Origin of the sequence: Micromonospora cynarisoli (genome assembly GCF_030518815.1) — a bacterium.
GTDB classification, from domain to species: Bacteria; Actinomycetota; Actinomycetes; order Mycobacteriales; family Micromonosporaceae; genus Micromonospora; species Micromonospora wenchangensis.
This window is the reverse complement of sequence record NZ_CP130426.1, coordinates 3262405-3315294: the sequence shown is the minus strand read 5'-3', so window position 1 is coordinate 3315294 and position 52890 is coordinate 3262405. Positions and strand designations below refer to the sequence as shown.

74 protein-coding genes and 1 tRNA gene (2 of these 75 cut by a window edge) are annotated in these 52890 nt (G+C 71.3%); 9 read left to right on the top strand and 66 right to left on the bottom strand.

Translation table 11 applies throughout. The features are described from left to right. A protein-coding gene (locus Q2K16_RS13945; RefSeq protein ID WP_302745876.1) for a ketopantoate reductase family protein crosses the window boundary here: on the bottom strand, positions 1-163 show its 5' end (the start). 791 nt of this gene lie to the left of the window's left edge; the window shows 163 of its 954 coding nt (coding positions 1-163); it begins with the start codon at positions 161-163; the stop codon falls past the left edge of the window. A 79-nt stretch (positions 164-242) separates the two neighbouring features. Here Q2K16_RS13945 and Q2K16_RS13940 point away from each other — a divergent pair, with 79 nt between their 5' ends. After that, entirely contained in the window at positions 243-812 is a 570-nt protein-coding gene (locus tag Q2K16_RS13940; RefSeq protein ID WP_302745875.1) for a TetR/AcrR family transcriptional regulator, read from the top strand. A gap of 93 nt (positions 813-905) precedes the next feature. Here Q2K16_RS13940 and Q2K16_RS13935 read toward each other — a convergent pair whose 3' ends face one another. From Q2K16_RS13935 to Q2K16_RS13920, 4 genes are all read right to left on the bottom strand, one after another. Further along, entirely contained in the window at positions 906-2333 is a 1428-nt protein-coding gene (locus Q2K16_RS13935) for a hypothetical protein (protein ID WP_302745874.1), read from the bottom strand. A 451-nt stretch (positions 2334-2784) separates the two neighbouring features. After that, complete coding sequence (locus Q2K16_RS13930; RefSeq protein ID WP_302745873.1) at positions 2785-4419, bottom strand: restriction endonuclease; 1635 nt, start codon at positions 4417-4419, stop codon at positions 2785-2787. 196 nt (positions 4420-4615) lie between these two features. Beyond that, entirely contained in the window at positions 4616-5110 is a 495-nt protein-coding gene (locus tag Q2K16_RS13925) for a TrmO family methyltransferase domain-containing protein (protein WP_302745871.1), read from the bottom strand. A 28-nt stretch (positions 5111-5138) separates the two neighbouring features. Beyond that, positions 5139-6533: an NsdA family TPR-like regulatory protein gene (locus Q2K16_RS13920; RefSeq protein ID WP_489671884.1), complete on the bottom strand. Its 1395-nt coding sequence runs from the start codon at positions 6531-6533 to the stop codon at positions 5139-5141. Between the two features lie 908 nt (positions 6534-7441). On the opposite strand from Q2K16_RS13920, the gene Q2K16_RS13915 reads away from it, so the two are divergent. Beyond that, complete coding sequence (locus Q2K16_RS13915) at positions 7442-8887, top strand: UDP-N-acetylmuramate--L-alanine ligase (RefSeq protein WP_302745868.1); 1446 nt, start codon at positions 7442-7444, stop codon at positions 8885-8887. 3 nt (positions 8888-8890) lie between these two features. Here the strand turns inward: Q2K16_RS13915 and Q2K16_RS13910 are convergent, their stop codons facing one another. Continuing rightward, positions 8891-10288 carry a UDP-N-acetylmuramoyl-tripeptide--D-alanyl-D-alanine ligase gene (locus Q2K16_RS13910; protein ID WP_302745867.1) on the bottom strand — a complete coding sequence of 466 codons (1398 nt, stop codon included), beginning with the start codon at positions 10286-10288 and terminating at the stop codon, positions 8891-8893. A gap of 145 nt (positions 10289-10433) precedes the next feature. Between Q2K16_RS13910 and Q2K16_RS13905 the strand changes: the two genes are divergently transcribed. Beyond that, positions 10434-10715 carry a tyrosine-type recombinase/integrase gene (locus tag Q2K16_RS13905; protein WP_368052567.1) on the top strand — a complete coding sequence of 94 codons (282 nt, stop codon included), beginning with the start codon at positions 10434-10436 and terminating at the stop codon, positions 10713-10715. Positions 10716-10788: 73 nt separating this feature from the next. On the opposite strand, the gene Q2K16_RS13900 is transcribed toward Q2K16_RS13905, so the two are convergent. Beyond that, positions 10789-10861, bottom strand: a tRNA-Arg gene (locus tag Q2K16_RS13900). A gap of 151 nt (positions 10862-11012) precedes the next feature. On the opposite strand from Q2K16_RS13900, the gene Q2K16_RS13895 reads away from it, so the two are divergent. After that, entirely contained in the window at positions 11013-11711 is a 699-nt protein-coding gene (locus Q2K16_RS13895; protein ID WP_302745865.1) for a hypothetical protein, read from the top strand. A 150-nt stretch (positions 11712-11861) separates the two neighbouring features. On the opposite strand, the gene Q2K16_RS13890 is transcribed toward Q2K16_RS13895, so the two are convergent. The 4 genes from Q2K16_RS13890 to Q2K16_RS13875 form a co-directional block, all read right to left on the bottom strand. Next, the gene (locus Q2K16_RS13890; protein WP_302745864.1) at positions 11862-12881 is read right to left on the bottom strand and encodes an alpha/beta hydrolase; all 1020 of its coding nucleotides are present in this window, start codon (positions 12879-12881) and stop codon (positions 11862-11864) included. Positions 12882-13031: 150 nt separating this feature from the next. Next, on the bottom strand, positions 13032-13454 hold the full coding sequence (locus tag Q2K16_RS13885; RefSeq protein ID WP_145921363.1) for an HPF/RaiA family ribosome-associated protein: 423 nt from the start codon (positions 13452-13454) through the stop codon (positions 13032-13034). A gap of 451 nt (positions 13455-13905) precedes the next feature. Then, the gene (locus Q2K16_RS13880) at positions 13906-14205 is read right to left on the bottom strand and encodes a hypothetical protein (RefSeq protein WP_302745862.1); all 300 of its coding nucleotides are present in this window, start codon (positions 14203-14205) and stop codon (positions 13906-13908) included. A 390-nt stretch (positions 14206-14595) separates the two neighbouring features. Next, on the bottom strand, positions 14596-15006 hold the full coding sequence (locus Q2K16_RS13875) for a GntR family transcriptional regulator (protein ID WP_302745860.1): 411 nt from the start codon (positions 15004-15006) through the stop codon (positions 14596-14598). Positions 15007-15108: 102 nt separating this feature from the next. Here Q2K16_RS13875 and Q2K16_RS13870 point away from each other — a divergent pair, with 102 nt between their 5' ends. Further along, positions 15109-15303: a hypothetical protein gene (locus tag Q2K16_RS13870; protein WP_302745859.1), complete on the top strand. Its 195-nt coding sequence runs from the start codon at positions 15109-15111 to the stop codon at positions 15301-15303. Positions 15304-15308: 5 nt separating this feature from the next. Then, positions 15309-15461: a hypothetical protein gene (locus Q2K16_RS13865; protein WP_302745858.1), complete on the top strand. Its 153-nt coding sequence runs from the start codon at positions 15309-15311 to the stop codon at positions 15459-15461. Positions 15462-15512: 51 nt separating this feature from the next. On the opposite strand, the gene Q2K16_RS13860 is transcribed toward Q2K16_RS13865, so the two are convergent. The 7 genes from Q2K16_RS13860 to Q2K16_RS13830 form a co-directional block, all read right to left on the bottom strand. Beyond that, the gene (locus Q2K16_RS13860) at positions 15513-15788 is read right to left on the bottom strand and encodes a hypothetical protein (protein WP_302745856.1); all 276 of its coding nucleotides are present in this window, start codon (positions 15786-15788) and stop codon (positions 15513-15515) included. A gap of 136 nt (positions 15789-15924) precedes the next feature. Further along, positions 15925-18030 (bottom strand): cell division protein FtsK, encoded by a 2106-nt coding sequence (locus Q2K16_RS13855; protein ID WP_302745855.1) that lies wholly within the window; start codon positions 18028-18030, stop codon positions 15925-15927. A gap of 62 nt (positions 18031-18092) precedes the next feature. Further along, on the bottom strand, positions 18093-18254 hold the full coding sequence (locus tag Q2K16_RS13850; protein WP_302745853.1) for a hypothetical protein: 162 nt from the start codon (positions 18252-18254) through the stop codon (positions 18093-18095). Continuing rightward, a complete protein-coding gene (locus Q2K16_RS13845) occupies positions 18251-19207 on the bottom strand; it encodes a hypothetical protein (protein WP_302745852.1) in 957 nt (318 codons plus the stop codon). Before Q2K16_RS13845 ends, Q2K16_RS13850 begins: the two co-directional genes overlap by 4 nt. Then, entirely contained in the window at positions 19204-19392 is a 189-nt protein-coding gene (locus tag Q2K16_RS13840) for a hypothetical protein (protein WP_302745851.1), read from the bottom strand. Before Q2K16_RS13840 ends, Q2K16_RS13845 begins: the two co-directional genes overlap by 4 nt. Then, positions 19392-19544, bottom strand: a complete 153-nt coding sequence (locus tag Q2K16_RS13835) for a hypothetical protein (RefSeq protein WP_302745850.1) — start codon at positions 19542-19544, stop codon at positions 19392-19394. Before Q2K16_RS13835 ends, Q2K16_RS13840 begins: the two co-directional genes overlap by 1 nt. A 78-nt stretch (positions 19545-19622) precedes the next feature. After that, positions 19623-19811 carry a hypothetical protein gene (locus Q2K16_RS13830; protein WP_302745849.1) on the bottom strand — a complete coding sequence of 63 codons (189 nt, stop codon included), beginning with the start codon at positions 19809-19811 and terminating at the stop codon, positions 19623-19625. 176 nt (positions 19812-19987) lie between these two features. On the opposite strand from Q2K16_RS13830, the gene Q2K16_RS13825 reads away from it, so the two are divergent. Together Q2K16_RS13825 and Q2K16_RS13820 are read left to right on the top strand one after the other, a co-directional pair. Further along, entirely contained in the window at positions 19988-20272 is a 285-nt protein-coding gene (locus Q2K16_RS13825; protein ID WP_302745848.1) for a hypothetical protein, read from the top strand. 148 nt (positions 20273-20420) lie between these two features. Continuing rightward, a complete protein-coding gene (locus Q2K16_RS13820; protein ID WP_302745847.1) occupies positions 20421-20594 on the top strand; it encodes a hypothetical protein in 174 nt (57 codons plus the stop codon). A gap of 157 nt (positions 20595-20751) precedes the next feature. Here the strand turns inward: Q2K16_RS13820 and Q2K16_RS13815 are convergent, their stop codons facing one another. The 25 genes from Q2K16_RS13815 to Q2K16_RS13695 form a co-directional block, all read right to left on the bottom strand. Then, positions 20752-20937, bottom strand: coding sequence for a hypothetical protein (locus Q2K16_RS13815; RefSeq protein WP_302745846.1), 186 nt, complete (start codon positions 20935-20937; stop codon positions 20752-20754). Positions 20938-21010: 73 nt separating this feature from the next. Beyond that, entirely contained in the window at positions 21011-21262 is a 252-nt protein-coding gene (locus tag Q2K16_RS13810) for a hypothetical protein (protein ID WP_302745845.1), read from the bottom strand. Next, positions 21259-21543 carry a hypothetical protein gene (locus Q2K16_RS13805; RefSeq protein WP_302745843.1) on the bottom strand — a complete coding sequence of 95 codons (285 nt, stop codon included), beginning with the start codon at positions 21541-21543 and terminating at the stop codon, positions 21259-21261. Before Q2K16_RS13805 ends, Q2K16_RS13810 begins: the two co-directional genes overlap by 4 nt. Continuing rightward, a complete protein-coding gene (locus Q2K16_RS13800; protein ID WP_302745842.1) occupies positions 21540-22463 on the bottom strand; it encodes a hypothetical protein in 924 nt (307 codons plus the stop codon). Before Q2K16_RS13800 ends, Q2K16_RS13805 begins: the two co-directional genes overlap by 4 nt. An 8-nt stretch (positions 22464-22471) precedes the next feature. Next, positions 22472-22936 carry a hypothetical protein gene (locus Q2K16_RS13795; RefSeq protein ID WP_302740157.1) on the bottom strand — a complete coding sequence of 155 codons (465 nt, stop codon included), beginning with the start codon at positions 22934-22936 and terminating at the stop codon, positions 22472-22474. Between the two features lie 8 nt (positions 22937-22944). After that, positions 22945-25728 (bottom strand): hypothetical protein, encoded by a 2784-nt coding sequence (locus Q2K16_RS13790; protein ID WP_302745840.1) that lies wholly within the window; start codon positions 25726-25728, stop codon positions 22945-22947. A 12-nt stretch (positions 25729-25740) separates the two neighbouring features. Beyond that, a complete protein-coding gene (locus Q2K16_RS13785) occupies positions 25741-28197 on the bottom strand; it encodes a coiled-coil domain-containing protein (RefSeq protein WP_302745838.1) in 2457 nt (818 codons plus the stop codon). Between the two features lie 29 nt (positions 28198-28226). Beyond that, on the bottom strand, positions 28227-28412 hold the full coding sequence (locus Q2K16_RS13780) for a hypothetical protein (RefSeq protein WP_302746476.1): 186 nt from the start codon (positions 28410-28412) through the stop codon (positions 28227-28229). Then, positions 28406-28966, bottom strand: coding sequence for a DUF7426 family protein (locus Q2K16_RS13775; protein ID WP_302745837.1), 561 nt, complete (start codon positions 28964-28966; stop codon positions 28406-28408). The genes Q2K16_RS13780 and Q2K16_RS13775 overlap by 7 nt, the downstream gene beginning before the upstream one ends. After that, the gene (locus tag Q2K16_RS13770; protein ID WP_302745836.1) at positions 28966-29697 is read right to left on the bottom strand and encodes a phage tail tube protein; all 732 of its coding nucleotides are present in this window, start codon (positions 29695-29697) and stop codon (positions 28966-28968) included. Before Q2K16_RS13770 ends, Q2K16_RS13775 begins: the two co-directional genes overlap by 1 nt. Positions 29698-29711: 14 nt before the next feature. Beyond that, the gene (locus Q2K16_RS13765; protein ID WP_302745835.1) at positions 29712-30158 is read right to left on the bottom strand and encodes a minor capsid protein; all 447 of its coding nucleotides are present in this window, start codon (positions 30156-30158) and stop codon (positions 29712-29714) included. Beyond that, a complete protein-coding gene (locus Q2K16_RS13760) occupies positions 30145-30504 on the bottom strand; it encodes a hypothetical protein (protein ID WP_302745833.1) in 360 nt (119 codons plus the stop codon). Before Q2K16_RS13760 ends, Q2K16_RS13765 begins: the two co-directional genes overlap by 14 nt. A gap of 2 nt (positions 30505-30506) precedes the next feature. Beyond that, positions 30507-30854, bottom strand: coding sequence for a hypothetical protein (locus Q2K16_RS13755; RefSeq protein ID WP_302745832.1), 348 nt, complete (start codon positions 30852-30854; stop codon positions 30507-30509). Between the two features lie 3 nt (positions 30855-30857). Beyond that, the gene (locus Q2K16_RS13750) at positions 30858-31541 is read right to left on the bottom strand and encodes a hypothetical protein (RefSeq protein ID WP_302745831.1); all 684 of its coding nucleotides are present in this window, start codon (positions 31539-31541) and stop codon (positions 30858-30860) included. 14 nt (positions 31542-31555) lie between these two features. Then, complete coding sequence (locus Q2K16_RS13745; protein ID WP_302745830.1) at positions 31556-32608, bottom strand: glycine-rich domain-containing protein; 1053 nt, start codon at positions 32606-32608, stop codon at positions 31556-31558. Between the two features lie 16 nt (positions 32609-32624). Further along, a complete protein-coding gene (locus Q2K16_RS13740) occupies positions 32625-33203 on the bottom strand; it encodes a hypothetical protein (RefSeq protein WP_302745829.1) in 579 nt (192 codons plus the stop codon). Positions 33204-33206: 3 nt separating this feature from the next. Beyond that, positions 33207-33617, bottom strand: a complete 411-nt coding sequence (locus Q2K16_RS13735; RefSeq protein WP_302745828.1) for a hypothetical protein — start codon at positions 33615-33617, stop codon at positions 33207-33209. An 8-nt stretch (positions 33618-33625) separates the two neighbouring features. Continuing rightward, positions 33626-34645 (bottom strand): major capsid protein, encoded by a 1020-nt coding sequence (locus tag Q2K16_RS13730; RefSeq protein WP_302745827.1) that lies wholly within the window; start codon positions 34643-34645, stop codon positions 33626-33628. A 13-nt stretch (positions 34646-34658) separates the two neighbouring features. Continuing rightward, a complete protein-coding gene (locus Q2K16_RS13725) occupies positions 34659-35390 on the bottom strand; it encodes a hypothetical protein (RefSeq protein WP_302745826.1) in 732 nt (243 codons plus the stop codon). Between the two features lie 57 nt (positions 35391-35447). Next, the gene (locus Q2K16_RS13720; protein ID WP_302745825.1) at positions 35448-35624 is read right to left on the bottom strand and encodes a hypothetical protein; all 177 of its coding nucleotides are present in this window, start codon (positions 35622-35624) and stop codon (positions 35448-35450) included. Further along, on the bottom strand, positions 35617-37464 hold the full coding sequence (locus tag Q2K16_RS13715; RefSeq protein ID WP_302745823.1) for a phage minor capsid protein: 1848 nt from the start codon (positions 37462-37464) through the stop codon (positions 35617-35619). The genes Q2K16_RS13720 and Q2K16_RS13715 overlap by 8 nt, the downstream gene beginning before the upstream one ends. A gap of 3 nt (positions 37465-37467) precedes the next feature. Next, positions 37468-39045: a phage portal protein gene (locus Q2K16_RS13710; RefSeq protein WP_302745822.1), complete on the bottom strand. Its 1578-nt coding sequence runs from the start codon at positions 39043-39045 to the stop codon at positions 37468-37470. Between the two features lie 36 nt (positions 39046-39081). Beyond that, positions 39082-39330, bottom strand: a complete 249-nt coding sequence (locus Q2K16_RS13705) for a hypothetical protein (RefSeq protein ID WP_302745821.1) — start codon at positions 39328-39330, stop codon at positions 39082-39084. A 16-nt stretch (positions 39331-39346) separates the two neighbouring features. Next, entirely contained in the window at positions 39347-40636 is a 1290-nt protein-coding gene (locus Q2K16_RS13700) for a PBSX family phage terminase large subunit (RefSeq protein WP_302745820.1), read from the bottom strand. Then, positions 40626-41141, bottom strand: coding sequence for a helix-turn-helix domain-containing protein (locus Q2K16_RS13695; RefSeq protein ID WP_302745819.1), 516 nt, complete (start codon positions 41139-41141; stop codon positions 40626-40628). Before Q2K16_RS13695 ends, Q2K16_RS13700 begins: the two co-directional genes overlap by 11 nt. Before the next feature lie 99 nt (positions 41142-41240). Here Q2K16_RS13695 and Q2K16_RS13690 point away from each other — a divergent pair, with 99 nt between their 5' ends. Then, entirely contained in the window at positions 41241-41483 is a 243-nt protein-coding gene (locus tag Q2K16_RS13690) for a hypothetical protein (protein WP_302745818.1), read from the top strand. Between the two features lie 236 nt (positions 41484-41719). Here Q2K16_RS13690 and Q2K16_RS13685 read toward each other — a convergent pair whose 3' ends face one another. From Q2K16_RS13685 to Q2K16_RS13575, 23 genes are all read right to left on the bottom strand, one after another. Next, positions 41720-41959, bottom strand: coding sequence for a hypothetical protein (locus Q2K16_RS13685; RefSeq protein ID WP_302745817.1), 240 nt, complete (start codon positions 41957-41959; stop codon positions 41720-41722). Beyond that, positions 41956-42102, bottom strand: coding sequence for a hypothetical protein (locus Q2K16_RS13680; protein ID WP_302745815.1), 147 nt, complete (start codon positions 42100-42102; stop codon positions 41956-41958). Before Q2K16_RS13680 ends, Q2K16_RS13685 begins: the two co-directional genes overlap by 4 nt. A gap of 343 nt (positions 42103-42445) precedes the next feature. Further along, the gene (locus Q2K16_RS13675; RefSeq protein WP_302745814.1) at positions 42446-42655 is read right to left on the bottom strand and encodes a hypothetical protein; all 210 of its coding nucleotides are present in this window, start codon (positions 42653-42655) and stop codon (positions 42446-42448) included. 406 nt (positions 42656-43061) lie between these two features. Beyond that, entirely contained in the window at positions 43062-43709 is a 648-nt protein-coding gene (locus Q2K16_RS13670) for a hypothetical protein (protein ID WP_302745812.1), read from the bottom strand. After that, complete coding sequence (locus tag Q2K16_RS13665; protein ID WP_302745810.1) at positions 43706-43888, bottom strand: hypothetical protein; 183 nt, start codon at positions 43886-43888, stop codon at positions 43706-43708. Before Q2K16_RS13665 ends, Q2K16_RS13670 begins: the two co-directional genes overlap by 4 nt. Then, complete coding sequence (locus tag Q2K16_RS13660) at positions 43885-44730, bottom strand: DNA adenine methylase (RefSeq protein ID WP_302745809.1); 846 nt, start codon at positions 44728-44730, stop codon at positions 43885-43887. Before Q2K16_RS13660 ends, Q2K16_RS13665 begins: the two co-directional genes overlap by 4 nt. Before the next feature lie 5 nt (positions 44731-44735). Next, the gene (locus tag Q2K16_RS13655) at positions 44736-45620 is read right to left on the bottom strand and encodes a hypothetical protein (protein WP_302745808.1); all 885 of its coding nucleotides are present in this window, start codon (positions 45618-45620) and stop codon (positions 44736-44738) included. 10 nt (positions 45621-45630) lie between these two features. After that, a complete protein-coding gene (locus Q2K16_RS13650) occupies positions 45631-46155 on the bottom strand; it encodes a hypothetical protein (protein WP_302745806.1) in 525 nt (174 codons plus the stop codon). Continuing rightward, entirely contained in the window at positions 46152-46385 is a 234-nt protein-coding gene (locus tag Q2K16_RS13645) for a hypothetical protein (RefSeq protein WP_302745805.1), read from the bottom strand. Before Q2K16_RS13645 ends, Q2K16_RS13650 begins: the two co-directional genes overlap by 4 nt. After that, complete coding sequence (locus Q2K16_RS13640; RefSeq protein WP_302745803.1) at positions 46379-47083, bottom strand: P-loop NTPase family protein; 705 nt, start codon at positions 47081-47083, stop codon at positions 46379-46381. The genes Q2K16_RS13645 and Q2K16_RS13640 overlap by 7 nt, the downstream gene beginning before the upstream one ends. Further along, positions 47080-47964 carry a helix-turn-helix domain-containing protein gene (locus Q2K16_RS13635; RefSeq protein WP_302745802.1) on the bottom strand — a complete coding sequence of 295 codons (885 nt, stop codon included), beginning with the start codon at positions 47962-47964 and terminating at the stop codon, positions 47080-47082. Before Q2K16_RS13635 ends, Q2K16_RS13640 begins: the two co-directional genes overlap by 4 nt. Positions 47965-48043: 79 nt before the next feature. Then, positions 48044-48403 (bottom strand): hypothetical protein, encoded by a 360-nt coding sequence (locus tag Q2K16_RS13630; RefSeq protein ID WP_302745801.1) that lies wholly within the window; start codon positions 48401-48403, stop codon positions 48044-48046. Continuing rightward, entirely contained in the window at positions 48400-48600 is a 201-nt protein-coding gene (locus Q2K16_RS13625; protein ID WP_302745799.1) for a hypothetical protein, read from the bottom strand. The genes Q2K16_RS13630 and Q2K16_RS13625 overlap by 4 nt, the downstream gene beginning before the upstream one ends. Then, entirely contained in the window at positions 48597-48827 is a 231-nt protein-coding gene (locus Q2K16_RS13620; protein WP_302745798.1) for a hypothetical protein, read from the bottom strand. The genes Q2K16_RS13625 and Q2K16_RS13620 overlap by 4 nt, the downstream gene beginning before the upstream one ends. Continuing rightward, complete coding sequence (locus tag Q2K16_RS13615) at positions 48820-49026, bottom strand: hypothetical protein (RefSeq protein WP_302745797.1); 207 nt, start codon at positions 49024-49026, stop codon at positions 48820-48822. The genes Q2K16_RS13620 and Q2K16_RS13615 overlap by 8 nt, the downstream gene beginning before the upstream one ends. Further along, on the bottom strand, positions 49023-49529 hold the full coding sequence (locus Q2K16_RS13610) for a hypothetical protein (RefSeq protein WP_302745795.1): 507 nt from the start codon (positions 49527-49529) through the stop codon (positions 49023-49025). The genes Q2K16_RS13615 and Q2K16_RS13610 overlap by 4 nt, the downstream gene beginning before the upstream one ends. A gap of 26 nt (positions 49530-49555) precedes the next feature. Further along, positions 49556-50743 (bottom strand): ATP-binding protein, encoded by a 1188-nt coding sequence (locus Q2K16_RS13605; RefSeq protein ID WP_302745794.1) that lies wholly within the window; start codon positions 50741-50743, stop codon positions 49556-49558. Beyond that, positions 50740-51063 (bottom strand): hypothetical protein, encoded by a 324-nt coding sequence (locus Q2K16_RS13600; protein ID WP_302745793.1) that lies wholly within the window; start codon positions 51061-51063, stop codon positions 50740-50742. Before Q2K16_RS13600 ends, Q2K16_RS13605 begins: the two co-directional genes overlap by 4 nt. Beyond that, positions 51060-51500, bottom strand: a complete 441-nt coding sequence (locus Q2K16_RS13595) for a hypothetical protein (RefSeq protein WP_302745792.1) — start codon at positions 51498-51500, stop codon at positions 51060-51062. Before Q2K16_RS13595 ends, Q2K16_RS13600 begins: the two co-directional genes overlap by 4 nt. Next, positions 51497-51838, bottom strand: a complete 342-nt coding sequence (locus tag Q2K16_RS13590) for a hypothetical protein (protein ID WP_302745791.1) — start codon at positions 51836-51838, stop codon at positions 51497-51499. The genes Q2K16_RS13595 and Q2K16_RS13590 overlap by 4 nt, the downstream gene beginning before the upstream one ends. Further along, positions 51838-52056, bottom strand: coding sequence for a hypothetical protein (locus Q2K16_RS13585; RefSeq protein WP_302745790.1), 219 nt, complete (start codon positions 52054-52056; stop codon positions 51838-51840). The genes Q2K16_RS13590 and Q2K16_RS13585 overlap by 1 nt, the downstream gene beginning before the upstream one ends. Beyond that, complete coding sequence (locus tag Q2K16_RS13580; protein ID WP_302745789.1) at positions 52057-52437, bottom strand: hypothetical protein; 381 nt, start codon at positions 52435-52437, stop codon at positions 52057-52059. It lies immediately after the preceding gene. Next, a protein-coding gene (locus tag Q2K16_RS13575; RefSeq protein ID WP_302745787.1) for a hypothetical protein crosses the window boundary here: on the bottom strand, positions 52434-52890 show its 3' portion. The gene runs 449 nt beyond the window's last position; the window shows 457 of its 906 coding nt (coding positions 450-906); the start codon falls outside the window, past its right edge; the stop codon is at positions 52434-52436. Before Q2K16_RS13575 ends, Q2K16_RS13580 begins: the two co-directional genes overlap by 4 nt.

The window sequence follows — 52890 nt, the reverse complement described above, 5'->3', positions numbered from 1 at the left end:
GCCGCCGCCGGGCGTCGAGCAGGTCGAGGTCGATCGCCTCCCCGTACGCCGCCGCCCGCCCCGGGCGGACGTAGAACTCCACGTGGTGCCCGGCCCGTTCCAGGGCCCATCCGTACGTCGCGCTGATCACGCCACGGCCGAACATCAAGATCTTCACGCGCACCTCAGAGGGTTATAATCGGAGACCATCTCCACTTACAAAATATGGAGACAATCTCCACTTGTCAACGCGAGGCCCCCAGATGACCGACGCCAAGCCCCTGCGCGCCGACGCCCGCCGCAACCGCGACGCCCTGCTCGCCAAGGCCCGCGAACTGTTCGCCGAAGGCCGCTACGACCTGCGCTTCGACGACTTCGCCAAGCTGGCCGGGGTCGGCACCGGCACGCTCTACCGCCACTTCCCCACCCGGGAAGCCCTGGCCGAGGCGGTCTACCGGGAGGAACTCGCCGCGATGTGCGACCGGGCCCGCGAGGCGCAGACCACCCTGTCCGCCGACGAGGCGCTGGAGTCGTTCCTGCGGGGATTCGTGACCCACCTGCACGACCACGAGGGCCTCGCCCGCACCCTGTCCACGCTGATGGCCGCCCGCTCGGGCGCGCTGGCCGAGGGTGCCGAGGCCCTCGGCCGGGCCGTCACCGACCTGCTGGCCGCCGCCGTCCGGGCCGGGAAGATCCGCGACGACGTGGGGGCCGGCGCGGTGATGATGGCCCTGCAGGGCATCTGCGCGGCGTACGGCCACCCGGCCTACCGACCCGACGCGGACGGAGTGATCACCCTGGTCCTCGCCGGCCTGCGCCGACCGGCACGCTGAACGGCCGGCGGGTGGCGTCGCCGGCCGGACGGGGGAGTGCGTGGGTCGGGCGTGGTGCGGGCGGACGGGAGCCGCCCGCACCATGCCGGTGACTCAGGTGTCGTAGCGGCAGGTGCCGCCGGTGTTCGCCGTACAGTCGTTGAGTTGGAGGCTGTCCAGGTTGATGGCCTGGTTGCCGGTGGTGGACTGCGCCGGCACGTTCACGGTGATCCGCACGCTTGCCGCGTTCGCCGGGGCGGTGGCCGTCGTCCGGTACTCCAGCCAGTTGCCGGCGAGCGTGTCGGTCGCTCCGGTGCTGGTCGACAACAGGGTGCCGCCCGAGTTGTACCAGGCGAGCTGGAGCTGCGTGTTCACCGCCGTGCCACTGCGCAACCGGGTGAACAGCTTGTACGTCCGCCCGGCGGTGACCGTTGCCCGGTTCGCCAGCGAGATCGACGACGTGTTGGACGGCCCGGTGTAGGTGTTGAACTGGACCGACCGGCGGCCGTCGAAGTAGGCACAGGAGTTTGTCGAGACGCCGCAGGCGGGCGTCACCTGGTGCCAGCCGCCCGACGAGGTGAACGTCGACGTGCTGCTGCTCGGGGTGGCCGCCTCGACCGTACGCTGCTCGGCGGTGAGCAGGTCGTTGTTCGCGCCCACGTCGCAACAGACCGGGGCGGTCAGCATCGGGTGGTTCGCGACGTTCACCTTCGCCGTCGACGGGCTCGGGTCGAGGTAGAAGCTGGCCGACAGCTCACTCGGGTCGTAGTAGCTGCGGAACCCCGGATCGGTGTTCCAGTTGTCCCACCAGCCGTACATGATGTCCGGCACGTAGGAGGCCCCCGTCTCGGCCATCCAGGCGTGCCCGGCGCCGAGCACGTGCAGCAACTCGTGGCCGGCGACGCCCGTCGTCCACGACTCGGTCACCGCCGAGCAGTGCACGCCGCTGGAGTTACCGCCGGACGGGCACTGGTAGGCGTCCGAGTTCGACGCGAAATCGGTGAACACCAGGTAGATCCGGTTGCTGTCCTGGTAGCCGGCGGAGACCAGGTCGCTGCGGACCGTGCTGGCGGGGGTGTTCGGGTTCGCCCCGGCGTCGATCTTCTCCGCCACGACCAGGGCGCGGGCGTAGCCGGCGTACGTGCTGGTGTCGTAGCCCGTACGGCAGCTGAAGTTGTAGTGCTGGTCGTAGTTGGTCGACTCGTCGAGCGCCCAGTCGATCCGGTCCACCACCTTGGCGATGTACTCGACGTTGGCCTCGTAGTTGTTGCCGACGCCGTCGTGCCAGGCGTAGATCACCTGAACGGCGGGCGTCGCGCCGGTCGGTGCGGCCGGGTCGGCGACGGTGGACTGGCAGCCGCGCTTGGGCACCGTGGGCATGCTCGGCTGCGCGTACGGCTGGGCCGGCTCGGTGCCGGGACCCCAGGCCAGGGCCGGAGTCGGGGCGGAGAGCACCGCGAGGGCGGTGGCCAGGGCGGCGGCGACGGCGGCGACGGCGGCGAGGGTACGCGGCCGTCGGGTCCGGAACGGGGACCGGGGCAATGATGCTCCTCGATTGGTAGTGGACACTGCCGGTGGACAGTGCGTGTCCATCCAAACGAGCTGCGTGACATGGATCAATGTGGATGGATGGTGAAGAAGGTCATTCCCAGGTCGTGGGTATGCGCTTGCCCGCCGGCCGGTAACCTGCCGTGATCGATCCGTCACGACTGGTGGGTGAGGTGGAGGGCTGGGGTGACGGTCTGCGTGGGTGCGCCCGGCAGGATTCGAACCTGCGGCCTTGGGATTAGAAGTTGAATCCCGCACGGGTTAGCGCGTTGTCATGAGTGGCTCGGGGTGTCTATCTGTCCTGGTAGACACCCCTATGCTTGCCGGTCCGCGTCAGCACGTGATGCCGGGTCCAACGGCGTCCGGGCTCACCGCGGGCACACCTGCACGACGGTCGGCGCGTGTGCAGGCGTGGGTAGGTGGCCTCTGCAGAGCTGAACCCAATCTAGCGTAAACCGAAGCTGCGGATGAGATGAGGCCGCTCATTCAGTAGAAACTCCAAGCGGGCGTCATTCCAAACTTCGATTATTGGGCGCTGCCCACGGGAATTGTGTCGTTCGATCCAGGCGATGGCGTCAGAGGTAAAGCGTCCACTAGTCGCCAGAACAAGCACATCGAATGGCGGATTGTCCCAGTGGCTGATGCTTACAACGGCTTGGCTTGCGTCAGTATCACGGATGGCGCGGGAGAGCCAATGCTTGCATTGAATTGCGACTCGCTGTGAACTATGCCCGCTCAATGGATCTTTGCGAAGGCGCACGGCACTCACATCACGCCCATGGTCGGCGGCGTTGGTGTGCATAAGCCAATCGACGTTTTCGTAACCTTCGGTCTCGACAACAAGCTGGAAGATAAGACGCTCAAAGGCGATGAAGTCAATCTTCTCCCACGCCAATTCTAAGCCCGCTCGCCTGACGGGAAGGTCAACCGGCGAATATGCCATAGCGTCTTCGAGTTGGAGTGCTCGGGAGAAAAGTATGTGCGAAATCGTCGACTGTGGTAAGCGTGAGTCGCGCCGATAAACGCTTACGTCCCAACCTTGGGCGTAGGCGCGATCGACGTCTCCCGAGATTCTAGTTATTGCGCTGTTCGCGGCCTGCTTTGCAGGCACCCGTTCCCTCGCCATGTAAGCGGCGCTATCTCTTGCTGCTCGCCAGATGAAGTAGTACATCTGACCGATTGAGTACCAACGCAGCGCGTGTCGGAAAACCTCTTCTGTCCGTTGCCCTGGCGTAAAGTCGAGCCCATGTCGTTTGAGCATGTGAACCAAATAGGCTTTGCACTCCGACACCGCGAGGTCGAACCAGAAGTCCGAGAACTGGTCCGTCCAACGGTCGGGCCAGTTGTCCCGAGAGATTATCTGGGAAAGTCCCTTGAGGTATTCTCGAAGTCGACTCTCCACATCGCCAGTGCCTGTCAGATAATAAGACGCAAGCATTGGGTAATGTTGGTTGTCAAGGGTGCCATCATCCTTCCATACGAAAGCATCGGATGACGAAGAGGGATGTATCTGTAGAATCCCTTGGTCGATGAGGGCTTTGAGCAGCTTCAGATCAAGGTCTGATGTAGGCGTTAAGGGGGTGCCTCGTTCTACGACTGGAACGGTAACTCCTTCGGAGACCTCTTCTCCGTCTTCGAATAATGCGGACACCGCTAGAGCCGATGGCAGATCGAGATCTTCGGCGCGAATCGGTGACCCGCTCTCCGCTACTTCGAAGTGCTCGGAGACCGCAGCCTGCATAGCTGCCACCGCCCTACGTCGGTCAGCTTCCAGTCGTTGCCTCTCTGATTCGACGCAGGTCCGGCAACGGGTGGGTGCGAAGCGGTGGCCGGAGGTCCATTCCGAACGAGTTCTGTATATGAATCCCTTGCCGCACTCAACGCAAGACTTGCTGGACGAGCGGGCATAGCAAGACCCTGAGACGGTCTTGCTGATCTTATGTGCGGGCTGTTCAAAGCGCTCTGATAATTCTTTTACTGTGAATGAGAAAGAGCCGTCGTCTTCAGTAGCCCAATACATCGAGCAGAGATCAGCAAGTGTCGCATCCTCAGCTTCGACCTCGACCTTGAACTCCGGCACGAGACCTCCCTGGCCGTTCGTTAACCCGCCCTGGGACTTGCAAATGCTCGGCAGGTAGGTTGCGTTTCCATTTCAATTCGACGGCTGCGAGTCATGTCGACAGCCAGTCTAGTGCTGGACCTAGCGATTAGTTTTCGGGTGAAGTGGCAGGTCGAAGTGGTCTGCCCACCCGAATATGTCGTCCTTCAGATGTTCGCTATTTCTGATTCTCGATCGGCGGCGAAAAGTAGAGTCCCAACATCTGAGTTGTCCAGTCGGCTTGGCGAACTTCGCCTCGCGGGCCGAATTCCGAGAACCAAGGCTTGATGTCAAAAACGGGGCTGCCGCTTACCGCGTCCAGATCCTCAACGTGAAGGTCAAGACCCTCAACTTTGATGAGGCGGCACCGGGATACGCCTAGCCAGTTGATGCGGCGCATGTTGCGGTGGCCGAAGATGCCTACCTCGGGCCACTCGGGGTTGTCTCTCGGGCGGCGAGCACCAAGATGCAGATCGGTAGGATCTGTGAGGTGGAAGCGGAAGACGATTTCTAGGTGAGAGAACTCATCAAGTCCTTTGGTGGCAGCCGGCGAGAAGCGTTCGCCATCGATTCGGACGATCGCTCGGCTGCCGCCCCAGTAGTCGTCGGTCGGCTCGGTTCGCCCGCCTACGACGTGCGCAATGGGTTCGACGGCGAATCTTTCGGCTGTCATCGCGGCCTCCGGTCTTCGGGGTTGCTGTTTAGGCGAACGTTGCCAGGTAGCTCTTCGCTCGCGTGTCGATGTCTCGGACTGCTCGGATGTTGCGGCGCGTGTAGGGGGCAAGGATGGCGCGCATGTCGGCGGCAACTTGGCGTGTACGGCCCGAGCGGACGCCGTCCATCGCGTCCAGCGCGCGGGACCACGTCCCGCAGGCTTCCTCGATCTCGCCCTGTCGTGCCTGCACTGCTCCCATGTATCCGAGGGTGACTGCGTGGGTGCGCGTGAAGGCCGAGGCTTTCCGGGTCCTCACGCTGCGGCGGAAGTGTCTCGCCGCGCCCGCCAAGTCGCCCGTATCGCGAAGTGCGCAGGCGGTCTCGTGAGCCAGGCTGGCTTCCGCGAAGAAGAAGACCCTCCCGGGTTCGTCGTCGCCTTGGGTGGCGGAGGAGAGGTCATCCTCGGCACGGAGTAGCGCGCGGGCGGAGCGTTGTTTCTCGCCGTTCACCGCAAGCGCGCGAGCGTAGACAACGCCGAGTAATGCGCGCTCTCTCGGGGAGGCGGACTCGTAGCGCTTACCGTCGACGGAAGCCGCCGCCAGGTCGAGTGCGTGCTTGTGGTGCCCGAGGTCGACTGCCTGGTGCGCCATAGCGCGTAGGACGTGGCCTGCCATCGCGGGATTGTCGGCTTCGGCGGCCAGCTTGACCGCCACGTTGAAATAGTGCTGGCCGACGTTGTGTTCGCCGTTGTCGAACGCCATCCAGCCCGCCAGGTAGGCCAGCTCACTGGCGGCGGTGAACATGTCACGTCTGAGGGTTTCGTCGGCGTACCGGGCGCGTAGGTGGGTCGCCACGTCGGAGGTGAGGTACTGGACGACTGCCGAGCGAGCGTGTCCGCCACCTCGCCGCTGGTCAACGCGTGAGAACAGCGAAACCATGTCGGTCACTGCCTCGACGTCGCCCTTGCTCACGTGCCGGCCAGCTCCTGCACCACGTGTCTGGCCACGCTCGGCCATGTGCGTCCACCAGCGATCGGATGGCAGCGTCAGCGCGGCGAGCGAGTAGGCGGCAGTGCTGAGAACGCGTCTGCGTTCAGCGTCCACGTCGACTCTCCCGAGTTCGGTTAGCGATGACAGCGTATCGACCTGCCAACCGAGCATGTCCGTTGAGGACAGCGGTCGGCCGGGCAACCCGATCTCGTCGAGAGTGACGACCCGACCGAGCCTACGAGACAGCGCCTCACAGAGCAGCAGAGGTGCCCGGCCGGAGGGTTTGGAGCCAGCGATCCAGTGGGAGACGTGGGAGCGGCCCACTCCGGCGAACTCGTTGGCGTTGCTCTCCTGGGCGACGCGGACCAGCGCTCGTGCAACCTCGGCGTGGGACATTCCCGCCTCCGCGATGACGGCTGCGAGCTTGGCATTTCCGGGTCCTGGTTGCGGCACAGCGCCCCGCCTTTAGTCGATCTTTCACCACGTTCACCGCTTCGACGTGCGTCACAGCGTACCTACGGGCTGTGGTTTGCGATTCGCTGTAGGTGCGCAAGACGGCGGCCAACCTGGTGCACATTAGGCCATATCCCCTCCGTCTTGCACACCGGAGACCGCAGTGGGCTCCCCATTGCTACGAGCGGTGCGCGCCGTGGTGTGGGCGATGGGCGGGGTGCGCCGTGTGACCAGCATGAATGGATTTACGCGGCGTGCCCCACCCCCTTGGAGGCAGATCACGTGACGACTTACCTCGGTGGTGGTCAGGTCGACATCGCGCAAGCCGAGCTGAACCGGCACGCGGTATCGAGTGCAGATGGACGGTGCATCGGCTGTGGGTCGCTTGGGTCGTGCTCCGTCCGTGACAGCGCCGTGCGGGTGTTCCGCATCGCGCTGCGTCTACCGCGACGGGTCCCGGGAGCGACGCGTCCGGAGTTGATCGGCGCACGACGGGTGGGCGGACCGCACTACTTCGGCGTAGCGCCACGGATCGCTGCCGAGTCGGCCCCTTCTCATGGATGACGAAGATGACCTGGTCCGTCCCAGGCACCGCCCGCACCGGTCGCGCCGCTTCCCCGGCGGTCGGCCATGTGCCTGCCCAACCTGCCGCACCTCGCGCAAGGGCCGCCGGCCTTCTCCTTCGCCAATGTGGCCTGGCAACTCGGTTTCCGGCCCTGGCTACCCGTCCTCGGAGGCCGAGTCGGTTAACGGGCCGGCGCAGATCAATTGGACCCACGCGGCCGAGGTGGTGACCCGGGGCCAGGTCGGCCGTGCGCGAGGAATCGCACGAGTGGAGGGAGGCGAACCGTTCCGTACGTCCGCTGATGGCAACAATCGCCCAGTTCTTCCGAAGGAGACACGACACCATGACTGACACGATCACTGGTAACCCGACGATCGAGGCGTACTCCGGTCCGATCGACCTGTCCCGCCCGCACTTCGTGGGCGTCGGCGGCTGCGCGATGTCCGGCCTGGCTCGGCTGCTGGCCGAGATGGGCCACCAGGTCACCGGCAGCGACCTGCACGACTCGGCCGCTCTCGCGGCGCTGCGTACGGCCGGCGTCCGGGTGCAGGTGGGCCACGACGCGGCGTACATCGAGGGCGCGTCGTGCGTCGTCTACACGACCGTTGCGCAGCACGCACCAGAGGTCGACGCGGCCCGTTCCGCCGGCATCCCGGTGGTGCACCGGGCGCAGGTTCTGGACAAGCTGGCCGCCGGGCGGCGGCTGGTGGCGGTGTCCGGGTCGCACGGCAAGTCCACGACGGCCGGCATGCTCGCGCACATCCTGCGCACCCTCGGGCAGGACCCGACGTACCTCATCGGGGCCGACCTGAACGGGCCAAGCTCGGGCGCCCACCTCGGCGCGTCCCGGCTGCTGGTGGCCGAGGCGGACGAGTCGGACCGGTCGTTTCACTTCCTGGCCGCGTCGATCGCGGTCATCACCAACGTGACCGACGACCACCCGGAGAACTTCACCGACCACGCCGACGTGCTACGCGCCTACGTCGCGTTCGGCGCGCGGATCGCACCGCACGGGTTCCTGATCGTCAACGCCGACTGCGTGGGCGCGACCGTGGCTGCCGACGTCATCGCCGCCGAGCGACCCGATCTGACGGTGCTGCGCTACGGCCGCGACCGGACGGCGGACGTGCGGCTGCTGGACGTGCACGCCGAGGGGTGGAGCACATCGGGGTCGGTGCGGATGCCCAACGGCGTCGAGGTCGGGGTGATCCTGCCGCGACCGGCCACGCATCACCTGGGCAACGCGGTGGCGGCCGTGGCGTGCGCGGTGGCGCTCGGGCTCGGCCCCGCCGACGTGGCCGGCGCGGCGTGCACCTTTCCCGGGGTGCGCCGCCGGTTCGAGCACATCGACACCCGCTCCGGGGTGACGGTGATCGACTCGTACGCCGACCACCCGAACGAGATCGCCGCCGACCTGGACGCCGCGCGCACCCTGGCGCGGGGTCGGGTGTTCGTGGTGTTCCAGCCGTCCGGACACGCCCGGGTCCTGGCCTTTGGCAACCGGATCGGTGGGGTCTTGGCGGACAAGGCCGACTACGTGCTGCTGCTCGACGTGCACGGCACCGTGCCGGCGGGTCGACCGGTCGCGGACGGCACGGCCATCCTGGGGCGGCTGCGTGACGGCGAGTACTGCCTGCCGCTCGGCCCCGACCACGCCGCCCGGATCGTCGGCCGGATGGCCGGCCGCGGTGACGTGGTGCTGACCATGGGCACCGGTGACGTCACCGGTTACGGCGCGGCGATCCTCGACGCCCTGAGCAGCCGGTCCGAGGTCGCGTTGTCTGCGTGACCTCTACGCCTGGGCGGTGACAGCGCCGGGTTCCTCGATCAGCTTGTCCGCGAGCGCGAGGAGCCCGGCGCTGTTGGCTGCCTTCACCAACACCACATCGCCCGGCCGCAACCCGTCGCGCAGCAACTCCCACGCCTCGGCCACGTTCGCCGCCCGGTCCACCGTCGTGCCGGTGCCGGCGGCTGCGTCCGCGTATTGCCCGGCGTCAGCTCCGCCAATGGCCACGAGCCACTCGGCCCCAACTTCGGCCACCTGCTGCCCGACCTCCCGGTGTACCTGCGCGGCGTGCTCGCCCAGCTCGGCCATCTCCCCGAGCACCGCGACCGCCCGACGACCGTCCCCGGCCATCGCCTTCAAGGCGCGCAACGCGGCCCGCATCGCGTCCGGCGCGGCGTTGTAGGCGTCGTTGATGACCGTCACCCCGTCCGCGCGGGTGCTGACCTGCATCCGTCCCGGCGACACCGCCTCGGCCTGTGACACCGCCTCGGCTACCGCCTCGATCGGGTGACCCAACCCGAGGGCGACGGTGGCGGCGGCCAGCGCGTTGGACGCCTGGTGCAGCCCGTAGAGACGCAACCGCACCTCGGCGGCCTGGCCGCCGTGCGCCAGCCGGAACCCGGCGCGGCCCAGCTCGTCCACGGTCACGTCTTCGGCGCGTACGTCCGCCGGGTTGTCGATGCCGTAGGTGAGCACTCGGGCGCGGGTGCGGCTGGCCATGGACGCGACGAGAAGATCGTCACCGTTGAGCACCGCCAACCCACCATCGCGGGCGTCGGGCAGCGCTTCCACGATCTCACCCTTGGCTAGAGCGATGTTCTCCACCGATCCGAACTCCCCAAGGTGCGCGTGACCGACGCGGGTCACGACACTGACTATGGGCGGGGCGATGCGAGTCAGGTAGGCCACGTGGCCAATGCCGCGTGCGCCCATCTCCAACACCAGATAGCGGGTGTCGGCGGTGGCGCGGGTGACCGTGTAAGGCAACCCAAGCTCGTTGTTGTTCGACGCCCGGTTGGCCACCGTGGCACCCCACGTCGGCAGCACCTGCGCGAGGATGTCCTTGGTCGAGGTCTTGCCGACCGACCCGGTCACACCGATCACCGTGGTCTGCGGCAGCCGGTCAACGACCGCGCGGGCAAGGCGGCCGTAGGCGGTGGGTACGTCCTCGACGACCACTGCTGGCACGCCGACCGGCCGTGACGCCAGTACCGCCGAGGCGCCGGCCTCGATCGCCTGAGCGGCAAAGTCGTGCCCGTCGACGCGTTCACCGGGCAGCGCCACGTACATGCCGCCGGTCTCTACGCGCCGGCTGTCGAACACGACTGGGGCGGTCACCGTGACGCCGTGGGGGGCGTCGTGGACGGTTCCGCCGACAACGGCCGTGATCTCTTGCAAGGTCATCGGAAGCACGTGATGAACCTACCGCGTGCGATCGGCGGATCGAGGGCTGTAGCCGGATCGTGCGCGTGAGGAAGCCGGGGCGGCTTGGGTAGATAGTGGCCGTCTCTTCACGCGACCCAACGGCACGTGGGTAGAGCCGACGTGGCTGTCGGACTACTTCGACCGGCTCGTCAAGCGCCTGGGTCTCCCGCCGATCCGCCTGCACGACCTTCGCCACGTAGCGGCCACGATGGCGCTCAAGGCCGGAGCCAAGATGAAGGTGGTACAGGAGATGCTTGGACACTCCTCGTGCGCGCTTAACTGCGGACATGTGCACCGCTGTCCTGCCCGAGCTGGCCATGGAGGCAGCCGAAGCTACTGCCCGCCTGATCTCTGGTCGGGGCACCAAGCGCACTCCCGGGCTCACCTCGGGCTCACACGGGGGTAGGGCATCGAAGGATGCCGCCAAGAAAGATCGCAAGAAGGGCAAGAAGCAGCAGTTCAAACCCGCTGCGTGAGTGTGCGCCCGGCAGGATTCGAACCTGCGGCCTTGGGATTAGAAGTCCCCTGCTCTATCCGCTGAGCTACGGGCGCGCGGCGTACGTGTCGCGCCAAGAGGGTACCGCCGACCCCCCGTCGTACGGCGGAACGGGTCGCATCCGGACACGCGTGATCAGCGTCCCACGGCACCCCCGATCCGGGCATCCCTCTTCCGTCTGGCGCGGCGGGCCGTACCCTCGGGTCCGTGCTGCTGGAACCCGACGCCGAAGACGAGGTCGCCTACGAGCTGTGCCAGCTTTTGGGCCGGGCCATCCTGCCGGTCGACACGGCCGGCGACCCGGGCACCGCCTTCCTCCTCGGCCATCCGGCCGGTGAGTTCCTGCTCACCGCGGACGTGGTCGCCGGGCGGGCACAGCGGCTCGGCCTGCGGCCCAGCGTCACCGAGCCGGCCGGCGTGGCGGGCGTGTCGCTGTCGCTGTCGGACCTTCCGGCGGGCTGGAGTCGGGACGCGCGGCTCGGCGTGGCGGCCCTGCCCACCGGTGAGCTGCACGGGTACGCCGCCGGGCAGGGCTGGCGGTGGCGGGTGCAGCCGGTGCCCGCTGCGGTCGCCGTGACGGCGGACGATCTCGCCGCGTTCGGTGCCGGGCCGGTCACCGCGATCGTGCTGGCTCTCGGCGTCGGCGGTGACGGCAGCCGACCGCTGGAGGTCGCCGTCGAGCGGGCCGTCCGCGACGGCGACCGGCTGCGGATCACCGCCGCGCTCCCCGCCGGGTACGTCGGCGCTCCCGTCTTCGGGGTACGTCCCGACGCGGCCGGGGAGGTCGGCCTGCGCTGCCTCGGCGTGCTCCTGCCCGGCGACGACGCGCCCAGCGACGACGCGCCCGGAGGCGGACATCCGGTGGCGACCCTCGACCGGGTGCTCGCCGCCCTGCCCGCCTCCTGATCGCGCCGCCGCTCCGCCTGCCGACCCGGGCGGCTTGATCGACTCAAGGGTGGCGATGTGGCGGTGTCCCCGCCTGCCGGTTACCGCTACGTCGGCTCCGATGAGTCGAGCCCGACGCCGTATGCCGCTACGTCGGCTCAGGTGAGTCGATCATGGCGAGTGGGCGGGACGTGGCTGGGGCACGGTCCCGGCCGCCGGCCCGGAGGAGACGGGAGGCGTCGGGCCGGCGCCGAGGAACGCTTCGGCCCACCGGCCGACCTCGGTGAAGATCCGCTCGCGTACGGCGGGGCCGGAGAGAACCAGGTCGTGCTTGCCGCCGTCGAAGCGGGCCACGGTCACGTGCCGGCCGAGCCGGGGTGCCCAGCGGACCATGTGCTCCACGTCCAGCACCGCGTCGGCCAGGGCCGCCGAGTCGTGCCAGCGGGTGCCCCGGAAACTCCTCGTCGAGCAGGCCACCAGCACGGGGACGGGAATGTCCAGTCCGGCGCGGAGCTGCCGCTGGGCGGTGCGGATCGCGGCCAGCCAGCCCGCCCGGACGGGGAATCCGGCGAGCGGCTTCCAGGCCAGGTCGTACGTCCACTCGCCGCGATGGTCGGCGTGCAGGCTCTCGCCGTACACCGTGCCGAGGCCGAAGGGGAGGATGCGGTGCGGCGCGCGACGGCCCAGCCGGGAGACGGCGGCCGCGAGGGGTCGACGGACCAGCCAGGGGGCGTTGAGGTCGAAGAAGGGGCTGTTCAGGACGAGCCCGTCAACCGCTGCGGCGTCGCGGCGGGCGTGTGCCCAGAGCGAGATGATCAGGCCGCCGGTGGAGTGGCCCATGGCGAGCAGGGTGTCGTGCCCGTCGTCGTCCCGGATGATCTTTGCGGCGGCGTCCAGTTCGGGGAAGTAGTCGCTCAGGTCGCGGCAGAAGTTCGGGGTCTGGTGGGGTAGCAGGCTGCGGCCGTACTTGCGCAGGTCGAGGGCGTAGAAGTCCCAGCCGCGCTCGGCGTAGAAGTCGGCCAGGTGGGTCTGGAAGAAGTAGTCGACGAAGCCGTGCACGTAGAGCACCGCCCGGCCGGTCGGGCGGTCGGCGCGTCGTCGGACCAGCGTCGCGACCACCGGCCCCTCGTCGTCGGTGCCCAGGTCGATCGTCTGCCGCTCGTACGGCGGCCCCAGCACGTCCTGTTCCACGACCGCGACGCTACGCCCGCAGGCTACCGGGCGGTAGCCCCCCCGGGTCGGCCGGCGTGGTGGACGGCGTCGGCGCGGGCCGTTCGGTGGCGGGCAGCCCCGCGCCGAGCCGTTCCCCTCCGGTGGGGAAGGGAACGGCCCGGTGGCCGGTCAGGCGGTCTCGGCGTCCACCCGGTCGAGGTTCCCGTCGGCGTCGAGATCCGGCGCGGGGGTGGGCTGGGCCATCTCCCGGATGTGCTTGTTGTGCCGGGGCTCCTGCTTGGTCTTGGCGTCGTTGAGCTTGCGGCGCAGGTCGTCCCGGGCGTCGTTGAGGGCGGCCCGCAGGTCCTCCTCGCTCGACGTGGTGACGATCTTCTGCCGGCCGGCGATCCAGCACTCCAGGGTGACCTTCTGCCCGCGTGCCTCCCGGTCCTTGACCGACACCTCCAGCTCGGTGGCGTCGGCGTGGAAGGCGGCCAGCCGGGCGTCCAGGGTGCCGAACTGCTCGACGATCCAGTTCCGGTCGCCCTGGGAGAAGCCCGCGCCCATCCGCAGGCACTCGGCCACGGTCGCCGGGTTCGCCACCGCGCTCATCGCCGCACCTCCCGCTCGGTGCGGACGGAGCCGGTCGTACGCAACGGGGTCCGAATCATCAGCGTTGCCTTTCTCGTCGGACGTCGTGCCTGGTGGTGCTGGGTGATCAACTCTTTACCCAACCGGGGTCGACCTCACTCCGGGTGACGCCACCTTCCGCCATGTCGTCGTGACGCGAGGGGTGGGGCCGGCCCTGTCCCCTGATCCTCGCGCCGGCCGGTCGGGCCACCCAGGGCCTGATGGCCTAGCACACCGGGACCTTGATCAGGTGGTCGTCCACAGGCGCTCCGGTCGTCCACAGGACGGGGTCGGAGCCTCGCGTCGCCGTGCCGTACCGGCCAGGCTCGGTCCCGAGTCGACTCGCCATCACATCCACAGGCCCCTGGGAGGGGACGATGTTCGATACCTACGTCACGATCGTGAGGCATCACAAAGTGCTATTAGCGGTGAGTTACCTGCTCAGGCGGCGGGCGATGCTTCGGAACGCGGCTGCGGTCTCCGGATCTACCCGGGTGGGCAGCGGGTAGACGTTGGGTCCGTACGTGCGGGGTTCGGCGGCCTCCCGCGTACCGCCGACCTCCCCGGCGCGGATGAGGTGGCTGGCGGTCATCCAGAGGACCAGGTCGCCGAGGGCGAGCACGATCAGTTCGGCGAGGGCTGGCCTGATGGCGGTGAAGGCGTAGACGGTGAGGGCGGCGAAGAGGAGCAGGGCGGTGGCGGCGATGGTGACGCCGAGGCGGTGCATGAGCATCTCCGATCGGTGGAGCAGGGGAGGGTGATCGGAGGTCGGGTGCGGTCCGGCCTCCTGGTAGGTGGGTGGCACCTCCTGGTGGTCCGATGGCCGGGACTGCGGGACGGGGGTTGCTGCAGGTCCGGCTGTGTGGATCGGACTACTGTACGAGATCAGCAGTTCGTATGTGAGATGTCTATGAGGGTGGTATGAACCGACGCGTCGTGCAATTTGCACGGCGTGTGCCCAGTCGCCTGCCGCCCGTAGCAACGCATAGACGTGCGCCTCTGGCATGTGGGGCCGTATGGGGCATGTCGGGCGGGTTGTGTCGGCTGGGCGACGGCGGGATCTGCGGATCGTGACACCGGGGACGGGTCGGACAGCCGTTGTCAAGATCGCCGATCTTGACGGCTACTTGGCGACCAACTCGACCCGGTCCGCACGGTAGGTGCCGCGCAGCCGGCCGCCGACCGTCACCACGATCACCGCCGTCATCGCCCCTGGTGCGATCTCCAACTCGCGCCGGTCCGCCTCAGTTGGCATGCGCACCCGGACCCGGCCACCCCGCGGCACCGACACGACCGTCGGCTGCTCCTGCTCCACCACGCGGGCACCGTAGCCGCGCTCCATGACAATCAGGCCCTCGTCGCGGAGTACCCGCAGCGCACGGCGAACGGTGCCCAGGCCGACCCCGGCCTCCTGGCTGATGCGCAGCATGGACGGCAGGAGGTCTCCTGGGCCGGGCTGGCCGGCGGCGATCTGCTCGCGGAGCAGGTCGGCGAGTTGCCGGTACGCGGCTCGCTCGGCCGCGAAGTTGATCACCTGGTAGACGGTATGTCCGGCGCGGGGCCTGGCCTCTCACGGCCTTAGGATCCTAAGCTCTTCTAGCTGCGGAGAGTTGCAGGTCCCACACCGGGAGGCATCATGCGCGAGCGGTCCAGCGACGGCCCCTGCCCACCGGCGCATCCGGTCGCCCACGGCCGGCCGCCCACCCCGGACGGCGACCGCGTCCCCCGCCCCCCGGCGCCGCCCGCCCCAGCCCGCTGGCCAGGCTGGGTGATCGCCGCCGTGGTCCTGGTCCTCACGGTGGCCGGCATCGCCGGGTGGTGGCAGCGGTGACCGGGATGGCGGACGACATCGGCCAGGGCGGCGACCCGGCCGTCGCATCGGTCATCGTCCAGGTGCACCAGCGGTGCCCGGCCTGCGCGGCGGGTCGGTGCGAGACCGGGCGGTGGGCGGCCGAACTGCTCGCCCGGGTGCGGGCCGACCGGACCTGAGCACACGACAGCCCCCGACCACGCCGGTCGGGGGCTGCGTCGCGTCAGGGGTCAGCGGCCGGCCTGGCGTACCCGGGCGAACCGGTTCCACACCCGCCGGCCCACCCGCAGCCGGGCGCCTGAGCCCTTGCAGCGGCGGCACGGCCGCCACACCTTCGAGTCGGCGCGGGTGAACCGGCCGCGGCCCTCGCATCGGCCGCATCGGGTGAACGGCCACCAGGCGCACGACGCGGCGTAGCCGACTGCGGCGAGCGCCAGAGCGGCCAGGAGCCAGCCCCACGGCATGGGGTGCTCCGGGGTGGCGGTAGCGGCGATCAGGGGTCTCACGGGGCCTCCAGGGCGGGTTTCGGCGGGTGCAGGCTGGGTGGTGCTACGTGCTACCTGCCGGGGTTTCCGCAGGTCGCGGCCCCCCGGCGGGTAGCGGCGGCCGGTAGCAGTCGTGCTACCGGTAACGCGGCGGCTGCTACCTGGCTTCGATCTCCCGGCGCTGGATTGCGGCATCGATTGACGCCCTGTCGCACCCCTGACCCTTGCCGGACTCGAAGTGCTCCGGGTCGTGGACGGTCTTCCCGGTGACGCCGAGCTTGCGGACCATGGCGCTGATCGCCTGGGGGGTGATGTCGGCGTACGCCTCCGGGTAGACCTCCCGCAGTCGGGCCGCCAGGGCCGGCCACGAGATGGTGGCCTTCCCGGCGTAGAAGACGTTCCGCACGTCGGCGAGCACGTCCCGGGCTTCCCTGGTCATCTCCTCGCCGGCCGCCTCACCGGACAGGGTGCCGAGGTGCTCGCGGTGGGCGCGAGCGGCGTGCAGGATCCGTTCGGCGTCGACGTGGGTGGCGAAGAACGTGCGCACCGTCGGGGTGTCGTCGGTGACCCCATACAGGTAGCCGACGCCCCGGTACTCGTCGCCCACCGGCAGGCTGGACGCGTCGAAGCCCTCGGCGTAGGCGTCACCGCCGAGGACCGCCTCGGACACGATCCGGTTGCCGCACTTGAGCGCGAACCGGGCGGCATGGTTGTCCCGGTACCGGTTGAACAGCCGACCCACGTCTCCGGCGCCGACCCCGGATGGCTTCTGGCTGGACGACAGCAGGATCACGCCGGCGGACGGGCCGGTCGCGAGGATCCGCGACAGCATCGCCGCGATCTCCTTGTTGGTGTCCTGGTCCTCGGTCTCGAAGTAGACCTGGAACTCCTCCATGACCAGCAGCCAGACCCGCAGGTCCGGGTAGCGCGGGTCGCGGGCCAGTTCCTCGGTGAGCTTTCCCTCGGGGCACACGTCGGCGGGCAGCTGCGACAGCACCTGGTTGACCCGGTCGATGTGCTTGAGGATCTCCCGCAGGGCGGCGAGCAGGTGCTCGACGGGGTCGTTGTCGCGGGGGTTCGGGTGGGTGCCGAAGATGATGCGGTGCGCGACCAGCCGGAACTTGTCCCAGTCGGGCGAGTTCTTGCCGTCGACGACGATGAGCTTCACCCACGGGTCGAGGGCGGCGTGCAGGGCGAGTAGGCGGGCGGAGAACGTCTTGCCCTTGCGGGGCTGGGCCCCGACCAGCACCGACGTCCACATCAGCGACAGCTCGACGAGACGGTCGCGTTCGTCCTTGCCGAACTTCACGGGCCGCCAGATGCTGCGCGGCTTGCAGTCCAGCAGCGGGGTCCGGCCGACGGGCACGGCCAGGGGGTCACGGTCGGCGACGAACAGCAGATGGCGGCGGTTCGACGACTTGTCGCGGGTGAGGAACACCTGGTTCTCGTGCACGTCCAGCCCTGATGCGAGCTTCTCCTTGGCGTTGACCACGTCGGACCAGCTCTTGCCGTACGGCAGGTCCACCAGCACCTGCGAGCCGGTTTCGCGCTGGTCGCGGGCCATGGGGCCGCCGAACTCGATCTGCTGGTCGCGCTTGTCGGGGTGGCCGAGGCCGGCGGCGTAGTAGGCGCGCAGCACGATGTCGGAGCTGAGCTTGCGGTACCTGTGCGCGACGACGGCTGGCTGCACGATCGGCCGGGTGTTCGGCCGGCCGTAGTGGGCGAGGACAGGCACCAGGGCGGTGCCGGTGGTGAGGACCACCCAGCCGGGGGCGGCGGCGAGCATGCCGAGCGCCACGAGCAGCAGCACGGCCTCGCCGGCCAGGACGGTGCCGCGGTAGAGGCGGGTGGCCTTGGCCTGCCGGTGCAGCTGCATGAAGGTGGCGGGGTCGTTGTTGGTGGCGGCGGCCTGCTCCAGCGGGTACTGGTCGGTGAACCACCACCAGCGGATCTGCCGTCCCGTGAGTCGGGCTACACCGACCACGGACCACAGCAGGGCGAGGGCGGCGTACCGGGGGGACCGGACCGCGTGGTAGGCGGCGATGTGGCCGGCGACCTCGGCCTTGCGGCGGATGGTGGCCTTGATGCTGTCGCGTCCTCGCCACTGCGCGGGGATGACCGGCCGCAGGGAGTCGTCGGTGGTGACGACGTCGACGTAGACGGGCTTGCGGGTGTCCGGCTCGTCGTCGAGGGCGATCTCGAAGTGGGTGTCGTGCGGTTCGGCCGGCGTGCGCTGGCCGGGGATCTGCGGCTCGTCGGCCACGGCTACTCCTTGCTGGTCGTGGGTGCGGTGCCCGGCCACATCGGGCCGGGCACCGCGGTGGGTCAGTTCTGCGGGTCGGTGGCGGCGATGCGGTCCAGTTCGGCCGCGAGGTGCGGCAGGCCGGCGTCCCGGATCTGGTCGCGGACCTCGGCGTGCCGCTGCGGGTCGCCCTTCGCGGCGGTCAGGTCCCGCTCCAGGTCACGGATGTCGGTGGGCTTCTTCACGGCCGGCCTCCCGTCCGCAGCGCCTTCTCGTGGCGGTACAGCTGGTCGACCAACGCGGTGGACGCCCGCCACCGGCGACCGGTCAGCGCCTCACGCATCCGTCGGCGGAACTCCCGCAGGCTCGGCGGGTCCTCGTCCACCTCGGCGGCGGCGTACACCTCGGCGGCCAGTAGTTGCAGGGCCTTGTCGTCGGGGGTGCCGTAGCCGTCGCTCCCCTGCGCCGTACCCGTGCCGTCAGGCGTGCCACCAGCGATAACAGCCGGAACGGTGAGCGAGTCAAGCAGCCCCCGAATGTCGTCGTCGGAGATCAGGCCGAACGACGGCAGCTCCCCGGCCGGCACGGTGTCGGCGCTGTCGGCGGCACGGTCCATCGACGCCGCCTCGTAGGCCCGGCGGGCGGCGTCGACCTCCGCGTGTGCCTTCACGCGGGAGCGGTACTCCCGGGCCGTGTGCTGTGCGCCGACCGCCTCACCCATGGCCTTCACCTCGTCGACGGCCCGCGCTACCGCGACGGCGTCGCGGCCCCGGGACCGCACCAGGTCGACCTTCCGCTGGGCGTCGTCGGTGATCCGCACGGCGGCCGTGGACATGGCCATCTGCAAGGTCAGCTTGCCGAGCACGGGGATGACCGCGCCGATGACGGCGATGGGAACGGTCGTGGCGGTCAGGCCGTGGACGAGCACGGCGGCGACGGACACCACCAGCAGCACCCAGCCGAGGATCGTGGGGGTGCGGGAAGCGGACGCGGACCGGCGGTGCGCCCGCTCGTGCAGCATCGCGGACACCCACACGAGGTCGAACAGGGCTCCGGCGCTGTACGCCACCCACGCGGGGGCCTGGGTGGCGAGCAGACCGCCGACGGCCACGAGGGTCCAGGCGACGGCGAGCGTGATCAGGGCGGCCGGCAGACCCCACAGAATGCCGGTCTGGATCGTGTTGGCGCGACTGGTCATCGGGCCACCACCTTCGTGCGGGTCGCGGCCGGGCGCTGCACCGGTGCGGGCGCCGGCTCGGCGTGCTGGGTGCGGATCGCGGCGGCGGTGCGGTTGGCGTGGCCCTCGACCAGGCGGCGGGCCACCAGCGCCGGGCCACCGATGGCGACGGGACCGCCGAGCAGGATCAGCAGCAGGTGTTCCATCAGGACTCCAGGGAGATCGGGACGCACATGCCGCCCGCACCGACGTTCGGCGAGCAGGGGTGCGTCGTGTGGTTGGTGTAGGCGGCCAGGCCGGCCAGCAGCGCGCAGACGGCGACGGTGCGGTAGACCCAGCGGTCGATACGGGCACGCACGGGGGTGCTCCTCACGGGAGAGGTGGGCAGGCTGAGGGGGCCCGGCGGCGCGGGGAAGTCGCCGCCGGGCGGGGTGGGTCAGCGCTTGCGCTTGGTGGCGTCGCGGCGGCCGATGCCGGCCAACGTCGCGTCCCGCGTCTGGGTCGCCGTCGGGTACGTGGCGCGCGGGTCGTTGACCGGCCGGGCCTGGCCGTAGGCGGCCTCGCCGATCGCCGGGTCGTACTCGGGGGGCTGCGCCGGGGGGCGCGCACGGTGGAAGATGCTCATGGGTCGGACCTCCTGTGTCCGATCAAGGCCCCCGGTCGGCGTTGCAGTCGCCTCCCGGGGGCCGCCCCGTTTTCGGGGGTGGCTTGCCTGACAACCCGACTGTAGTGGGTGCCTTGTCAGGACGTCAAGGTACCCACTACAGTCGGGTTTGCAAGGGCACCCCTTACGATCACGAGGTGGAGAATCCGTTGGCCGACATCGACAACATCGAGCGCATCACCGACCCCGCCGAGCGGGCTAGACAGGCAGGTCAGCGGCTCGGCGAGATCCCCGCGTGGCAGGCCCGGCTACGGAAGATCCGCCAGGAGGCCGTGCAGGAGATGAAGGCCCGACCCATGAGCTACGCCGAGATCGGCAAGGAGTTGGGCGGCCTGCACCGCAACCGCATCCAGCAGATCCTGGAGGGCCGCCCGGGTGGCGGCAAGGGCGGCAAGGTCGCGCCCGAGGCGGACTCCGCCTGACCCGAGACACGACGAAGCGCCCCCATCGCCGCGAGGCAGTGGGGGCGCTGTCGTTGGCCCGGAGGTTGGTGTAGTGGGAGGGTTGTCAGATTGCCTAGGTACCCACTACACTATGAGTATCAGCAGGGAGCGACCAGGGGAGTCAGCCATGAAGGTCACCAGGAAGCCCGAAGCCACCGAGCGGGAGCAGCGCCTCATCGACCAGGCCGGACGCACCGCCGAACTGTTCAAGCAGGTGAGTCCCGAGAGCCCGCTCCGCCAGCGGATGCTCGACCGCTACGACCGGATCGTCGACGAGTTGGGCTACGACCCCATCAGCTGACCGGGACGGGGGCCAGTCACCCGGCCCCCACCACCCACCCGGCACGCGCTTTCCTGCCCGAACGCACTGCGGCCCCGCCCTCCACCAGGGAGAGCGGGGCCGCTGCCGTTTGGTCGGCACCACCCGGGACGTCACCGGGAGCGCCGCAGAGAGGATCTTACCGGTCGGTCTGGTCGGTCGGCGCGTTCGGGACCACGTACACCCCGAGCGCGCCGAGGACCGCCAGGGCGACGGTGATGCCCTCGGTGGCGGTCAGGACGTCGTCGCCCATCGCCACGGTGAGGGCGACCCCACCAGCAACGACGGCGGCCACGATGGTCTTGGCGTAGCGGGCGATCCGCATGGATACCTCCAGGTACGACGGAGCCCGGACCGGGGTGGTCCAGGCTGAGGGATTGCGCTTTCCTGCCCCGCGATCAGGGGCAGCCGAACTCGCGACGGAGCTGGGCGATCGAGTCGGCAATGCGCTGGCCCGCCGGCGTAACCGGCCGCGACTCCTGGTACGCGTCATCGAGGGCGACGACCACCCCGCACCAGCGCCGCTCAGACTCGCGCCGGGCATCCTCGGCCACCCCCGCCGACCGGGACGCCGACACCAGGGCCAGCCCCGCCGCCAGGACGGCCGTCACCAGCACCACGACCAGGACCTGCCAGCCGCGCCACGTCACCCCGGATCACCCGCCCCGGACGGCGCCGCTGACGGCGATGATGGCGACGGCGACGAGGACGGCGACGACGGAGAGGACGATCCGGCCGAGGTGTTCGCCTCCCGCCGCAGGCCGATCACCCCGCCCACGGCCGGCCCGGTCAGCAGGGTGACCGCGGCGACCAGCAGCGCCTCGGACGCCCGGCCGGGTGGCACCACCACGGTCTGATGGACGATCACCCCCAGGCCAACCGTGACGCAGCCGAGGTCCCGCAGCGCCCGGGTGAGTTGCTCCAGCCTCACTCACGTGCCTGCCCCAGGCGGGCGCTCAGCTCGTCGACGACCTGGTCGGCCGTCAGCTCACCTGTCTGCCAGCGGCCGATCAGGGCGAGGATCTCCGCCCGCTCGGCGGCGGCCTGGGCGTCGCGCTGCCGCTCGTCGGCCTCGACGGCGTTGATCCGGGCGATGATGGCCTGGGTGTCGAGGCCTTGGACCGCGCCGAGTAGCGCCGCCTGCATGGTGGCCATCTGGGTGGCGAGGCTCTTCAGCGTCGGGTGTGCCGGGGTGTAGGGCGTGCCGGCCTTGGCCAGGGCGTCGTCGGTGCCCATGGTGGCGCGGGTGTAGATCTGGCCGATGGGGTTACGGCCGTCGAGGACGGTCAGGTTCTTGTGGACCGTCTCCAGCCAGGCGTGCTCTTCGGGGGTCAAGTCCGGTCCCTTCAGTAGGCCGATCTCGGTGAGGTAGCGCCGGAACAGCGGGGTCTGATCCCGCCCAGCGCGGATCGCGTCACGGAAGAAGCTGAAGTGGGTGTGCCACAGGTGCGAGTCGTCGCCGGAGCTGCGCTTGCCCAGCCGGTCCCACCGCCTGACGACCTTGCCGTCGGGCGAATAGATGATCTCCCTGATGTCCCGGGTGTCCGGCGCGTTCGCCCGGCACTGGCCGACGCACCAGGTGGAGAACGTCCGCAGGTTGTGGGTGACACCCCCGACGCGGATGCTGAACGTGCCGACGTCCAGCCCGGCGGCGTAGAGGGTGAGGCCGGTCCGGTCCCGGGACGACTCCACCACCGAGTAGTCGTTGTTCACGACCCGGTCGGAGCCGCAGTGGTAGCCGCCCCGGTGGGCCGGATCACCGACGATCCCCACCGCCGCCGGGTCGAGGCCCTTGATGGTGTCGAGCAGGAGCCGGCGGACCGCCAGCAGGTTGGCCGGTGCGGTGGTCATGGCAGCTCCTACGGGTGCAGCAGGATCGACAGGCAGGTGTGCCGGGCGTTGAGGCGGACGTTGGACGTCGACGGGGTGATCGACGCGCGCAGGCCGAACGAGTGCGACCCGGCGGCCAGGGCGAACGGCCACGACGCACCAGGCGTCAGCCGCATGTCCGTGACGTTGCCCGGGTCGAACAGCGCCTGCGGGGCACCGGTCGGGATGGCCCCGTCGATGGTCAGGTCCAGGGTCGCCGCGGTGACCGTGGCCGACGTGGTGAGCTGAAAATCGCCCTGCCACACGGCCAGTCCAACCATGCCGCCCTCCGGCACCACGATGGACGTGGTGCCGGAGCTGTACCCCGGGGTGACGTTGGTCAGGGTGAGGTCCGTGGCCGTCGTCGTCAGGGTGTAGTTCGAGCCCAACTGGAGCTGGAACGCCACCGGGTTGAGCCTGCTCGGGGTGATGTAGTCCCCGGCGTCCGTCGTCATATCTCTCCTCAGAGGGGTGCTACAGCCGGCTGCCACACCTGCACCGGAGTGCCGGCCGGCCAGGACCTCTCGACGCCGTTGACGGCGCGGGCGGACACGGTCGCGGTCTGCGGGCTGGACGAGCCGGCAATCGCCGACACCGTCACCCGCTCGCCACCCACCGCCAGGTCCAGAGGCATCGCCGACGCCTTGGTGGTCCAGAGGCCCGCCGTCGACGCCAGGGACAGGGTCGTCGGGTCAAAGACCCGCACGTCATCCCAGGTGACGACCGGTGCGACGTTGGTGTTGCCGGTGCCGAGGATCGCCCGGCACGCCTGCCGGCCGGCGGTCAGCGCCGAATCCGTGCCGGTGCAGTCCCAGGTGGTCGGCTCCGGGTCGGTGGCCAGCCACACGCGCATCGCCAGCAGGGTGCCCCGGGCGCGGGCCCGCATCCGCAGGGCGGCGCCGGGGGCGAGGGCGGTCTGGGTCTTGCCGATGGTGCTCTGCACGCCCGCGACGCGCTTCTCGATACCGGCCCAGATGCTTTGGTCAGGCCGCAGCTCCACCACGTACAGGTACGTGTTGTTGTTGTCGGTCCACCTGAGCCCCAGCATGGGCTGGATGTCGCCGTCAACGGCGAGCGGTGCGGTGATCGTGGCGACCATGTCCGCGTCGGCGCGGCTGGTCCCGACGATGGCCCGGCGGGACACGAGCACGGTGCCCAGGGCCATGCGGCCGACCCCGCCGGAGGCGCTGTAGTCCGATGCGGTGCCCTCCACCGTCCAGGAGCCGCCAACGTCGGCGGTCGGCCAGGACGAGGCGGCGGTGGCCGCGAATCCGGCGGACACCACGGTCGCGCCGGCCAGGTCGGTGTCAGCCGCCAGCGTCGACCCGTCCGTCGCCGCCCGCCGCGCCCCGCCGGCCGTAGCGACCTGCCACGGAGCGGCCGGCACCACGGACATGCTCGCCCGCCACGACTGCCGCCCCCGGAACGTCTCGCTCGCGCCGACAACCAGCTGGTCGATGACGCCCGGGACCGCCTGAGGCGGCGGGTTGACCACCTGGATGCGCGACCCGGGCCGGCAGGCCACCCACGCGGCAGCCAGCTCCCGCGAGCTGCCCAGGTTGATGCCGACCGACGGGTATCGGGGCTCTGCGACCGTGGACTGCCGCAGCCGCCAGCCGGCCTGGTCCGCCAACGGGGCGTCGCTGGCCAGGTTGAGGTTGGCGCTGGCCTCGATCCGCCCCTGCACGGCGATCGACGCCGGGTCGTCGGCCGTCGCCGAACTGCCCTCGGTCCGCTCGACCGTCCAGGAGTTGCGCAGGAGCTGGTCGTCGTCAGTCGGCTCGAACGCGCCGGCCAACTGCCTGGCGTCGGCGTCGATCGTGAGCGTCACCGGCGCGTTGTACCGGGCCGCCCGAGGCAGGTACGCCAGCCCAAACCCGGACTCGTAGAGGAGCCCACCGTCGGCCGCCTCGCACTCCTCATACAGCGGCATCGGCGTCGACTGCGGCTGCCAGCCCATCCGCTGGTACGACCACAGCGGCACCGTCGGCATCGTCAGCGGCACGCCATCCTCGGCGGCCAGGCGCCGCAAGCGATCACCCGCCGACTCGTTCTGAAAGGAGCGCCTCGCCTCGCGCACGAACACCCCGGCAGCATCAACGCTGCTGGTAGGCACCGCTTCCACCGGCAGGGGCGCACGCGCCCACACGGCGACATGTCCGGCGAGCAGCTCGGCGGTGGCGGTCGCTGAGGCGGGATTGACCGCCACCGACAGGACGCCGCCAAGCTGGCCGGAGAACGTCGTCGATCCCGGGAGGTTGGTCGCCGGGCCGCCGTCCAGGCGCACGGTCACCGTGCCCGCCGACACCGATGCCGACACCCCGTAGCTGACGAAGGTCGATGTCGTCGACCCGTAGTCGATCAGGGTGGTCGGGGCTCCGGCGACGTTGTAGCCGATGACCTGGGTGCGGCTGAGGGTCGTCATCTTGAGCTGCCATCGCCGGTACGTGCCGCTGTCGCACGTCCACTCCATGAGGACCGTGTCGCTCGGCAGGGTGGAGTAGTCGGCCCTGATCGCCGCATGGACCGTCCATGCGCCAGCAGCGGTAGCGGTGACCGCGGCGGCCGGCAGGGCGGCGGCGAGCTGGCCGCCGCCGGAGAGGTCAGCCAGGGCGGCCGTGCCGTACCGGGTGACCGTGATTCCCTCGTACGAGTAGTCCGGGACCCGTTTGAACTCGACGATCCCGGACACCCTCAGCGGGCCCTGTCCGGCGATGGCTGCGGCGGCCTGCTGGGAGAGCACCCCGTCTTCGGCGGGCCAGTACGCGACCGGCCCGGTGGCGGAGAACGTCCGGAACATCGGCGACCTGGCGGGCGGGGAGCCGCGGTTGATGCGGCCGAGGATGCCGACGGCCTCGATGCGGGCCAGGGCCATCTCGGCGGACCGGCCGGGCCAGGTCAGCGGCCACCGCCGGATGTAGCCGGAGAAGCGGTTGCGCCAGGCGACGCCGTCGCCCAGGTCGATGTCGACCGAGATGGGCGTCCACTTACGCACGTTCGGCCAGTACGGCGACATCGGATGACCGCTGGTGAACCTGCCGTCCGTGTTCTTGAGGGTGAGGGCGAGGGTGGACGTCTCCGGCTGGTCCGCCCCCTGCGACCGGCCCCAACTGATCGCCACGTCCTCCGAGATGTGCCACCACTCGGTGACGTCCGTCCACGTCCAAGTCGCCGGGTCCGCCGCGATGGCCGCCCCGAACGCAATCCGGACCCGGACCTCCAGCGGGTCGCCGGTCAGATACGACACTCCCTCTCCCTCCTACGCCGTGGACCCGATGACGCGCTGCACGTTGCCGCCGCCGAGCGAGACCCGCTCCCGCAGCACCACGACCAGGTCGGAGCCGCGCGCGACCAGCTCTCCGGTGATGCGTAGTTCGCTGTGTCCGCCGAGGTTGCCGAGCTTGGACAGCGGGATGACCGCCTCGTCCTGGCCGCCCTCGCCGACGACCGCCAGCCGGCCGCCGGGGGTGGCCCGGACGATGCCGCCCTGCGCCAGGTACGGGATGTTCGGCGTGCTGAGGGTGACCGACGGGATCTGCTGGCCAAATGCCGTACCGCCGCCGATCGTGAACGAAAGGTTATTCCAGTGAGAGATGATGCGATTCGCGGTCGACTTGAAAGACGCCCAGAGCCCATTCCACATTCCCGACGTAGCCCGGGAGATGCGTTTCGGCAAGCCGCCGAAGAATGACACGACCGAATTGAACGCGCCGACCACGTCATTCTTGAATGCGACGATCCGGCCGCCCCACTCCTGAGCCTTGGTGACCCAGCCGCTGACCCTGCTGATCCACTTCGCCACGGTCGGAATGCCCTCAGTTGCCAGCCAGATCCCAAAGTCCTTGATCCGGTCGATCCACTCGCGGATCTTCTCCCGATTCTCGGGGTCTTTGAACCATTTGGCGACGCTGTCCAGGGACTCCCGCAGCCCCACCCAGGGCGACGTGCTGATGCTCTTCTCCTCGAAGAGGATGGACATGATCGACCCGAAGATGGAGCCGACGTCACGACCCATGTCGAAGATGTCGTGCAGGAAGTCGCCGGCCTGCTTGAAGAAGCCCTCCAGCTTCCCGCTCTTGTCGGCCGACTTGATCCACGCCGAGAAGTCGTCGATGAGCCCGCCCAGCTCATCACCAAGGACGTCCAAGAACGGCCCGGCGGCCTTGGACAGCCGGCCAAAAGCATCCATGAACGGCCCGGTCAAGGAGCGGCCGACCCGGTCGATCAGCTTCTGCACCGACTCGATCCCGGCGCTGATGTTGGCGATGAACTCGGGCTTCTTGGCCGACTGGGAGAAGTTCTTGAACAGGCCGTTGAACATGGTGGCCATGCCGCCGAGCCGGTCGTGCAGGGTGGGCAGCCACGCCGACGCGAGCGACTTGATTTCCCCACCGACGCCCGCGAACAGCCGCTGCTGCACGTCCAGACGCAGGCTCTCCCAGGCCGGCTTGAGGCTCTTGATCGCGGCCACGACCTCCCGGGCCGCCGGCGCGAGCTTGATCATCTCGGAGGCGGCACCACCGCCCCCGCCGGCCGGCTTGCGGGCCTCGGCCAGGGCGTGCTCGGCGTCCTCGACGGCCTCGACCGCGCGCCGCTGCCGCTCCAGGGCGGCCGACACCTGGTCCGACCCGTCGACCCCGAGGCGCTTGGCCCGCTCCTGCTCCCGGGTCAGGTCCTCGGTCGAGTCCTTGGCGGCCTCGGTGGCCAGCTTGGCCCGCTCGTACGCCAACTCCGCCCGCCTGATGGCCGCCGGCTGCTCCTTCTGCGCCTTGAGCAGGTCTTCGGTGGCCTCCTGGATGGCTCGGACGTCGCCGCTCATCTTGGCCCTGTTGAGCTTGTCCTCGGCGTCGCGGACCATGTTCTGCGCGTCGGCCAGCTCCTGCTGGGCCTCCTTCTCACGCTCGGCCGCCTCCAGCTCGGACAGCCTGGCCTCTCGCAGCTCCCGGTTGAGGTCGGACAGCCGCTCGACCTCGTCCGCGCGGGCGCGGTTGACGGCCTCCTGAGCAGCCACCACCTCCCGCTGAGCGTTAGCCAGGGCGCGCTGGGCCTGGTAGATCTGCCACGTCTTGTCGACTGCGGCCCCGCCCGAGCCGGCCGTCTCCTTGAAGGCATCCGACAGGCCGTGGAAACCCAACATCAACGTGCCGATGGCTGCCCCACCGCCGACGGCAAGAGCGGGCAGGCTGCCCAGTACTCCGCCGAGCAGGGACACGGCGGGCACGGCGACGCCCACTGCCGCCACCAGGCCCAAGATCGCGGGGATCAGGTTCCACACGTTCGTGAGGATGTTGGTGGCAGCGGTACCCACGTTGGACAGCGCCGACCGCAGCGAGTCGAGCCCGCCCCGGGCACCCCCGCTGGCCGCCTGGCCCAGCTCCGTGCCGGCCTTGACGAACTTTCCCCGCGCATCCCGCAGCCGGCCATCGGCCCCTCGGTAGACACCGTCACCCAGGGCCTCGCCGGCTTCCTCGCCGGCCTTGATGAACCGGCCCCGCGAGTCCCTCAGCTTGCCGGCGGCGTCGCGGCTGAACTTCTCCCCGCCGCCCGCACCGCCCGCGCCGATCGCGGTACCCATCGCCTGGCCGGTGGCGGTGGCGTCCCGCTCCATCCGCCGGCCGGCCTGGCGGACGTCCCGCTCACCCTCATCCAGGCCGCGCTTCAGCCTGGTGTTGTCGGTCTTGAGGATCGCGGCCAGCTCGCCGAGGATCAGGGCCACCGCGATCACCGCCAGCGGTCAGGCCGGGCTCACCCCGGCGTCGTGGATGGGGGTGGGGCGAGCGCCCGATGCAGCCGGGTATCGGCCGACAGGAGGCCGAGGATGCGGGCCTCCAGCCACCGCCAGGAGCGGCGACGCATGAGGCCGCGGTTGTCGACGTCGATCCCGTACTCGGAGTGCAGATCAGCCTCGACGATGAGCCAGTGGGTCAGGATCTCCGACCACGTGACCGTCTCGCCCGACCGTTCCCGCCGGACTTCGGCCGGGAACTCGTACCACTCGAAGAGCCCGGTGACCTCGTCGCGGAATCCGCGCCCGTACTGGTCTTCCGGTCGTTCGCCCGGCGCTCGGCCCGGTTCCCCGGGCCACGTGCTTCCGGGCGGCCTCCGGAGGTCCAATAGCGCTCCGCCTGGTCCTCGCCGCCCACGATCCACACGTACGCGGTCTGGGCGCAGAACTGGATGTACGGGTCCGGGATGCCGTCCCGCATCATCTCGGCGTGCATCTCGCCGAGTAAGAGCTGCTCGAATTCGAGCCGCTCGGCCCCCGGCAGGGGCGGCAGCTCCGCCGCCCGTACCCGCGCCCGCGTGGTCGCCTCGGCCAGCTCCTCGTCGGTGCTGGCTGCGCCGGCCTCGCCGGCCATGAGCGCGATCCGACGGCACCAGATGCCCAGCTCGGCCGACGGTAGCGGCAGGGTGTAGAGCTTGCCGCGTACCGTCAGCTTGAGTCCGGGATCGAGGTAGTCGTCGAGGTCCGAAAATTGGGCCATCAGGCGTACAGGAAGTTGTCGGCGGCGGTGTTCGCGCTGGTCCCGCCGGGGGTGGTGACCAGGACGTCGACCGAGCCGGCGGTCTTGGCCGGGCTGATCGCGATGATCAGCGTGTCGGACACGACGCGGAAGCTGGTGGCGGCGGTGCCGCCGAACGTGACCGCGGTCGCGCCGGTCAGCTTGCGGCCCCGGATCTCCACGATGGTGCCGCCGGCCGTACCGCCACCGGTCGGGGCCAGCGAGGCCACCACGGGCAGCGTGCTGGCGTTGGGGTTGGTGATCGCGACCCGGGCACCCTGCCCGCTGAGGCGAACGCTGACGGTGTCGCGGCCCTTGCCGCCGTCCGGGGTCCAGTCGACCAGGCAGCGGCCGTCCCAGGCCTCACCGACGCCGCTGCGGTCGTACCAGCGGACGTGGGCCTCGCCGGTCATGGCGTCGGCCGCCTCGGACTTGACCCGCAGGTGCTCCTGCACGGCGAGCATGGTCAAGCCGTCCGGGCCCGTCCGGTGGATGAGCTTGATCTCCAGCGCCCACTCGCTGCCGGTGACGGCCCGGCGCATCGCCCCGGCGTCGTCGTACGCCTCGTCGTCCTCTCGACGCGGCGTGAAGACGGTCTTGAGTTCCTCCATGCCCAACAGCGGCTGCCAGTCGGCGGTCCCCGACGGGTTGAGGTCGATCTCGACTGCGAACCGACGCGCGAGCGCGGTGAGACTGCTGACGGGGCTGGTCACGATGGCCTCCAGGCTCAGATGGTGCGGTTATTGGTCGGCCTCATGGCCTCGACGTAGTAGTTGTGCGACATCTCCCACCGGCTGTTGCCGTCCGCGCCCAGAGCGGCGTACGACTGCCGGTAGATGTCCACCACGGCAATCCCGCCGAGGGTCAGCCGGCCGGCGCTGTCGAGCAGCTCAAAGACGCTGTCGGCCAGGTCCTCGACGACCCTGGGGTCCGAGGTGCCACGGAGGCGGATCTGCACACCCTGGGTGATGTCGGCCAGGCCCGGCGTGCTGGACACCGGGTACGGGGCGAGCGTGATGATCCGGTCCGGGCTGGTCGGGATGCCCCGGATGACGATGCCCACCTCGCTGGCCTGGTAGCCGCCGGTGGGCCGCCAAATGGCGATGCCAGCGGCAGCGATGTGCTGCGCCAGGCCGGCCAGCAGGCGCGAGGTCCAGCCATCACCGGTCGCCACGGCCACCTCCCAGCGTGCCTTGGATGGGGCCGGCGATCAGGGCCAGCAGCGTGTCCCGCTCGTTGTTGAGCGGATCCTCGAGGTATTTCGCCTTTCGGCCCTCGTCGTGCCTGTACGACAGCTCCTCGTGCTGCCGCACGGCGTAAATCGTGTCGAAGCTGACGGCCGCTCGGAGGTCGTCCCGGTCGACCGAGGCGGTGCCGGACCGCTCCAGCGTCGCCTCCTCAATCGGGACCTCGGTCCGGGACACTTGGAGGAGGTGTTCGGCACCGAGGGTGAGCCCGGTGGCCTCGTCGCCCTCGATGAGGGCCAGGATCTCGTCGCCATTCCAGTGGACGTCCGCCACGGCTACTCCAGGGACAGCTCGACGTGCTCCGGCAGGTCCAGGCCGTGGTCCTCCATGACGCTGACCGCGAGCACCTTCGCGGTGCGGCCGGTCCACGGGAGGGTCACCAGCGACCCGGGCGGGGCGACCGTGCCCATCGGTGCGAACACCGTGGTGGAGCTGGCCGCCTCAGCGCCCTCGGCGTCCTGCGTTTGCACGACGACCCGGCGGGTGGTGTCGTCGACGACGCACGGGCCCACGTCGACGGGGGCGGCGTACTCGTCGCCGTACGCGCCGGAGCCCTCGTACGCCTGCATCTGCACGGTCCTCGGGGCAGGGATGAACAGCTCGCAGAACTCTTCCCAGGTCACAGGTCACCTGCTCTGCGGGCCGTGGCCGGTCAGACCGGCGGCCTGAAGGACCGTCCACGCCTGCTCCCAGAGGCTGCCGATCCGGACCGGCTTGTCGTCGCTGCTCGCGGCCTGGACGGTGAGGCGGCCGATGCTGAACCCGCCTTGCCGGCTGCCCCCGAGCCCGGTGGTGTTGCCGCTGCCGAGGTTGCCGGCGACCTGCTCCAGCGTGGCCTCGCGCAGTGCGGTGACCACCGCCGGATCGGTCGGGTCGTAGACCGCACACAGCAGCGCCCGGTCCACATCCCTCGACGCCCGGACGAGCAGCTGCACCGCGTTGGTCGGCGTCCGGCCGAGGTGCTCGGCCAGCTCCGCCACGGTGGCGTAGGAGCCTCCCACCGGCGGGGACTGCTCGACCACCGTCACGATGTCCGTGGCGGTGACCGTGTCCGCCTGGGCGTCGGTGCCCGACCAGATCACCGCGTAGTCGCTTGCGGCCAGGTCAGCGGGCACCGTCCACCGGTAGGTGTCCAGGCCCGTGGCGACGTGCACGACCCCGGTGGAGGTGGGCCCGACGACCGCCACCCCGCCGCCGGCCGGGCGGATCTCGATCGTCACCCCGCTCACCAGGGAAGCCGGGCCGCCCGGGTAGTCGAGCCACTCCACGGTCAGGGTGACCGTGCGGCCCTGGATCACGCTGTACGCCACGACCAGGCCGCCCTTCAGAAGCTCGTGACCACGTAGACGATGCCGCCCGCGCCGTCGCCACCCTTGCCGGAGGCGTTGCCGTTGAGGCTGGCCCCACCGCCCCCACCGCCGCCGCCGTAGTTGGCCCCGTTGGCACCGGCCTGGGCTGCTCCGGTGATGGACGCGGCACCACCACCGCCACCCGCTCCGCCGTTCGGCGTGCCCGCCGGTGCGGCATCACCCGTGGTGGGCAGCGCACCCCCGGCCACACCGGCAGTGCCGGCAGTCGAGGTGGTGGTGCCGCCGGCCGGGACACCACCGTTGCTGGCGACGTCGGCTGCGGTGATGCCCCCGCCCGCGCCGCCCGGGCCCGCGCCCGCGTTCAGAAACACTGCGGAAGGGACCGCCCCGGTGGCGGAGGCGGCACCGCCCGTCGCGCCGCCGTGGGGGGCGGAGAAGCCGCCGGTGCCGCCGGAACCGGAAGCCCCGCCCGCTCCACCGCCGGTCGAGCCGATCCGGGCGAACGTCCCGAACGCCGACGGGCCACCGCTGCCGCCGGCCGTGCCGCTGGTGTCGTTGGCCGTGACCGCCGCCCCGCCCGTACCGCCCGCGCCGACCGTCACGGCCACCGTGGACGGCAGCACCGAGGCGGGGATGGTGGCGATGAGGCGGCCACTGGAGCCGCCACCACCGCCACCGACCCGGGCCGTGCCGGCGGCACCGCGACGGCCGGAGCCGCCACCGCCACCGCCGGAGATCAGGACCACCGCGACGGCCCGCGCGCCGGCCGGCATCGTCCAGGTGCCGTTGCTCGTGAACGCCTGCACGTCGGTGGCGGCGGGTGCGGTGACGTTGAAACGCGGGTCGTCCCCGGCCGCCACCGTGCCCGCCGCCGATCCGACCGCGCGGGTCGCCGCCGAGCCCAGGCCCAGATTCGTGCGGGCATCTGCCGCGCTGGCCAGGTCGGCCAGGTTGGCCGCACGCTGTGCCGAGGCGGCGATGGCGGCAGCCTGGGCGGCGTCGGCCTTCGCCTGCGCCCCGGCCGGCGTCTCCTTGGTCGGGTCGCCGCCGGTGTAGCCGGTCGCCATCACACCCCCCGGCGCGTCAGGTGAGGACGACGTACGGCACGAACTGCTTCGCCGTCGGCGTCGCGATCGTGGCCGGTGCCGTCGTGGTCAGGCTCGACCCCGACGCCTGGCTCAGCGCCCGCTCCCCGGTCACGATCGCCGGAGCCGCCACGGTGCCCAGCAGCGTCGGCGTCGTGGACGCCGCGACCATGAGCCCCACGAAGTACAGCCCCGTCCGCTGGACGGTGTACGCCGACGCCAACGGCTTGGTGATCGTGGTGTTCGCCGCGAGTGCCGCCGACGTGCCGTCCGCCGACTGGCCGATCAGCGCGCCGGCCTCGTCGTACAGGGCGAACCACTGGTTGGTGATCGTGGCCCCCGCGGTCGCGCCGGTGCGGACCGCGATGTTCGTGATGACGTCGCCCTGGCGCAGCCAGATCGGGACGGAGGTCATCACCCCGCTCGCCAGGGCGGCCTGCCCGGTGTCACTGGCGGAGTCGTACAGGCCGGTTCGGGGCAGGTTGCGCCGGAAGAACGTGTCCGGGCTGGCCGGGTCCGCCGCGTTGACGTGCGTCAGGGCGTCGCGGACGTTGCCCCTGTAGCCGCCGAGCTGCATGGCTCAGCCCTCCTTCGGGCCGAGGAAGTGCTCGGCCAGCTCGTCGCGGGTCTTGGCATTGGCGTCGGCGTCGGTCATGCCGCCGGCCGGGCTGGTGGCGTGCTTGACCCAGTCGGCCTTCGACGACGAGCGGGACGGCATGGTCGGCCGGTCGTCCTGGCCGTCGTCGCCCTTCTCGGTGATCGGGTTGCCGGCCTGGTCGACCTCGGTGACGAGGTAGCCGGGCCGACGCTGGGCGAACAGCACGGCGCTGCGGCCGACCTGGACGCGGTGCTCGTCGGCGGTCGCCATGCCGGTGTCGTCGCGCTCGTCGTCGAAGGAGACGCGGGCGACGCCGTCGGCGAAGCTGACGGCACCGATGCGACCGGTGAAGTCGGGCCGCGGCGACCGGATCTCGAAGAATCGGATACCCATGGCCTGCCTCACTTGACCTTGATGTTGCGGAAGACGCCGCAGGAACGGCTGTTCTTCAGCACCATGGTTGCCGGGCCCATCTCGACCTCGCCGGTCTTGACGGCACCCGAGGTGCTGAAGTCGGGGTCCCACTGGTCCATCAGCGGCTTGCCGGCGACGCTCGCTCCGTGCAGGGCGTCGAGGCCGAACCGGACCGCGTACAGGTCGGTCAGGTTGGTGATGTTCCCGCCGCCGCCCGCGCCGTCCGGGTCGCGGGTCTCGACCGGGACCACGTACGACGTGTTGCCGGTCATGTCGGAGTTGACGGTGCCGAGGTCGACGAGGACGGCGTTGCCGTACTGCTCGATCGTCCGGCCCATGTCGTCCTGGGTGCGGGTGTACATCCCGGCGAGCTTGCCGATGGCCTTGATCCGGTTCATCAGGAGCCGATTGCCGAGCAGGGCGTCTGCGGGGCTGTTGAGCAGCGACAGGAACTCGTCGAGCTGGTCGGTGGCCTGGATGGCCAGGGTGGTGGTGTTGAGGGTGGTCGGGGACCAGTCGGCGTAGAAGGTGGTCGCGTTGGGGAAGAACTCGGTCACGCTGCCGGTGAGGGCTACGTCGAGGCCGTCGAAGCCGAGGACGTTGCTCGCGTGGTCACCGACGATGAGCTGCTCGGCGAACGTGTTCCGCACGCCCTTGATCAGATCGGACGTCTGGAACGCCATCTCGTCGGTCAGGCGCGGGCCCAGGTGCGCGAGCGCCCGGTCCAGGTTGTACGCCCCACCGAACGGGTAGAGCGAGCTGGTGATCTGGGTGCGCTTGGCCTCGGCCGGCACGTACTCCGTGTTGTAGGCACGGAACTGGCCGCCCCGGGTTTGGGTCAGCCGGCTGTAGGTGTACGACAGGGAGCCACCGCCCACGCCGGGGGTGGCGACGTCGTCGAAGATGAACTGGTCGAGCAGCCACGAGTTGCGGCGCGTCTCGTCGATCACCGCGTACTGGGTGTCCGACGCCGCGTTACGCATCGCGTCCGCGAGGGTGATGGTCACTGGGTCTCCCGAGTTACGTCGTCTGGTTCTGGCGGGCGAAGGCCTCGCGGAGGCTCTTCGGGCGTCCGGTGTTGGTTCCGCCGCCGGTGTGGTCGGCGCCCTGGCGGCCGGCACCTTGGCCGGCGTTGGCGGCGAGCCGCGAGTTGGCCTTGAGCGCCTTCTTCATGGCGGCGACGACCTGGTCGTCGTAGTCGGCCGCGTCCGGGTCGAGCTCGGCCGTGGCCGCGCGGAAGCTGGCGGAGTCCAGCAGGGCGGTGGGGTCGACGCCGGCCTTGTCGGCGTTCTCTCGTACCGCGAGCCGGAGGCTCTTGTCGCGGAGCTTCTGGGTGGCGCTGTCCCGCTCGGCGGCGGCTGCCTTGAGCTGCTCGGCGGGGTCGGTCTTGCCGTCCGGGGTGAGGCCGGCAGCCTGGAGGATCGCGGCGATCCGCTCGTCCTTCGCCTTCGACTCGGCCTTGGCCTTCCTCTCGCCATCGCGGGCGGCGGCCAGGGCGCGGGCGTGACGCTCCGGGTCGAATTCACCCTCGATCTTGGGCGTCTTGGTGGTGCTGGTGTCGTCCCCGCCCTCGCCGGTCGATCCGTCGCCGGATGATCCACCCTCTCCGCCGGAGCCGCCATCGCCGCCCTCGCCGGAGCCACCCGCGATGACATAGATGGGCCGGCCGTCGCGCCGGTAGCCCAGGACCGTGCCCGGGGTGACCGGCTCGCCGGTGAGGGGGTTGACGAAAGCGGGCAGGGTCGAGCGCACGGGGGCCTCCTTGAGGCTGTCGTGTGAGGTGGGTGCCGGGCCTTGCCGGCGGTCCGGCTACTGGGGCCGGGACGGAGAGGGCCGGTCGTCGTCCAGGCCAGGACCCACGCCGGGCGGCAGGGGCCGGGTCGGGTCGACCGGCGGGCGGTAGTCGTACTCCTGGACCTCGTCCGGGGCGGCCTGCCGCTCCCGGGCCGACGTCGGCTGCTCCGGCCGGTCACTGCGATCAGTCACGGAGCACCTCCACATCCACACGCCGCCACCCGTCGACGACTCCATGGTCGCGCACGACGCGGTACCGGCAGCCCCGCTCCAACAGGATCTCGGCCTCGGCCTCTGAGCCGCCGTTCTCGGAGCCGAGGTCGGATACCCGGACGGCACCGACGCCACGGGGGACGAGGATGCGCATGATGATGCCTCGGCTGCCGGCGAACTCCTCGGCGACGACCGAGTCGGCCGTGACGGAGCCGTACGCCAGGTCGGTCCAGATCCAGCCGGTGACGTCGGCGTTGGCCCAGTCGGCTCCGAAAGCCGGCGTGGGTCGGAAGCCGCGCTCAACGACGATGTCAGCGTCGAGCCGGGAGCGGCTGAGCGCGTCGTCCAGGCCGGCGACCAGCTCGGCGGCGCGCTCGGGCAGCGGCGAGACTCGCTGCCGGAGAGATCGGTTGACGATCTGGAAGCCGGACCCCTGGTAGCTGCGTACCGCGTCTCCGGCGGCCTGACGTCCGGGCCAGGTGTCCCCGCCGACCAGGCGGCCGGTGCGCGGGTCCAGGCGTAGCGGTGCCGCGTCGAGCGCGCCCTGACCGGTGCGTGCCCGGCCGGTGCGCTCGTCCCACGCACGGCGAGCTGCCTCGGCGGGGTCGACGGGCGGCGGGGGCGGAATGGGTGCCGGCGGTGGGCTGGTCGGGCGCGGCCGAGGCACAGGCGGGGCGAGTGGCTTCGGCGTCCCGGGCGGGATGTTGCCCGCGCCGATCTGCTCCCGGTAAGCCAGGCGCTTGAGGGCGTGGCAGGCGGCGAGGTGGTCGCGCATCTCCGCCTGCCACGCCCTGATCTTCTTGCGTGCGGCCTTCGCCGCGTCGGCGTCCAGGGCGCCGCCCTCACGCTCCTTCCACTTCCGGATCTGCCGCTCGATGGCCCGCTGTCGCTGGCGGGCCTTGTCGCCCTCCGGGTCGGCGGTCGGCCGGGCTGGCCGGCGGGTGACGCCGGGCAGGTACGCGCTCACGGAGTGCCGGCAGTTCGGGTGCTGGAAACCGGCAGCACGAGCGCGGTCGAGGGTGGTCAGCACCTGCACCTGGACGGTCCCGCCGGTGACCGGGTTCCGGGCCTGCACGCGCCCAGCAGCGCCGGACAGCGACAGCACCTTGCCCTCGAACGGCCGGCACAGTCGGCACTCCTGCACGGTGTCCGAGACGATGACCAGGCGAATCCCGGCCGACTGGAGCCGGTCCGTCTGGCCTTGGACCGCCGCGCGTTGGGTGACCGTGCGCGTGGCCATCTCGACGTAGCTGGACAGCCGCCAGCGCCGGCCAGCCCGGTCCGTGAAGCCGGTGATGCCCTGGTCGATCAGCCGGGCGTAGGCGTGCTGGGCGGCCTGCCGGCGGGTCTGCCCACCGGCCACCGACACCGCGGTCGCCTCGGCGATCACTCGGCGGTAGACGTCGAGGGTGTCGCGGACGACGTTGGAGTGCTGCTCGCCGACGTCCGCGACCAGCGCCGACGCCAGCGACTCCACCACGGCCGGCTGCCGCACCGCGCGGACCGCCTCCCGCGCGGCGAGCCGGACCGCCGCATCCTCCGGCAGGTCGGTCAGCGCCGAGCCGTGGCCAGCCCGGTACGCGGCTGCGACGGCCTGGCCGATGGCCCCGGGCGCATCCCGGTCGAGCCGGTCGACGACCGCCTGCGCGGCCCGGCGCAGGGCGGACACGGCGGCGAGGCGCTGCACGGCCCACATCGGCCCGTCGATGCCGGCCCCCAGGTAGCGGGCGACCAGGGCGACCAGGGCCGACTCGGCGGCCCGGTACATGTCAACGCTGGCACGGCTGATCGCGCCGATCTGGTCCGGGCTGACGGCCACGGGCTACTCCTCAGGCTGCCCGTCCTGACCTCCGGGCGGGTTGTTGCCGGCGAGCTGGCCGAACCGGCCGGCCGGGTCGATTTCGCGCCGGCCGCCGGTCTCCTCCTTGATCTTCTTCACCTCGTCGGCGACCTGCTTCTTGTCCCACTCGGGGTGGACCATCCGGACCTTCGTCTCGATGCTCACGGCCTCCGCTGCGTGCAGCAGCTGGGCGGTACGCGCCACCACCTCCGGGCTTTCGGTGACCGAGTCGCCGAACTCGACGTTCGGCCGCTCCTCGGCGGGCCCGCCGAAGTGCACGCGCTCCAGCGCCAGGTGCAGCTCGACGTAGCGGCCCAGTTCCGCCTTCCAGACGGTGGTCCGGTCGCCGCGGGTCACGAAACTCTGCCGCTCCCGCGCGGTCGCCTCCGTCGCGGTCATCGCGACGTCGCCCTCTTCGCCCATCGTCTGAGCCGACAGGCCGGCGTGCCGCATCGCGGCCTCCATCAGCGCGTCGGCGGTGGCCTTGTGCTCGACGTGGCGAATCGCGAACTGGCTGACGGTGAGGCCCACGCCAGCCCCCTGCGGGGTGGGCAGGGCGTTGATCGCCGAGTAGACCTCCCGGTCGGCGTCCCAGGTCGCGCCCTGCCCAGCCCCGTTCGACTGGAGCATGTACTCCGGGACCGTGATGCGGCCCTGCCCGATGCGGATGTCCCGCATCCACGCCGTCCACACCTCGTCGATGCGGTCGAAGAGCGGCTCATTGCCGTCCATGTCGCTGCGACCGAGGCTCTTCAGCGCGGCGAGCTTCCGCCAGCGTCGCTGAGGGCCGGCGTTGGGGATGCGGACGACGTCCAGGCGGTCCAGGCCGGTCGCCTGCGCGCTCGTCTCGTCGACCAGCTCGGCGAGGTACTCGGCGTTCGGGTGCTCGGTGAGCGGGATGACCCGGCCCAGGTCCGTCGCGTCGCCCTCGTACAGGGCGTAGGTGATCCGGCCGGCACCGTTGACGACGTCGTGGTGCTCCAGGAGGCGCACCACCGTGCCGGCGGACTCCTCCAGCGTCGACCAGAGCGTGACCTCGGTGAGGCGGCCCCACCGGATGACGGGGATCGCGGCGTCGGCCGGCACCGCGGTGACGATCGCGCCGGCCGGGGACACCTCCCGGTCGACGACGGGGCGGAGGTAGACGTCGCCGAGGACGGATGCGTGCTCGGCGGCGTGCCGGAGGGTGGTGTGCAGGCCGCCCTCGATGAGCCGCTCGATCGCCTCCTGGACGGCTGGGGTCTCGGAGGTGAGCGTCGGCGGCTCCGAGAACAGCAGCCCGGCGGAGGTGGCGGCGAGGTCGGCGGGCACCGGAACGTGCAGGCGGGTATCACGCTGGTCGGACCGGACCGGGTTGCCCCACATCCAGCGGGACAGCATCCCGACGACACCCCCGACGAGCTGGCTCGGGCGTACGCGGGGGCTGCTGACGCCGCGCCGGCTGTAGACGGCTTGCAGCTCGCCGGGGTCGCCGACGTACCAGGCGTCCCAGTCGCGGTAGGCGTCGTAGGCGGGGGCGTGGGTGGGGGGCGGCCAGGCGCCGCCGGTGGGGATCGGCACCAGGCTCTCCGTTCGTCAGGTCGTGTGTCGGTGGAGTCAGACGCGCGGCGGCCAGAAGCAGGCGTAACCGTTCTCGCGGGCCTGCTGCTCGGTGTCGAAGAGCCGGATCGAGGTGAGCCACTCGTCGACGTTGCCGTCCTTGATCGTCTTGAGATTGACGGTCCAGCCGCCGGCCGGGTGCTCACCCCAGACGCGGGTGATGACGGCCGGCGCGATGTCGCTGCCGTTGTTGCCGATCGGATCGACGATGACCAGGACCATCCTGGCGGGGCTGGGCTTCTGCACGGCGGTTCCTCTCGGGTCAGGCTGCGAGGGCGTGGGCGGACCGCAGCAGCGGCCTCCAGAGCACCTCGGTCGTCTTGATCGCGTAGCGAAGGCCAGCGTCGATGCTGTGGTCGTCGGCCTTGATGGGCTTGTCCTCGCCCTTCTTCGCCGCCTCGTCGTCCCAGGAGTAGCCGGGGATCTCGTCGAGGAGGCCGGTGCATGACCTGTGGATCTTCAATTGATCGTTGGCTAGCAGCGAGGACGCAAGCCGTAGACCGTCGAGCACAGAGTTGTCGGCGAGCATCGGCGTCATGCCGTCCTCGTGGAGCTGGAGCCGCAGCGACGCGGCGGCCGGGTCGACGACGGTCCACTCCGGCCGCAGCCCGGTCAGGCCGGTCGCGCCGGGGACCTGGAGGCGGCCGAGCCAGGCGCGCAGCTCCCGGGACAGGCCGGCGTCGGTGAGCTGCCGGCGGGCGACGGCCGGATCGTGCCGCCACTCGTGAGTGAGGTACAGCCGGCCGTCCGCGCCCACGGCGAGGATGAGCGCGGCGGTGGCGTTGCGGGTGCCGTAGTCGATGCCCAGGCTGATCCACCGCTGGATCTGCGGCAGCGTGCTGACCACGTGCCGGTCCTCGTCGAACATGTCGAAGACGGCACCCTCAGCCTGGACCCACGCGCCGAGGATGAACCGCTTGTACCAGAGGCCGACGTACTCCTTGGTCAGGTCGGCGACGTACTGCGGGTCCAGGTGCGGGTTGTCCCGCAGGGTGGAGTGCCACGTCCGGAGGTTCAGCTCGCCCTGCCTGAGCAGGTACTTCTTCCGCAGCCAGTGGGCTGGGCTGTCCGGGTTGGTGGTGCCGAAGAGCTGCGCACCAGAGACGCTGAGCCGGGCGAGCACCTGCGTGAAGAACGCCTCCGGGATGGTGGTCAGCTCGTCGCCGTACGCGATGCACAGCGTCATACCCCTGACCTTGGGCTCCGCCTTGGCGTCGTTCGCGCCCAGGACGTCGACCTCACGGCCGAGGATGCTGCCGGTGGGCGCCCCCGGGTTGTACTTGACCAGGCGGGCGAGCGGACCGAAGAGGGCCGGGTCGCCGAGCACCGAAAACACGTTCCGGTTGACGCTCTCCCTCGTCTTGCCGAACAGCAGCACCCGGCCGGAGCTGGGCGCGGCGGCGATGGCCATGAGCAGCCGCAGCAGCGACGCCACCGTCTTCCCCGACCGGACGCTGCCTTGCCAGATGTTCAGGCGGGCCGTCGACTCGACGATGGACCGGATGTGCACCGGGGCGAGCTGCCGGACGACCGCGTCGACGTCAATCGCCATCGGCTGCGGGTTGGGTGAGCTGGTCGTAGGCGGCACCGAGGCCTGCGGCGAGCGCGCCGAGCATGCTCTTCGCGGCGTCGACACCGGGGTCGGCGTCGTACTGGTCGAGTCGGACGGACCGGTCGACCGCGATGCCGGCCGCCTGCATGAGCTTCAGCTTGTCGGCGAAGGTCGGTTCCTTCATGGTCCAGTCGACGCGGAAGTATTCCTTGCCGCCGTGGTCGACGTAGTCCGCTGGCTGCCAGAGCTGCTGGCGGAGGCGTGCGGCGTCGTCGAGCAGGTCCAGGGCGAGAGCGGCCCGCTTCGCCTTGGCGTCCACCTTCCGGGCCTCGGTGGCGACCCGGGTGGGGCCGCGGTCGAAGCTCAGGCCGAGCTGGGCGGCGATCTCGGACACGGTCTTGCCGGACCGGCGGATGGCCTTGGCGATGGCGTTGCGGCCGAGGCCTTGGCCGTGCAGCTCGGCGACCTGGTCGTGGTCAGCTTGGGTTACGGGTCGGCCTCGCATGGGTCACCTCCGGGACCGGCGCCTTGTCCGGTCAGGGGGTCCGGTATCCGACTGCGTATCGGATACCGGCGTGGGGTGTGCACTGGGGACGATGGCCGGATGTCCTACGACCCGTACAACCAGCAGCACGATCCGAGGCAGCTCCCGCCGACACCGCCGCCGCAGGTGGTGTACGTGCAGTCGCCGACCAGCAAGGCGGCGACCGTCGGGATCTGGGTGATCGTGTTGTGGATCGTCGGCCCGCTGCTGCTGGTGTTGCTGTGCTGCGCCGGCTGCATCGGCACCGGCCTGATCGGTGGGATCACCGGTGGCGCGACGCCGTCGGCGACCAGCTCGCCGTGAGGGGGTGCGGGCCGGCCACCGCCGCAGTGACCGGCCCGCTCTCCCCGCGCCCCGCGTCCCGTCCCCGGACACGTCGTGGCTGGGGTGCCGTCGGGCCAGGGTGTGTACGCCTGGGCCGTCCGGACACTGCATCGGCGCTTCCCGCCGGCACCCTGGACACACAACAGCCCGGCGGACCCTGCTGGGTCAACGTCCGGGCTGTGGGCACACTCCGCCTGTAGCGGTGAGTGATCAAATCATGCGGCGGCGACCGCCTCAACGTCAAGCCGTCGCGGCCGACCTCGCCCGGTGACCCGCTTGTCGCGCTCGATCGTGGCCGCCTGGTCGAGCGGGTAGTAGACCGTCCGGCCGACCCGGATCGACTCCAGGCCGTCGCGGGCGGCCCAGTTGCGGACCATCGCCACGGTGACGTCACCACCGAGGCGGGTGGCGATCTGCTCCGCGGTGCCGTACTCCCGGCCGTGGACCAGGATCATCCGAGCACCAGCAGCCAGGCGGCCCCGACTATCAGGGTCAAGATCCACGGGTATCGGTCGAGCTGGTCGGCGACCCACTTGAAGCAGTCAGCCAGGGCATCCACGGTGGCCGTCGCGGAGCCGCAGAGTCGCGCGGTGATCACGGCGCTTCGTAGAGCGCATCGAGCCGGACGTTCAACTCGGCTAGGTCGGGATGCTCGGCGACATCGCGATCCATTGACCCCCGCACGGCGTCGGCCAGATCACTCAAGGCGGCACCTGCCGTCTCCGCTGCTGAGTGCAAGCGGAGCAGGGCGGCGGCGGGGCGCTGGCCAGGTGTGTTCACGGATCGATTCTCCCTCGTCGGTCAAGCTGCTGGGATTCCCACGGTGTACCCATAACCGTGATTATGATGTCGCCAGAATCGGGCACATCGGACAGGCACCCGATCATGACGGGTATCGGGTGCCGGACCGGCATGCCATCAGACCGACACTTATGAGGGCATCAACGTCCGGTGTGGCGCCCTACCCGTAGAGCCCGCCGAGTCTCGGCTGCGCCGACCTGGGCGGCGATTCGAGCGACCTGGGCGAGGCTGATCCGGATCTCGCCGCCCTCGTCGGCGAGTCCAGGTCCGGGTGTGACTTCGTGCGACTTGAGTAGCTCGGCGGTCAGGCGGTCGGCGATGTCGGCGGCGAGTCGGTCTTCAATGCTCATCGGTCGTCTCCTCGGGTCGGGTGGCCCGGGGCGCGCGTGCACCCCGGGCCGGACGGGTCAGCGGCCGAGCCAGATCCGCGCTCGCCAGATCAAGCCAACCCGGCGCGGCGACTGCGACGACCAAGCACACCCGGGCCGGCGGCAGGTGATCCACCGGGTACGGGCCCGGAACGGCTCACCGGTGGCGTCGGCCCGGGTGCGGCTACCGCACATGCCGCAGCGGACGGCGGGCGGGGCGGTGTTCAGGGCGGCGTGGTCCATGGCTCTCCTTCGGGTCGGGTCAGTTGATCGGGCTGGACGCGGCCCCCGCGACCGCGCCCGGGTCGGGTCCGTCGGCCGGCTCCGCCGTGGAGGTGGGCGAGGACGCCGATGCGGCGGATGGGGGTCCAGCCGAGGGCGAGGCGGATCACCGGGTCACCCCCGCGACCGCGCCGAGCACCAGGGCGCGGGGCCAGATGTGCGGGGCCCCCTCCACCGCGCCGGGCATCCCGCACGGGCACCCGGTCCCGGTGCAGGGTCGGCCGGTGGCGCAGATGACGGTCCAGGCGTCGGCGGGGCCGGCGGTCTGGACGACGAGCTGCCGCTCACCGCAGTGCGGGCAGGCAACACCGACCAGGGGCTCGTGGTAGGCCGGCAGGTCCAGCCAGCCCCGCACGAGCACGTCCTCGTCGACCAGGTGTTGCGCGAGGACGGCCGCCGTGGCGGGCAGCAACGTTGGGATGGCGTGGCGGATGCGCGCGAGGGTGTGGGTCGCCGGGATGCCGAACATGCGAGCGATCCCGTTGAGACGGCTGTCAGCGATCTCCCACCGGGTGGCCCAGGTGACGAGTCGGGCGGGTGGCTCTTCGACCGCTAGGCGACCGCTGACGGGGTCGGCGTGGCCGCCGGTGGCGTGGCGGGTGCCGTAGGTGGGGGCGTGGAGGATCGGGGCGGCGGGGAGCTGCTCGGCCCAGGCGTTGCGGGCGGCTTCCCTGCGGGCGAGCACGGCCAGGTGCTGGCGGGCCAGCCGGAGGGATTCCAGGGCGGCGCGGGCGTGGAGGTGGTGCGGGGTCAACGGGTCCTCCGGCGGAGCAGGTGCGGGATGGTGGAGCCGAGCCAGGCTGCGGCGACCGCGACGAGGACGGCGGCGGCCGGGTCGCCCCAGGCGCTGCGGGCTGCGGCGAGTGCGAGGGTGGCGGCCACCCCCGCCACCAGTGCGGCGGCGAGGATGGCCAGCAGACGGCGGCGGGTCACGCGGGTGCCCCGGCGATGTCGAGGGTGTCGAGCAGGGACGGCTGGATACCCAGCGGCCGGTTGGACCACAGCACCTCAGTGCGGTTGGCCCAGGTGCCGCCCTGGCCGGTGCTGGCGGCGATGGTGTGGCGGTCCCACCCGGCGTACAGCTCCCGGTCGTACAGGTCGGAGGCGTAGCCGGAGAGCACCACGGCGGCCTTGCAGGCGTGGAGGGCGTCGGCCAGGTCGCGGTGGTCGGCTTCGGCGCGCATCTCGTGGCGGTAGCCGTCCCAGGAACGGCAGCGGGTGGTGCCGAGGTACGGCGGGTCGACGTACAGCAGCACGTCCGGCTCCTGCCCGTACTTGGTGATGAGGTCGAGGGCGGGCAGCGACTCCAGGGTCACCCCGGCGATCCGCTCGGCGGCGTCGTAGATGCGGCCGATGTAGGTGTCGAGGTAGTCGGGCATCGAGGTGACCTCGGTGGGCTTGACGAAGTGCCTCCACCCGGTGCGGCGTCGCGCGCCGGCGCGGCCCTGGGTGAGTTGGACGAAGATGCGCCGGGCCACCTCGAGGTCGCCGATGTCGGCGGTCTCGTCGCGGGCCGCGTCCAGCTCGGCCCTGCTGTGCGGGGTGAGGGCGCAGACCCTGGCCAGCTCTTGCGGCTGGTCGCGGAGGACGCGCCACCAGGTCATGAGCTGGCTGTCGAGGTCGTTGACGGTCTCGTGGTGGCTGCGGGGCTTGGCGAGGAGCACGGCGAGGCTGCCGGCGTAGGGCTCGACGTAGTGGCGGTGGGTGGGGAACAGGGCGGTGATGGCGGGGCCGGTGGTGATCTTCCCGCCGAAGTACGGCACGGGCGGCTTCATGGCGCTCAGCCCTCCCGCGTGGTGTTGGCCGGCTCGTCGAGGCCGGTCTGGTCCTCGGTGGCGCACGTCCAGCAGCGGGCGTCCTCGCCCGGGGGCAGGGTGCGCGGGTAGGTGGAGCCGCAGCGGGGGCAGCGTCCGCCGGGCCCGGCGAGGCCGGCGTCGATGATGGCGCGGACCGCGATCTCGGAGGCGCGACCCGTGCCGAGGACCGACCAGGGGGCCTCCAGTGCCTCCCGGACCGCGTCGATGGCCCGCTGCTCCCAGTCGGCGGGGCGGAGCGGCTCAGGCGCGGAGGCCGGGACGACGACCGCCTCCACCGTGGGCCCATGCAGGCGCTCCAGGGTCTCCGCGCTGGTGCTGAGGTGGCAGGTGCCGGCACCGCGCCACCAGCCGTTCTCGGCGGAGAACCACACCCGGCCGGTGCGGTCGATCCGGGCGACGTGACGCGGGTCCGGCGAACCCTGCACGCGGGCCGGGCCGGAACCGGGGGACGGCGCGGGCGCCGGCTCGTCGTCCTGGGGTCCGTTGTCGATGATCAGGACGGGCCGGGTGGGGCCGTGGAGGTGCTCCAGCACGTCCTCGTCGAGCCGGACGGTCCGGTCGCCGGACAGGGTCCACTGTGCGTCTGGTGCGGGTCGCCAGAGGTCGCCGTCTACGTCGATGCGGGCGGTTTCGGCGTGCTCCAGCCGGGCGGCGAGGGTGTCCCGCTCCCGGCGGGCCTGGTTGCGCTCGTCGAGGGCGGCGTCGCGGTCGCGGACCATGGCGCGGGCCTCGCTCTCGGCGCGGCCGAGCCGGGTGTGGAGCTGCCGGTTGGCCTCCAGGGCCTGGGCGAGCTGGCCGGCGGTGGCCAGCTCGGTCCGGAGCGGGATGCGGTCGGTGGGAGTGGTCACGGCGGGCTCCTCAGGCGGGGATGTCGTTGGCGGGGAGGTGGACGTCGACCCCGTCGCGGTCGAGGGGCGGCTCGTCGCGGTGCGGCCGACCCGGGATGGTGTCGGCGGGGGTGGCGAGGACGGCCCGGCAGATGGCCTCCAGGTCGCGGGCGTACAGCGGGTGGCCGTCGGCGGTGTCGATGAGCCCGTCGCCCCAGGCGCTGATCCAGTCGCGGACCCGTCCGGCGGCCCGGTGCGGGTCGGGCAGGTCGTAGGAGTCGTCCTCGATGCCGTCGGGCTGCTCGGGCATCAGCTCGTCCTCGCTGATGGGCTGGATGTGGGTGAGGGCGATGCAGCCGGAGACGCCGTCGAGCCAGACGACGGCGGTGTGGCCGCTGAGGAGCTGCGCCTGGGTGCGGGTGCGGGCGGTGCGGCCGTCGCCGTCGCGGATGCCCTTCCAGTAGCGGACGGGCGTGCCGACGGGGAACTCGTCGTTGAAGGCGCGGGCGGCGGCGAACTGGGCGGTGGGGCTGACGGTCTTCGTCGTGGTGGTCATCGGGGTCGCGTCTCCTCGGTCTCGTGGCGGGTGTGTCGGGCGGTGGCGATGTGCTGGTCGACGGCGGCGGTGGTGCAGGCCCAGCAGTGCAGGCAGTCGGCCCAGGCGGCGGCGGTGCGGGGGTCGTCGAGCCGGTCGGTGCGGATTTGGATGCGGACGCCGGTGGTGGTGACGGCGGCGACGGCGGGCCGGCCGCAGCCGGGCGTCGCGCAGACGGGAGGCGTCACCATTCCGCGGTCACCCGCCGCACGGGCGGCCCGTCGAGCACCAGCAGCCCGCCGCCGTCGAGGAGCCGCTCGACCACCGGGTGTCCGTACCGCGCGGACAGCTCGTCGTAGACGGCTGCGGCGTTGGCGCCGGTGTTGGTCGTGACGACCATGCGGCGCTCGTGCGCGCACCGGTGGTCGACGATGCGCTGGAGCTGCTCCAGCCACCAGTCGGTGACCCGCTCCCGGCCGAGGTCGTCGAGGATCAGGAGGCCGCAGGTGGTGGCGTAGTCGTAGGCGAGGGGCTCGGCGCTGTCGGGCTTGAGGGCGGCGGACAGGTCGGCGGCGGTCCACACCATCACCCACTGCTCGCGGCCGTGGACGTCATTGCCGATGGCGTAGGCGGCGGTGGTCTTGCCGGTGCGGGTGGGGCCGGCGAGGACGAGGGTGCGGGGGCCGGAGTCCCACCAGCGGGCGATCTTGCCGCCGGGGTTCTGGTCGGGCCGGAGCCGGTCGTAGCTGGCGGTGGCGTACCGGCTGGGCCGGCGGCGGGTGTAGACGACGGCCCGGTTGGCGGCCTGCCGGGAGCGGATGGCGTCCATCTCGGCGCGGTCGGCGTCGAGGCGGATCTGCTCCAGGGTGGGGCCGTCGGTGGCCGGGGCGTGGCCTTGGTGGTCGTGGGCGGTGAGGTTGAGGGCGTCGCGGATGGGGGCGGTCGTCATCGGGTGCTCCCGGTGCTCTGGCTGGCGTAGGTGGCGACGGCTTCGCCGGTGCGGAACGGGTTCTGGTCGGGGCGGTCGTCGTGGTGTCGGTTCGCCCCGGTGTTGCGGCTGGCGGGTCGCGCGGCTTCGCGCTGGGCGGCGAGGCGGAGCTGGTCGTACTTCTCGCGCAGCTTCGGCATCGACAGGACGTTGGCCCGCCAGAACGGGTCGTCCTGGCACCAGTCGATGCAGCGGAGGATCTGCTCGACGGTGCGGCCGTCGCGGTCGATGAGGAGTCGGGCGGCGTCGCGCCACGTCTTGCCGATCGTGGGGCGCTTGGAGCCGTTGGCTTCGATCCGGTCGGCGAGGTGTCGGCAGACCCTGTCGACGTCGAGTCGGGGCGGAGCCTCGACAGCATCAGCCGGGTCGGAAGCGGGACGAGAAGAGAGGTTCTTGTTGGTAGTGGTTGGGGAGATAGGAATGCGTCCCGCTGCGGGACTACCGGTGGTCCCGCTCTGGGACTGCCCGATGTCGGACACGTCCGGTTCGGGGTAGTCCCGCTCTGGGACTAGTCCCGCTCTGGGACTACCGGGTAGTCCCGCTACGGGACTACCGACGTGGACGGTGTACGCCGTGCGGGCACCCTCGGACCGGGCGGCCACGACGTCCGGTCGGTCCCGGGTGAGCCACGCGGTTTTCTCCAGGAGGTTCAGCGAGCGGGCGACCGTGGAGCGACCCAGTCCGGTGGCGACGGCCAGTTCGGTGAGGGACATCGCGTGCTCGGGCGGGACGACGCCGGTCCGGTAGTCGGCGATGCCGCAGATCGTGAGGACGATCAGGCGTGCCGGGGCTGGCAGGTCGGATCGCCGTACTGCCCGCTGGACGGCGACTGTCTGGGTCATCCCGTGCCTCTCATCGTGGTGCTCGTGTCTGTTCGGGTGCCGGTCCGGGCGGCGGGGAAGTGCCGCCCGGACCGGCCGTTCAGGCCGCCGCCGGCTGGCGGTAGCGGGTGAGGACCGACTGCACGGTCGAGTGCGGCAACCCGGTCGTCGCCGCGATCTGCCGCGCCGACCAGCGCAGCCCGGCCAGCCGCAGCACGTCACCCTCCAGGCGGGCCCGCCTGGCGTGCGCCGACTCCTCCAGGGCGGCCAGCGGCACGGCCGACGCCCGGCAGATCAGCCGGTCTCCGGCGATCACCCACCTGGGGGTGCCGACGATCCGGGCACCGCCGGTGGCGGCCATGACGTCGAGGGCGGCGGACGCCTCGGCGATGAGCGCGGCCGGGGGCCGGCTCGGGTTGGTGATGGGCCAGATGGCCAGGTAGGCGTGGGTGGTAGTCATCGGTCCTGGTCCTCTCCGATGCGGCGCAGGTGCTCGGCCTGCGCGTCCGTGGTGTCGGGTACCTGGTGCGACCGGTTGCCGTGCGGCAGCGGGCAGCGGCGGCAGGGGCAGCGGGGGCAGGGCTCCTCCCCGTGGTGGTCGGCGTGGCCGACCGGGTCCAGCTCGAACAGGTGGGTAGCCAGCGCCTGCGGCTTCACTGGCCACCCCCGTACACCTCGGTCGCTGTCTTGCGGCCCGTCCGCACGGCCGGCGGCAGGTGCCCGACGTGCCAGTGCCCGGCGACCAGGTCGCACCGGTACTCGCGCATGCCGCCGTGGTGGCGGTGGGCGCGGATCTGCTGGCGGGCCTTCTTGCGGTCGGAGTAGAGCCGCTTGCCGTGGGCGTCGCAGTAGCCGACGTGGCCGACGTAGCGCTGTTCAGGCATTGGTGGTCACCTCCGGCCCGGCCGGGGCCGGCGTGGTGCCGGCCCCGGGGGCGTAGCGGGGGCAGTTGCAGGTGCTGGCGGAGCAGGTGCCGCGACCGCGGGCGCCGAGGACGTGCAGCGGCTCCAGGTGCCGGCACTCGCATCGGCCGGGCTCGGTGGCCACCGTGCTGCCGGCGGCGCCCGGGTCGCGGCGGGTCACCGGTCGCCGTCCGGAACGTCAGCCGGCTCCAGGTGCCCCGGCACGTCCTCCTCCACCGACAGCAGTACGTCGAGCAGCTGCGCCCCGGCGGCGGCGAACACGGCCCGCGCGTCCCGGCTCGGCCGGATCGACAGGGACTGCGGCACCCCGCCGAGCCGGACGGCCATCCCCGGGACGACCTCCCCCGTGCCCGGGTCGACCACCACGTCCCCGTCGCACACCGTCCGGCTCAGCAGGGCCGTCTGGAAGCTCGCGCGGATCTGGTGGACGGTCTCGACCTCCCCCGGGTACCGGGCCAGGCACCACGCGGTCAGCGCCTCGATGTCGGCGACGACCGGGGCCTGCTTGCTGACGGCCAGGGCGACGGTGCCGATGTCGGGCAGTCGCCACGACGGCGCCGTGCCCTCGCGCTCCAGCTCGGCGCGGGCGTCCGCGTCCAGCGCGGCTCGGTGCTCGGCGGCGCGACGCTTCGCGGCGTCGGCGAGGCCCTCCAGGCGGAGCACCTCCTGAACCCTCTCCGTACGGTTCATCAGGCGGCCTGGCCTTCCTGGCTGGCCTTGCGCTGCCGCAGGGCGGCGATCACGCGGTCCGCCTCGGCGCGGGTCAGGTGCGCGCTGCTCTCCAGGTCTCGCAGGCCGAGGATCTTCGCGGTGATCTGGAGCCGCGTCTCGCGGTTCTCCTCACCCGAGTAGCCCAACTCTCGCCACAAGGCGTGCATGTGGCGGTGCTGGTCCTGGCTGACCATCTCCCGGTCGCCCTCGGTGCTCGCGGGCGGCTGGTCCTGCGCCTCGGCCGCCTCGGCGGGTGCCGGGGTGGCGGCCGGAGCCGGTCGCATCGGGACAGGGGCCTGCCGACCGAGCTGCGCGATCAGGTCGCCGAGCGAGACGGCCGCACCCGCCTGGTCGAACACCGGGGCAGCCAGCAGCCCGGCCGCCCGGACCTCGGAGTGCAGCGCGAGCAGCTCGGCCCGGCCCAGCCCCGGCGCGACCGCGCGGGCACGAAGTTCGGCCACCGTCGGCCCGCCGGCCTCACCCGCCTCCAGCCACTCCCGAACGGTGTGGCCGAACTCCAAGCCCGGCTTGGAGATGACCGCCCCCGCCAACTGCGGGCACCTGGACTTCGCCACCACCAGTTCGTTGTCGGCGTTGAGGGTGCCGACGATGTCGAACTCGTACTCCAGGCCCTCGCGCTGCTCCGCCTTGGTGCCGACCTTGACCATCTGCCGGCGACCGCGGACGTCCTGCTCGACCCAGTCGTTCTTGACCCGCATCGTCGCGATGATGTGCCCGGGGTAGGCGAGCATCGCCTCGATCATCTGGCGCTCGACCGGGCGCATCTCTTTCCACCCGGACATGCCGTGCCCGCCGGCCCGCTTGGCGGCGTGGTCGACGGCTTCCAGCATGCCGCCGCTGCCCATCCAGAAGTGGGAGAGGCTGTCGATGATGGTGACCTCGTACCCGGCGTCACCGGCGGCGGCGAGGGCACCGATGAGGATGCGCGGGTCGTAGGTGTCCAACGGCAGGGTGTCGAAGGTGAAGATGTCGGCGTACTTGCTGGCCGAGCGGTGCTCGGTGTCGATGACCGCGATGCGCTGGCCGAGCGCGGAGGCGACGGTGAGGGCGGTGTAGGTCTTGCCGCTGCCGGAGATGCCGTCGAGGGCGATGCGGGCCTTGGCGGCCTTCTTGGTGGCCTTGGTGAAGGTGAAGGCGGTGGTCACTTGCTGATCTCCTGGTGCTCGTCGGTGCGGGTGATGTCGGCGGCGGGGTTCCACGGCGGGGGCGGCGGGGCCGAGACGACCGGGAGGGCGGCGGTGTCGGCCACGGGCGGCGGGGTGGTCCATGCGCCGGTGGTGGTGATGTCGCGGACCCGGAGCAGCCCGGTGGCGTCGGCCGGGCCGGCGTGGACCGGGTCGGCGGTGCGGGTGACGAGCTGCTGCGCGGCGGGGCTCAGCCGGTAGTCGGGCCCGACCCGGTCGGCGATCTGCCTGCGGCCGGCGGCGTCACGTGCGCCGCTCGGGTCGGGCCAGTGCCGGCTCACCGGGCCGCCGCCTCGGCGCGGGCGGACGGGCGGCGAATCCGCAGCACCAGGTCGCCGTCCTCGTGAGCCTCGGCCCACGCCTGGACGGCGTCGATGACGGGCTGCTGGGCGAAGACCTGCTCGCGGAGCCGGTCCACGTCGGCGGTCAGCTCCGCGACCCGGCCCTTGAGCCAGTCGACGGTGCCGCTCGGGACCACCTCGTCGTGGTGCCGGGCGGCCAGGAATGCGAGCACCGCCCGGGAGTCCGCGTCCGCCGGGTTGCCGAGGACCCGGGTCACCCATTCGACGATCGCCCGGTCACGGTCGCCGTCGGCGGGCTGGCGCTCCTCGTAGTCCCGGTAGTCGGCGGTCGTGTCGGCGTACCAGCCGGCCAAGTCGATGTCGCCGCCGACGGTCGGGGCGTCGAGGTCCAGGGCGGTCGGGTCGGTGGTCGTCATCGGGCATCTCCCGGGGTGTCGAAGTCGGCGGGCGTGCAGGCCCAGACCTGGCGGAGGGTGGTCAGGTCCAGCGCCGGCAGCTCGGGGCCGGCGTCTGAGGTGGCGTCGGGGGTGAGGGCGGCCTGCGCGGTGAGCTGCCGGCGCAGCACGGCCGCCTTGTGGCGGGCGGTGGTCAGTTCGGCCAGCGCGATCCGTAGCTCCCGTCGGGCCGTGCGCAGCTCCTCGGCGATCTCGTCGCGGCGGGCCTCGGCGGCGTTCGCGGCCCGGTGCGCGGCGTAGGCGACCGCGCCGACCACGACGACCACGAGGGCCAGGACGGAGGCGAGGACGGCGGCCATCAGGCGGCCCGCCTGCTGCCGCCGGCCCGGGACCGGGACCGCTTGACGGGCACGGCTGGCTCGGTCAGGCCGAGGATCTCCGCCACGTCGTCCAGGCCCCGGGTGAGCAGGTAGCGGCGGGCGGCGTCCTCCCGCGCCTCCCGGTGGAGGCGGTCCTGCTCGGCGGCGGACACCCGGGCGGTGTGCGCGCCCGCGTCGAGGCGGTCGAGGCTGGCCATCTACGCCACCGCCCGCAGGTGCCGGGCCGGCTCGTACTGGTCCAGGTCCGCCCGCTGCTCGGCCGTCATGCCGGCGATCAGCGCGTCGGCCTCGGCGGCCAGCTCTTCGATCCGCTTCCGCAGGTCCACCACGAGGGCGACCCGGTCGTCGGCCAGCCCGAGGTCGGCCAGCGTGGGCGGCGGCGCGACACGGCCGGTGACCGCCCAGCCGTCGACACCCGCCGGCACCTCGGCCGGGGTGGTGTCCTCCAGGTCGGCGCGGTCGAAGCGCAGCCCGGTGTAGTCCGGGCCGGTCCGGCCGCCGGTGCCCGGGAACGGGCCCAGGGGGCGGGTCGGCGCGTGGTCCGGGCCCGGGTCCGGCGTCGGGTCGGCCGCGCTCACCGGGTGCCCCCGGCGGCCAGCTGCGCCTCCAGCTCGGCGACCTCGGCGTCGGACAGGTCGCAGAAGCTCGCCACCTGGACCCGCCGACGGTCCGGCATCGCCGGGTGCAACCACGTCTCGGTCGCGTAGCTGCGGAACGCGCGGCCCGGCTTGACGACGATGGGGTCACCGTCGGCCGGGGCCGGGAGGCCGAGGTACGCGGCCCACCGCTCGACGGCGTCTCGGTCACTGTCGGCCATCCGCAGGTCGAAGACCTGGTTGTCCGAGGGGATGCTGATGCTGTCGGGGATCGGCAGGCCGGTGGCGACACCCGCGAGCACCAGCTCGTAGGCGATGCGACGCGGGTCGGTGACCGGCTCGGCCCGAGGGGCGGGCGTCGGCCGCTCCGTGATCGTCAGCGTGCCGTAGCCGGACTCCGACCCGTCGTCGTTGACGACCCGGCCGAGCAGGCCG

Coding starts and splice junctions, on each gene's coding strand:
- Q2K16_RS13925 (WP_302745871.1), bottom strand. CDS start 5,110: ATGACAGCCGAAAGATTCGCCGTCGAACCCATTGCGCACGTCGTAGGC.
- Q2K16_RS13735 (WP_302745828.1), bottom strand. CDS start 33,617: ATGGGTATCCGATTCTTCGAGATCCGGTCGCCGCGGCCCGACTTCACC.
- Q2K16_RS13885 (WP_145921363.1), bottom strand. CDS start 13,454: ATGAGCGCGGTGGCGAACCCGGCGACCGTGGCCGAGTGCCTGCGGATG.
- Q2K16_RS13880 (WP_302745862.1), bottom strand. CDS start 14,205: ATGCTCATGCACCGCCTCGGCGTCACCATCGCCGCCACCGCCCTGCTC.
- Q2K16_RS13815 (WP_302745846.1), bottom strand. CDS start 20,937: ATGCGGATCGCCCGCTACGCCAAGACCATCGTGGCCGCCGTCGTTGCT.
- Q2K16_RS13910 (WP_302745867.1), bottom strand. CDS start 10,288: ATGACCTTGCAAGAGATCACGGCCGTTGTCGGCGGAACCGTCCACGAC.
- Q2K16_RS13675 (WP_302745814.1), bottom strand. CDS start 42,655: ATGAGCATTGAAGACCGACTCGCCGCCGACATCGCCGACCGCCTGACC.
- Q2K16_RS13690 (WP_302745818.1), top strand. CDS start 41,241: ATGTCCTACGACCCGTACAACCAGCAGCACGATCCGAGGCAGCTCCCG.
- Q2K16_RS13660 (WP_302745809.1), bottom strand. CDS start 44,730: ATGAAGCCGCCCGTGCCGTACTTCGGCGGGAAGATCACCACCGGCCCC.
- Q2K16_RS13940 (WP_302745875.1), top strand. CDS start 243: ATGACCGACGCCAAGCCCCTGCGCGCCGACGCCCGCCGCAACCGCGAC.
- Q2K16_RS13700 (WP_302745820.1), bottom strand. CDS start 40,636: ATGGCGATTGACGTCGACGCGGTCGTCCGGCAGCTCGCCCCGGTGCAC.
- Q2K16_RS13650 (WP_302745806.1), bottom strand. CDS start 46,155: ATGACCACCACGACGAAGACCGTCAGCCCCACCGCCCAGTTCGCCGCC.
- Q2K16_RS13845 (WP_302745852.1), bottom strand. CDS start 19,207: ATGACCAGTCGCGCCAACACGATCCAGACCGGCATTCTGTGGGGTCTG.
- Q2K16_RS13630 (WP_302745801.1), bottom strand. CDS start 48,403: ATGACTACCACCCACGCCTACCTGGCCATCTGGCCCATCACCAACCCG.
- Q2K16_RS13635 (WP_302745802.1), bottom strand. CDS start 47,964: ATGACCCAGACAGTCGCCGTCCAGCGGGCAGTACGGCGATCCGACCTG.
- Q2K16_RS13685 (WP_302745817.1), bottom strand. CDS start 41,959: ATGATCCTGGTCCACGGCCGGGAGTACGGCACCGCGGAGCAGATCGCC.
- Q2K16_RS13800 (WP_302745842.1), bottom strand. CDS start 22,463: ATGACCACCGCACCGGCCAACCTGCTGGCGGTCCGCCGGCTCCTGCTC.
- Q2K16_RS13775 (WP_302745837.1), bottom strand. CDS start 28,966: ATGGCCCAATTTTCGGACCTCGACGACTACCTCGATCCCGGACTCAAG.
- Q2K16_RS13590 (WP_302745791.1), bottom strand. CDS start 51,838: ATGGCCGCCGTCCTCGCCTCCGTCCTGGCCCTCGTGGTCGTCGTGGTC.
- Q2K16_RS13740 (WP_302745829.1), bottom strand. CDS start 33,203: ATGCAGCTCGGCGGCTACAGGGGCAACGTCCGCGACGCCCTGACGCAC.
- Q2K16_RS13695 (WP_302745819.1), bottom strand. CDS start 41,141: ATGCGAGGCCGACCCGTAACCCAAGCTGACCACGACCAGGTCGCCGAG.
- Q2K16_RS13585 (WP_302745790.1), bottom strand. CDS start 52,056: ATGGCCAGCCTCGACCGCCTCGACGCGGGCGCGCACACCGCCCGGGTG.
- Q2K16_RS13745 (WP_302745830.1), bottom strand. CDS start 32,608: ATGGCGACCGGCTACACCGGCGGCGACCCGACCAAGGAGACGCCGGCC.
- Q2K16_RS13620 (WP_302745798.1), bottom strand. CDS start 48,827: ATGCCTGAACAGCGCTACGTCGGCCACGTCGGCTACTGCGACGCCCAC.
- Q2K16_RS13795 (WP_302740157.1), bottom strand. CDS start 22,936: ATGACGACGGACGCCGGGGACTACATCACCCCGAGCAGGCTCAACCCG.
- Q2K16_RS13870 (WP_302745859.1), top strand. CDS start 15,109: ATGCGCGAGCGGTCCAGCGACGGCCCCTGCCCACCGGCGCATCCGGTC.
- Q2K16_RS13830 (WP_302745849.1), bottom strand. CDS start 19,811: ATGAGCATCTTCCACCGTGCGCGCCCCCCGGCGCAGCCCCCCGAGTAC.
- Q2K16_RS13865 (WP_302745858.1), top strand. CDS start 15,309: ATGGCGGACGACATCGGCCAGGGCGGCGACCCGGCCGTCGCATCGGTC.
- Q2K16_RS13915 (WP_302745868.1), top strand. CDS start 7,442: ATGACTGACACGATCACTGGTAACCCGACGATCGAGGCGTACTCCGGT.
- Q2K16_RS13645 (WP_302745805.1), bottom strand. CDS start 46,385: ATGGTGACGCCTCCCGTCTGCGCGACGCCCGGCTGCGGCCGGCCCGCC.
- Q2K16_RS13820 (WP_302745847.1), top strand. CDS start 20,421: ATGAAGGTCACCAGGAAGCCCGAAGCCACCGAGCGGGAGCAGCGCCTC.
- Q2K16_RS13840 (WP_302745851.1), bottom strand. CDS start 19,392: ATGGAACACCTGCTGCTGATCCTGCTCGGCGGTCCCGTCGCCATCGGT.
- Q2K16_RS13595 (WP_302745792.1), bottom strand. CDS start 51,500: ATGACGACCACCGACCCGACCGCCCTGGACCTCGACGCCCCGACCGTC.
- Q2K16_RS13640 (WP_302745803.1), bottom strand. CDS start 47,083: ATGACGACCGCCCCCATCCGCGACGCCCTCAACCTCACCGCCCACGAC.